Annotated in this window: 39 protein-coding genes and 1 other RNA gene; 9 read left to right on the forward strand and 31 right to left on the reverse strand. The window is 58.2% G+C overall.

Going from position 1 to position 43,637, the window contains the following annotated elements:
• From VEG30_14035 to VEG30_14045, 3 genes are all read left to right on the forward strand, one after another.
• On the forward strand, nucleotides 1–2,401 hold a 2,401-nt coding region (locus VEG30_14035; GenBank protein HXZ81044.1), incomplete at its 5' end, for a GAF domain-containing protein.
• Nucleotides 2,402–2,423: 22 nt separating this feature from the next.
• A complete protein-coding gene (locus VEG30_14040) occupies nucleotides 2,424–2,807 on the forward strand; it encodes a response regulator transcription factor (GenBank protein HXZ81045.1) in 384 nt (127 codons plus the stop codon).
• A 186-nt stretch (nucleotides 2,808–2,993) separates the two neighbouring features.
• Nucleotides 2,994–4,751 carry an MOSC and FAD-binding oxidoreductase domain-containing protein gene (locus tag VEG30_14045; GenBank protein ID HXZ81046.1) on the forward strand — a complete coding sequence of 586 codons (1,758 nt, stop codon included), beginning with the start codon at nucleotides 2,994–2,996 and terminating at the stop codon, nucleotides 4,749–4,751.
• A gap of 146 nt (nucleotides 4,752–4,897) precedes the next feature.
• On the opposite strand, the gene VEG30_14050 is transcribed toward VEG30_14045, so the two are convergent.
• The 5 genes from VEG30_14050 to VEG30_14070 all read right to left on the reverse strand — a co-directional run bounded on the left by VEG30_14050 (nucleotide 4,898) and on the right by VEG30_14070 (nucleotide 11,683).
• Complete coding sequence (locus tag VEG30_14050; protein HXZ81047.1) at nucleotides 4,898–5,977, reverse strand: VWA domain-containing protein; 1,080 nt, start codon at nucleotides 5,975–5,977, stop codon at nucleotides 4,898–4,900.
• A 236-nt stretch (nucleotides 5,978–6,213) separates the two neighbouring features.
• Complete coding sequence (locus VEG30_14055) at nucleotides 6,214–7,311, reverse strand: hypothetical protein (GenBank protein HXZ81048.1); 1,098 nt, start codon at nucleotides 7,309–7,311, stop codon at nucleotides 6,214–6,216.
• A 170-nt stretch (nucleotides 7,312–7,481) separates the two neighbouring features.
• Entirely contained in the window at nucleotides 7,482–8,141 is a 660-nt protein-coding gene (locus VEG30_14060; protein ID HXZ81049.1) for a 3'-5' exonuclease, read from the reverse strand.
• Between the two features lie 3 nt (nucleotides 8,142–8,144).
• The gene (locus VEG30_14065; GenBank protein HXZ81050.1) at nucleotides 8,145–10,094 is read right to left on the reverse strand and encodes a DUF294 nucleotidyltransferase-like domain-containing protein; all 1,950 of its coding nucleotides are present in this window, start codon (nucleotides 10,092–10,094) and stop codon (nucleotides 8,145–8,147) included.
• A gap of 134 nt (nucleotides 10,095–10,228) precedes the next feature.
• On the reverse strand, nucleotides 10,229–11,683 hold the full coding sequence (locus VEG30_14070; protein HXZ81051.1) for an AMIN domain-containing protein: 1,455 nt from the start codon (nucleotides 11,681–11,683) through the stop codon (nucleotides 10,229–10,231).
• A gap of 259 nt (nucleotides 11,684–11,942) precedes the next feature.
• Here VEG30_14070 and VEG30_14075 point away from each other — a divergent pair, with 259 nt between their 5' ends.
• Both VEG30_14075 and VEG30_14080 read left to right on the forward strand, forming a co-directional pair.
• Nucleotides 11,943–12,611 carry a class I SAM-dependent methyltransferase gene (locus tag VEG30_14075; GenBank protein ID HXZ81052.1) on the forward strand — a complete coding sequence of 223 codons (669 nt, stop codon included), beginning with the start codon at nucleotides 11,943–11,945 and terminating at the stop codon, nucleotides 12,609–12,611.
• 277 nt (nucleotides 12,612–12,888) lie between these two features.
• On the forward strand, nucleotides 12,889–13,371 hold the full coding sequence (locus tag VEG30_14080) for a YbaK/EbsC family protein (protein HXZ81053.1): 483 nt from the start codon (nucleotides 12,889–12,891) through the stop codon (nucleotides 13,369–13,371).
• A gap of 318 nt (nucleotides 13,372–13,689) precedes the next feature.
• Here VEG30_14080 and VEG30_14085 read toward each other — a convergent pair whose 3' ends face one another.
• Together VEG30_14085 and VEG30_14090 are read right to left on the reverse strand one after the other, a co-directional pair.
• Entirely contained in the window at nucleotides 13,690–14,064 is a 375-nt protein-coding gene (locus VEG30_14085) for an IPT/TIG domain-containing protein (GenBank protein HXZ81054.1), read from the reverse strand.
• A 204-nt stretch (nucleotides 14,065–14,268) separates the two neighbouring features.
• Nucleotides 14,269–14,700, reverse strand: a complete 432-nt coding sequence (locus VEG30_14090) for a TOBE domain-containing protein (protein HXZ81055.1) — start codon at nucleotides 14,698–14,700, stop codon at nucleotides 14,269–14,271.
• A gap of 181 nt (nucleotides 14,701–14,881) precedes the next feature.
• Here VEG30_14090 and VEG30_14095 point away from each other — a divergent pair, with 181 nt between their 5' ends.
• Entirely contained in the window at nucleotides 14,882–15,709 is an 828-nt protein-coding gene (locus tag VEG30_14095) for a hypothetical protein (GenBank protein ID HXZ81056.1), read from the forward strand.
• A 116-nt stretch (nucleotides 15,710–15,825) separates the two neighbouring features.
• Here the strand turns inward: VEG30_14095 and VEG30_14100 are convergent, their stop codons facing one another.
• Entirely contained in the window at nucleotides 15,826–16,230 is a 405-nt protein-coding gene (locus tag VEG30_14100) for a hypothetical protein (protein HXZ81057.1), read from the reverse strand.
• A 215-nt stretch (nucleotides 16,231–16,445) separates the two neighbouring features.
• On the opposite strand from VEG30_14100, the gene VEG30_14105 reads away from it, so the two are divergent.
• On the forward strand, nucleotides 16,446–16,943 hold the full coding sequence (locus VEG30_14105) for a hypothetical protein (GenBank protein HXZ81058.1): 498 nt from the start codon (nucleotides 16,446–16,448) through the stop codon (nucleotides 16,941–16,943).
• 224 nt (nucleotides 16,944–17,167) lie between these two features.
• Here VEG30_14105 and VEG30_14110 read toward each other — a convergent pair whose 3' ends face one another.
• From VEG30_14110 to VEG30_14120, 3 genes are all read right to left on the reverse strand, one after another.
• Nucleotides 17,168–18,187 (reverse strand): redoxin domain-containing protein, encoded by a 1,020-nt coding sequence (locus VEG30_14110; GenBank protein ID HXZ81059.1) that lies wholly within the window; start codon nucleotides 18,185–18,187, stop codon nucleotides 17,168–17,170.
• Nucleotides 18,188–18,232: 45 nt separating this feature from the next.
• Entirely contained in the window at nucleotides 18,233–18,817 is a 585-nt protein-coding gene (locus tag VEG30_14115; GenBank protein HXZ81060.1) for an ADP-ribosylation factor-like protein, read from the reverse strand.
• A 333-nt stretch (nucleotides 18,818–19,150) separates the two neighbouring features.
• Entirely contained in the window at nucleotides 19,151–20,437 is a 1,287-nt protein-coding gene (locus VEG30_14120) for a VWA domain-containing protein (GenBank protein ID HXZ81061.1), read from the reverse strand.
• Between the two features lie 129 nt (nucleotides 20,438–20,566).
• On the opposite strand from VEG30_14120, the gene VEG30_14125 reads away from it, so the two are divergent.
• Nucleotides 20,567–21,598, forward strand: a complete 1,032-nt coding sequence (locus VEG30_14125) for a VWA domain-containing protein (GenBank protein HXZ81062.1) — start codon at nucleotides 20,567–20,569, stop codon at nucleotides 21,596–21,598.
• Nucleotides 21,599–21,805: 207 nt separating this feature from the next.
• Here VEG30_14125 and VEG30_14130 read toward each other — a convergent pair whose 3' ends face one another.
• From VEG30_14130 to VEG30_14225, 20 genes are all read right to left on the reverse strand, one after another.
• Nucleotides 21,806–22,963, reverse strand: coding sequence for a VWA domain-containing protein (locus VEG30_14130; GenBank protein ID HXZ81063.1), 1,158 nt, complete (start codon nucleotides 22,961–22,963; stop codon nucleotides 21,806–21,808).
• Nucleotides 22,964–23,042: 79 nt separating this feature from the next.
• Nucleotides 23,043–24,125, reverse strand: coding sequence for an RluA family pseudouridine synthase (locus VEG30_14135; GenBank protein HXZ81064.1), 1,083 nt, complete (start codon nucleotides 24,123–24,125; stop codon nucleotides 23,043–23,045).
• Nucleotides 24,126–24,293: 168 nt separating this feature from the next.
• Nucleotides 24,294–25,097, reverse strand: a complete 804-nt coding sequence (lgt, locus tag VEG30_14140) for a prolipoprotein diacylglyceryl transferase (GenBank protein HXZ81065.1) — start codon at nucleotides 25,095–25,097, stop codon at nucleotides 24,294–24,296.
• Between the two features lie 116 nt (nucleotides 25,098–25,213).
• A non-coding RNA gene (ssrS, locus tag VEG30_14145) (6S RNA) lies at nucleotides 25,214–25,407 on the reverse strand.
• 201 nt (nucleotides 25,408–25,608) lie between these two features.
• Complete coding sequence (locus tag VEG30_14150; GenBank protein ID HXZ81066.1) at nucleotides 25,609–25,917, reverse strand: cell division protein ZapA; 309 nt, start codon at nucleotides 25,915–25,917, stop codon at nucleotides 25,609–25,611.
• Between the two features lie 73 nt (nucleotides 25,918–25,990).
• Nucleotides 25,991–26,287 carry a hypothetical protein gene (locus tag VEG30_14155; GenBank protein HXZ81067.1) on the reverse strand — a complete coding sequence of 99 codons (297 nt, stop codon included), beginning with the start codon at nucleotides 26,285–26,287 and terminating at the stop codon, nucleotides 25,991–25,993.
• 251 nt (nucleotides 26,288–26,538) lie between these two features.
• Nucleotides 26,539–27,669 (reverse strand): aminotransferase class I/II-fold pyridoxal phosphate-dependent enzyme, encoded by a 1,131-nt coding sequence (locus VEG30_14160; protein ID HXZ81068.1) that lies wholly within the window; start codon nucleotides 27,667–27,669, stop codon nucleotides 26,539–26,541.
• A gap of 163 nt (nucleotides 27,670–27,832) precedes the next feature.
• Nucleotides 27,833–29,941 carry a phenylalanine--tRNA ligase subunit beta gene (gene pheT / locus VEG30_14165; GenBank protein HXZ81069.1) on the reverse strand — a complete coding sequence of 703 codons (2,109 nt, stop codon included), beginning with the start codon at nucleotides 29,939–29,941 and terminating at the stop codon, nucleotides 27,833–27,835.
• 238 nt (nucleotides 29,942–30,179) lie between these two features.
• Complete coding sequence (gene pheS, locus VEG30_14170) at nucleotides 30,180–31,301, reverse strand: phenylalanine--tRNA ligase subunit alpha (protein ID HXZ81070.1); 1,122 nt, start codon at nucleotides 31,299–31,301, stop codon at nucleotides 30,180–30,182.
• Between the two features lie 122 nt (nucleotides 31,302–31,423).
• Nucleotides 31,424–31,795 carry a 50S ribosomal protein L20 gene (gene rplT, locus VEG30_14175; protein ID HXZ81071.1) on the reverse strand — a complete coding sequence of 124 codons (372 nt, stop codon included), beginning with the start codon at nucleotides 31,793–31,795 and terminating at the stop codon, nucleotides 31,424–31,426.
• A gap of 181 nt (nucleotides 31,796–31,976) precedes the next feature.
• On the reverse strand, nucleotides 31,977–32,171 hold the full coding sequence (gene rpmI, locus VEG30_14180) for a 50S ribosomal protein L35 (protein ID HXZ81072.1): 195 nt from the start codon (nucleotides 32,169–32,171) through the stop codon (nucleotides 31,977–31,979).
• 135 nt (nucleotides 32,172–32,306) lie between these two features.
• Entirely contained in the window at nucleotides 32,307–32,828 is a 522-nt protein-coding gene (infC, locus tag VEG30_14185; protein HXZ81073.1) for a translation initiation factor IF-3, read from the reverse strand.
• 104 nt (nucleotides 32,829–32,932) lie between these two features.
• Nucleotides 32,933–33,427 (reverse strand): hypothetical protein, encoded by a 495-nt coding sequence (locus tag VEG30_14190; GenBank protein ID HXZ81074.1) that lies wholly within the window; start codon nucleotides 33,425–33,427, stop codon nucleotides 32,933–32,935.
• Nucleotides 33,428–33,549: 122 nt separating this feature from the next.
• Nucleotides 33,550–34,506: a ferritin family protein gene (locus tag VEG30_14195; protein HXZ81075.1), complete on the reverse strand. Its 957-nt coding sequence runs from the start codon at nucleotides 34,504–34,506 to the stop codon at nucleotides 33,550–33,552.
• Nucleotides 34,507–34,624: 118 nt separating this feature from the next.
• On the reverse strand, nucleotides 34,625–35,323 hold the full coding sequence (gene cmk, locus VEG30_14200; GenBank protein ID HXZ81076.1) for a (d)CMP kinase: 699 nt from the start codon (nucleotides 35,321–35,323) through the stop codon (nucleotides 34,625–34,627).
• Nucleotides 35,320–36,234 carry a hypothetical protein gene (locus tag VEG30_14205; GenBank protein ID HXZ81077.1) on the reverse strand — a complete coding sequence of 305 codons (915 nt, stop codon included), beginning with the start codon at nucleotides 36,232–36,234 and terminating at the stop codon, nucleotides 35,320–35,322. The genes cmk and VEG30_14205 overlap by 4 nt, the downstream gene beginning before the upstream one ends.
• A 5-nt stretch (nucleotides 36,235–36,239) precedes the next feature.
• The gene (mutL, locus tag VEG30_14210; GenBank protein HXZ81078.1) at nucleotides 36,240–38,243 is read right to left on the reverse strand and encodes a DNA mismatch repair endonuclease MutL; all 2,004 of its coding nucleotides are present in this window, start codon (nucleotides 38,241–38,243) and stop codon (nucleotides 36,240–36,242) included.
• 205 nt (nucleotides 38,244–38,448) lie between these two features.
• Nucleotides 38,449–40,239: an aspartate--tRNA ligase gene (gene aspS, locus VEG30_14215; protein HXZ81079.1), complete on the reverse strand. Its 1,791-nt coding sequence runs from the start codon at nucleotides 40,237–40,239 to the stop codon at nucleotides 38,449–38,451.
• 275 nt (nucleotides 40,240–40,514) lie between these two features.
• Nucleotides 40,515–41,795, reverse strand: a complete 1,281-nt coding sequence (gene hisS / locus VEG30_14220) for a histidine--tRNA ligase (protein HXZ81080.1) — start codon at nucleotides 41,793–41,795, stop codon at nucleotides 40,515–40,517.
• A 12-nt stretch (nucleotides 41,796–41,807) separates the two neighbouring features.
• A complete protein-coding gene (locus VEG30_14225; GenBank protein HXZ81081.1) occupies nucleotides 41,808–42,347 on the reverse strand; it encodes a gamma carbonic anhydrase family protein in 540 nt (179 codons plus the stop codon).
• Nucleotides 42,348–42,654: 307 nt separating this feature from the next.
• Between VEG30_14225 and VEG30_14230 the strand changes: the two genes are divergently transcribed.
• Nucleotides 42,655–43,637 (forward strand): carboxypeptidase-like regulatory domain-containing protein (locus tag VEG30_14230; protein HXZ81082.1); only part of this gene is annotated, 983 nt, incomplete at its 3' end.

A 43,637-nucleotide genomic window follows, 5' to 3' on the forward strand; every position in this document is an offset into this window, starting at 1 on the left:
CGCGGGGGTCGGCGCCGGAGCCGCCGATTACCTCACCAAACCGTTCTCCACTCGCGAACTGCTGGCACGTGTCAATTCGCAGCTGAATATGGCACGAACACGGCGAGAAGCTGCGGAAGTAGAACGCAAGCTCCGTGCCGAAGCTGAACTCGAACGCAATCGGCTCCAGCACGAGATCGCCGATATCAAACTCCTGCGGGGCGTCAGCGCGCAGTTGATCTACGAGGACGTCGGCTCAATTTACGAGAAGATCTTGGATGCTGCGGCCGCCATCATGGGTTCGGACTACGCCACCATGCAGGCGTTTTATCCCGAGCGTGGTAATGGTGGGGAGCTTCGCATGCTCGGCTACCGGGGACTGAGTCCACAAGCTGCGAAGTTCTGGGAATGGGTGCGACCTGATTCGGGATGCACATGCGGTGAGGCTCTCCGCACCGGGAAGCGGGCGATCGCAGCCGATGTGAAAACCTGCGAATTCATGGCTGGCAGCGCCGACCAAGCAGCCTACCTGGCAGCCGACATTCACGCCGGGCAGAGCACACCTCTGCTGTCGCGCAGCGGAAAGTTGCTGGGCATGATCTCCACCCACTGGCGCAACCCACACCAGCCGTCGGAGCGTGACCTGCGCCTGCTGGACATCCTCTCGCGACAAGCCGCCGATCTCATCGAGCGAGTGCAGGCCCAGGAGGCGCTGCGCCGAAGTGCAAAGTGGCTTGCCGGCCAGAAGGAAGCGTTCCAAGCCGCAGTCAACGCTGCGCCGCTTGACGTATCTCTTGGTGTCCTCGTCAAGGCCGCTGTCGAGCAGACAGACGGCGAAGCCAAGTGTGCCTTTTATATTGCCGATGCCAGCGGGACCACGCTGCAGCACGTCACGGGCATGCCCGAAGACTACGCGGAATGTGTTGATGGATTTAAGATCGGTCCGGAGTCGCTGGCGTGCGGCTTGGCCGTACACACCGGTCAGCCGGTCATTACTCCCGATGTAACCAAAGAGGCGCGCTGGAAGCCATGGTTGGGGGTGGCTGAGAAGTTTGACTACCGCGCATGCTGGTCCTTTCCCGTGGAAACGTCGGGAGGGAAAGTGGTCGGCACCTTTGCCATGTATTTCAAGGAGCCGCGAGACGCGACATCGCGCGACCGTGAGCTCGCAGCGTTGCTGGCACAGGCCGCGGGCATCATCATCTCTCGTTATCAAGAGGGGGAAGAGCGAGCACGAGCCGAAAGCGTGCTGCGCGAAAGCGAGGGGCGGTTCCGCGCACTCGTCAATGCCACTTCCTATGTGGTCTATCGTATGAGTCCCGACTGGAGCGAGATGCGCCAGCTCGAAGGCAGGGGATTTATCTCCGATACAGGAAAACCCAGAACGGATTGGTTGGAAGAATACATCTATCCCGATGATCGGGAATTGGTATTGCGGGCGATGCGCGAGGCAGTGCGGGCCAAGAGCATATTCCAACTTGAGCATCGAGTCCGTCGGACAGACGGGACCTTGGGATGGGCTTACTCGCGCGCTGTTCCGCTACTCGATGACAAAGGTAAGATCATCGAATGGTTCGGTGCGGCAAGCGACGTGACAGCGCGCAAAGACGCCGAGGACAGATACCGGAAGTTGGCTGAGACGCTGGACGCAGAGGTACGCGCTCGCACGCGAGACTTGGAGAAGCGAAATGCCGAAATACTGAGGCAATCCGAGCAAGTTCGGGAGCTCTCCTGGCGTTTGCTGCGATCGCAAGATGAAGAACGCAGACACATTGCGCGAGAATTGCATGACAGTGCCGGCCAAACATTGACGGTCTTGGGCGTCAACCTGGTTCAGCTTGCCCAGAAAGCGGGCCGCAACGCTCCTGAACTTGCGACCGAAGCGGAAACCATCCAGGAAATGGTTCAGCAGTTGCATCGAGACATTCGAACCACGTCTTATCTGCTGCACCCGCCTTTGCTGGACGAGAGCGGGCTGTACTCTGCCCTCACCTGGTATACACAAGGCCTTGTCGAGCGCAGCGGGTTGCAAATCAACCTGGAGATCTCAGAAGACTTCGGAAGATTGCCGCGCGATATGGAACTGGTAGTTTTTCGCTTAGTACAAGAGTGTTTGACGAATATCCATCGTCACTCGGGAAGTAAAACGGCATCCATCCGAATTGCGCGTCTAGGAAGTGAGGTCACCGTGGGCATAGAGGATAAAGGCCACGGCATGTCACCTCAGCGGTTGGCTGAAATTCAATCCGGAAGTTCAGGCGTGGGCATCCGCGGGATGAGGGAACGGCTGCGTCAATTTGAAGGCGAAATGAAGATTCATTCGGAGGGCAGCGGAACTAAGATCTTGGTCACGATTCCACTTCCGAAAGGCGCGGGAGAAGAAGATTCGCCGACAGCCGAGTCTCTCCAAGCCGCTATTTAGGAATTGAAGCGGAGAATCGCCCATGCGAATCCTGATCGCTGATGACAACCAGTTCGTTCGGCGGGCGATAGTGGGGCTTCTCGCGCAGCAAGACGGCATTGAAGTGTGTGGGGAAGCATCGGACTCGGCAGATGCGATTCAAAAAGCAACTGAGCTACAGCCTGACATGATCTTGCTGGACATCAGTATGCCGGGGAGAAACGGCCTGGAAACAGCGCGTGTTCTGAAGCAGAAGTTTCCGGAAACCAAAATCCTGATTGTCAGCCAACACGACCCTAAACAGATGCTGGCGCGCTCGCTCGAGGTGGGGGCCAGTGGTTGTATCGAGAAGGCTCGACTCGCGATCGATCTGCTGCCGATGATTCGAGGTCTGCAAAAGGCATCCTGTAGTCACGTTCCTCGTTAGTCTGCCAGCGGCCGCGGGGTCACTTCAGCTGTTGCGTGCGACGAATCCTGTTCCCACCCTTCGCCCCCGGCTCAGGGTGGGGCACCCCGGCTACATCGGGTCGTTTGATCTGCGGTTTCTTATGCGAGTGAAACCTGTCTGGATCGAGCGGGTTCTAACCAGATGCCGGACTTCGACGAGGTATCAATGCCCCGATTGCTTTCGCTAAATGTCGGTCTTCCACGCGACGTGACATGGAACGGCAAAACTGTCCGCACCGCAGTCTGGAAATCTCCGGTCACGGGACGGCGAATGGTGCGCAAGCTCAATATTGTTGGCGATGCCCAAGGCGATCTCGTTGGTCATGGTGGGGAGCGGCGAGCCGTTTTTGTTTATCAGATGGACTCCTATCACTATTGGGAACGCATCCTTGCACGTAATGACTTCATCTTCGGCCAGTTCGGAGAAAACTTCACGGTTGAGGGACTTCCTGATAACGAGGTCTGCATTGGGGATCGCTACCGCATTGGTGACGCGATATTTGAGGTGACACAGCCGCGCGTAACGTGCTACCGCGTGGGCATCCGCATGAACGAAGCTCGTATGCCGGCCCTGCTCGTAGCACATCGCAGACCAGGATTTTACTTTCGTGTATTGCAGGAGGGAGAAGTTGGTGCGGGCGATGACATCGTGAAAATTGCTGACGGTCCAGAACGGATGAGCGTGGCCGATATTGATGCTCTCCTGTATTTGCCTGGACACTCTCGCGAGCAACTGGAACGTGCGCTCCGCATACCGGCTCTAAGCAAAGGTTGGCAATCTTCTTTCCAAGCGATGCTCGAACAAGAGTCGAGCGCGAAAGGCGTTGCAGGGAATCCGGGACTCGCAAATGAGGAACAAGCTCCAGCATGGCCCGGCTTTCGACCCATGCGAGTCGGGAACATTCATAAGGAAAGCGATAGCGTAACTTCCTTCATCCTTAAGCCAATCGATGGGCAACCACTCCCTGTCTTCCAGGCGGGTTTATTTGTTGTCTTGCGCTTGCATCTCGACCCGGGCAACTCCCCCGTTCTTCGCAGCTATTCGCTGTCTGATCTGCCGGCAGCCGACCATTTCCGCATCAGCGTCAAGAGCGAATTAAACGGGATTGGAAGTTCCTATCTGTGCAACCGTACACACGAAGGCGATGTATTGGATGTTAGTGCACCGCGAGGAAGCTTCACGCTGCGTCAAAGCCAGGGTCCTGTGGTTCTGCTGAGCGCTGGAGTGGGCGCAACGCCAGTCATGTCGATGCTCCACGCACTGGCCGCCGAAAGCTCGCAACGAGAGGTCTGGTGGATCTATGGAGCGCGCAATCGCGTCGACCACCCCTTTGCAGAAGAATCGCGTTCCTTACTGAAACAGCTCTCTCGCGGACGAGGATACATCGTGTACAGCAGGCCCGCTGCAAGCGACCGCGTCGGGATAGACTTCGATGCTCCCGGACACATTGACATAGCTTTGCTTGAGAGAATTGGCGTGTCACAGGCTAGTGACTTCTATCTGTGTGGACCATCTGCATTTTTGCAAAATATGCGCGATGGGCTGCGAAACTGGGGCGTGCTCCCCGGGAATGTGCACACGGAAATCTTCGGTTCTCTCGAGACTATTACCCCTGGTATGGCGCCGGTTAATCACACGCCTCACCTGCCACAAGGGCCGCCCGGATCTGGCCCCCCAGTCTCATTCGCACGTAGCGGGATTACCGCCGCTTGGGATCCGAAATTCGCGAGCTTGCTTGAACTGGCTGAAGCCTGCGACGTTCAGGTCAGATGGTCGTGCCGGACTGGAGTCTGTCACACCTGCATGACCGGTCTGATTGCCGGATCGACTGTTTATAACCCTGAGCCGCTGGAGAGGCCCGCTCCCGGGAACGTGCTCGTGTGCTGTTCCCAGCCGAACGCGGATGTCACTCTGGACCTTTGAGGGAAACGGGAGGAGTCCAATGCGTCCTGATATTGTGCCCTGAGATCATCGAGAACTTGCTGGAGATGCCATAGCGGTGAAATGAGACTCTTCGTATTCTCACGGTGGATAGCGATCATTTCTGGTGGGCCCTCTACGACGACCCTCTACTGCATCGCCTGATACTTCGGATGTGCGTAATATCCTTTGCGGGCGTAGACTTTGTAGCCTCGCTGTTGAGTGACGATCTGGATTTTGCGGAATTTTCCATCCCAGTTCTGGTTCTCAGGGTAGTAGCCGAGGCTGTACTGCTGATGAAGTTCGTTTGAGATTTCGTCCAGCGCGGCATTCAGCCTATCCATGCCTCTCACCTCAAGCATGCGACCCCCGGTTGCCTCCGCCAGCTTCTTCAGCACTTCTTCTCCGTGCTCATCTCTCTCATAGGTATGAATCACATCACAGTGATCGCGGTGCGTGCGATCGCGAGGCGGATCGTAGATCTGCAGGACATAAGCAATGACGTCATTTTGCAGCAAGACCTCTAGAGCGTCCTCCAGCGTGGATTCGCTCTTGGAATCCCCCGACATGGCAACCACTACCACCGCTTTTCGTCCTATCTCGTGCTGAAGGTAGCGGAGTGTAGAAACCCGGAGGGCATCGTAAAGGTGGGCTTCACGGTGCTGGTTGTAGGGCTGCCCCGTGGGTCCAATGGGAGGAATTGGTCCGGGAAAGGTTCGCGGCGGGGGCGCCTGATCAGGAGTACCGAATGTCGTTGCCCAGTTGCGAATCTCATCGACCCTTTCCTGTAACAACTGAGTGTCGGAGGTGGGAACTTGAAGCGTGTCCACGCGGGCGTGATAGCTCAAGATAAAGCCAAGATCAGTCGGTCGAACTACGTGTTGCATGAACATGCTCGTGGCCGCCGCCTCTTCGTTGAGAATCCAGGCCATACCTGTGCCGGTATCGAGCAGCACGCCAACGTTGAGCACCACATCGCTGTGGTTGGCAAAAAATTTGATGGGCTGTTCTTTGCCATCTTCGAGCACCCGGAATTCTCCTCGGTCCAGCTGGCCGGCCAGGCGCTTCTTGTCATCGCGTACAGTGAAGTACACGGAGACCAGGTCGACGTTCTTTTTGAAGACGTTGTCCTGATCGGTTTTATCCTGTGCAACTGCGGCTGCCGATAAAACAAGGATGACGATGGAGAAAACCAGGACCAGCAGAGACACTTCTGTCGTCCGACGCATACAACGCTCCTCGAAGAGGGGACGGTAAGAGTAGATGCGGGTATTCCGCCGAGTTGTTGCTCGCCCGCGGCAAAATTCAAGCCCAGGCGGACGTGAGCCCATCCTGATGCCGTCGAAGCTGAGCTTAATCTCTACATCACAAGTAATCCTGATCACTTGGAGGCGATAGTAGCACTATCTCCATCAGCGGCGGAGTGTTGCGTGCGCTTCACGCGCAGTCTGCGGCAGGCGGCGGATCAGGAGAGAAACGCCGCGGTCGCAATGCCCGCGAGAATTCCGGTCAGGGAGATGGCCGCAAATACCGAGGACGCGGTGCGCCAGGAAATCGCTTTGCCGGTCACCAGGAAAGAATAGACGCTGTAGGCGCCGAGGGTGCAGAGGAGGGTGGCCACGTAGGGCAGCGGAACGCCGCTGCGCAGGGCGACAAAAGAGGCAAACACATCAAACGCCATAGGCACCGGCAAGAATGTGCCTACGATCGCGACTGCGGTCAGGCGAAGTGGGGTCACCGCCGCGTGCAAAGCGGTTTGTGGGATCAGTTCGATGGCCAGCGCTCCCAACGCAGCCGCCAGCAGCATTAGCAATCCTGCGGTGCGCAGCAGGTACCAGAGATTTTTGAGGTAGGTCTTCAGAGTGGTGAACAGGGCGTGATTCCAGGAAAGCGCTTCCGCGGCGGGAACCGCACAAGTCCCACTCGAGTCGGCACTGACGGATTTTGCAGCCAAGCGAGGCAGGAAAACCAACAGCACGAGGAATGTCATTCCAAGCTTCAAGGCAGCCAGCGGCAAAGGAAAGAGACTGAACAGGGCCGCCAAAACTACCACGTTTAAAGTTGGAGAGCTGATCATGGTCGCCAGCGCGGATTCCCGGCGCACGCCCGAGGCATAAAGGCCCTGGCCGATGGGAGCGACACAATTCGCGCACACTCCCAGCGGCACTCCGGCCAGCGTTCCCCACAGCACGTTCTTATATGGATTATTCGTGGCGGCGCGTTTCAAGCGCGGCAGCAGGCTGAGAAGCCCTGCGCCGAACAGGAATCCGAAGGTCATTCCGACGCGATTTGCCGCCAGCCAGTTCACAGTCGTGAACGCGACCCGCTTCGGCAATGGCATTGCAGGGGTGACTGGCAGCACGTTGTCGAATGTTATGGCGCCGCGCACCCGCACATTCGCTCCCTGATGGAATTTCTTGTAAAGCGCTGGATAGCGGGAATCGATCCAGAAAATGCTGGCCACAAGGACGAGGATCGCGAGAGTCAACGCGACGGGAAGCCAAGGTGTAGTGGATTGGCCCGAAATTTCCCTGTGACCGGCAGTGACGGTGGTGGATGCCATTTTCTGGACCTCGGGAGAAGGTTATTTTCATCGTGCAATGGGACGAGACTTCAGCTTGCGGCTGATGATTTGGAAGATAATTTTTCCGTGCTCTTGCCCGTTGCCCCACTGCGAAATGTTGAGGGCGGATTTAATCGTGCGGAGGGTGCGTGAGCAATAGTACAAAACTACTACTCGCCGGCAATCCGCAGCAGTTCGCCTAGTGTCTGGACCTTGGCCAAGCCTAATTCGGTCAGCAACTTCTGCCAGAGACGCGCGGTTAGAAACGCATCGTAGAGCGCGTGATGAGCGTCCTCGACCTCGATCTGATGCTCGCGGGCTACGGAGATCAGATCGAGGCGGTCGGTGCGGTCGTCCCAGGCCTCGGGGCTGCGCTTGTTGCGCAAGGAGAGCCAACGATGCACTTTAGCAGTGTCAACGGCAGGGAGATCGAACTCCAGGCCGGCCGTGCGACATTCCTTACGCAACACCTCGAGGTCGATGCGCACAAAATGACCAACGAGCACCGCGCCGGCGGTGAATTCTCTTAACTGCTGCAGCACCTGTCTGGGAGGCTCGCCCTGCGCGACATCATCGGGACGCAGTCCGTGAACCAGGATGGTCTTGACCGGAACCGCTACGCCCGGATTAACCACGCGATAGAACTGCTCGCCCACCCGAATCTTTCCGCCGTCCATGATGATGGCCCCAATGGAAAGGAGGCGGTTCGACTGGTTATCGAGAGAAGTCAGTTCGCTATCGAGGACAGCCCAGCGCGCGCAATCAAGCCGGGTGCGCCGGGATAGATGACCGAGTCGCGAAGGCCGCCACAGACTCAAGCGCCAGGGCATGCGTTATCCGACTTGGGAATCAAGTTGCGCCCAAACAGCCGTGCGGAAATGTGATTCCACCAGCGATTGTGTGCGCGCGACGGTTTGAAATGCTTCCTTAAGCGTGCTCTTCTGCAGTGCTGTGAGGGATTCAGGGTTCACGTAATTGCTGGGCGGCAAGCCAGATTGCTTCTGTTCCAGTTGCCGCTCTAATCGCAGCAGCAGCAGGAACTCGTACGCTTCGTGCAGGTCGTTGAGCAGTTGGGGATCCTGATAGTCGATGGCTTGCAGGGAGAGCAGGCGGTCGAGGGTGCCGGTGCGCGCGATGCCGACATCGATGGCAAACAACCGGGCGGCATGCACGATGGGCGAGGTGCCGTTGAGTTTCAGATCCAGTTCATGCTTGTGCTCACCGCCGCGCTCGACTACCAGGGTGCGGAAGAAACCAAGTGGCGGCTTGTGCATGATAGAAAGATAGGCGAGCACGGATTTGAACAGCCCCGCCGATGCCAGCAAATCGCGAACGTATTCTTCAAGCGCGTGATAAAGGCTGAGATCGCCACCCACCGGGCGCATATCAAAGAAGATCACCGCATCCTGGGCCGAGAGGATGCTGGGATCCTTAATCCATTGATAGAAGTATCTCTTCCACTGCGCGAGCGGCTGCCGCCAGCGCGCGTTGCTGGCCATGTACCCACCGGGGCATGGCGGATAGCCGCAAGCCGTCAATCCTTTGTGCACAAAATCGGCAAACTCCGCGAAGTATTGCGCTGCCGCTGGCTGCCGCTCGTCGGCGAGATCGGCATAAATCAAGCCGTTGTCCTGATCGGTTTTGAAGGTCTGCTCGCGGCGGCCTTCGCTTCCCAGCACTACCCAGCAGTAAGGCGCGGGAGGCTTGCCCAGCTTGCTTTCCGCCAGCTGCAGGATCTTATTCAGGACGTGGTCGTTCAGTTCCGCAACTACGCGAGTGATGTGGCTGGCGCGGGCGCCCTCGCGCATCAGCAGGGGAATCAAATGCCCAATGCGATCCTGCGAGACCGCCAGGCTCTCCACATCGGTCTTAGCGGCAATATCGCGCACGATGCTCAAAGGCGAATCACTTTGCAGCAGAAGCAGATCATGATGACTGATTGCGCCTTTGGGCACCCCGTCCTGCGTCACCAGGATGTGGTGAATGTTGTTGCCCAGCATTAAGACCAGCGCCTGGAACGCCGGTTCGCTAGCCTCAATCGAGACCACTGGCGAACTCATGATCAGGGTTACGGGCATTTCGGCCGGCAGTTTTAGGGCGACGATTTTGACGGAAAAATCCTTGTCGGTGACGATTCCCTGAGCACGACCCTCGTCGTCGGTAACGAAGAGGCAAGTGGCGTCTGACTTTGCCAGCAGTTCTGCCGCGGCTTGGGCAGTGGTCGTCATATCGCAAAGCAATGGAGGACGGGCCACCAGCTCGCCTACCGTGAGCGAATAGAGAAGGCGTTCGCTGTTGCCCAGAAGCTGTGAACGCGAACGAATCTCGCTCAAACTGCGATCCATGTAGCGAGTGACCGAGGTGTGAATGAAGTGGCTGGCGACGTTCGGGTAGGAGGTGATGATCCTTTGCATCTCGCTCCACGGCAGGCTGTAGCAGAGCGTATCTTCTAAGGCGGTCACATCCAGGCGGGCGCGATTGCCGCCGACCACGGAAAGCAGGCCGAAGATCTCTCCCTCGCTGCGCATGTCGAGCGGAACTTCTTCTCCCAACTCCGTCCGGATGGTCAGCTTGACCGCGCCTTTCTGCACGATGTAAAGCGAATCGGAAGCCTTGCTTCCGGCGGTAAGAATCGCCTTGCCGCGCGGGAAATATTCCAGCGATATGGTTCCTGCCAAACGGCGGAGCTCGTTTTCAGGCAGATATTGGAAGGGCGGAATGCTCTTCACAAAGGTCACGACTGCATCGGTGACCATCGAGCGGGAAGATTGAGTGGGTGCCACGGCAAATCAACTCGCGCTGCGCTTCCTGGGGCGGTTATATCACCAAACTTCACGGCAACCAAACCGCTTCTGCGGGGCTGGGCTTTCGCGTTGCAGACCATTTGGCAAACTAGAAAGGAGTTCTCGCACACACTTCAGGGGGCGGTTTTGGGAGTCAGAATGATCTTTTGCAGTCCTGTGGGCGATTCCACGATCAGGTAAGTGAAGGATGATCCCTGCAGCAGCTGGGTCATCACATCCCGGGGGTTGCCGGGTCCGAGTTTGGCCACTACGCGCTCAAAGGCTCCCTCGGCCATCGGCATATCGACCTGCGCACCCGTTTGCGAGCTTACTTCGTAGAGGATGTCGGCCATAGTGGAATTTTCCGCGTCGATGGTCAGCAGGCCGTTCTGGAAAATCACCTTTGGTTTCTGCGGCGTAATACCCGAGACCTCAGCCCCGGCAGCTTCTGGCGCAGGCTGGGATGAGGGCGCGGGCGCAGCGGACGCCGCGCTATGAGACGGTGAATTCGCGGCGGTTGGTTGAGCGGCTGCTGCAAGATGTTGAGAGACCGCGGCTGCGGTCGGCGCCACGGAACGAGCAGGCGGATTTGCAGCCACCCGGCTCACGCGAGGCGGGCGCGGATTAACGGCGTTAGCAGCGACGCCGGAAGCGCTGCCGGCTTCCACTGGCTGGATGACGACGTCATTCGCGTTCAAGGAAATCTTTGGCGGTCGCTTCGCGCTCTCTACCTCGAGGACCACGCGAGTGATGGGCGGATTTTCCTGAAACAGCCCCAGGCGCACTGTCTGAATTCCATCCTGATGCACAGCGAGGCGGCGTGGAGCAGTTCCTGGCAACGTATTAGGGAAGTCCACAACAATACGCTCGGGATTGCTAAGCGCTGAGACCAGCGGCTTGATAGGTCCACTAAGCTCGGCTTTCACTACCATCCCATCCGGCTGCCGTACGATGGATAGTCCACGAAGTGCCAGCGTGCTGGGGCTGGCGGTCGTGCCGGGGCTGGGCGAATTCTTCGGTGTCTCGTTCGGGTGCAGCGGCACATTGGACGCTAAGGCCACCGGGGGCTTGGAAGTCGGGGGTGGAGGTGAATTGGAAGCCGCGGGCGCAGGGGCCACTTTAGGAGGCGCAGCGGCTATTGCCGCCGGCGGCCCGCTTGTTGCGACAGAGCCGATCTGCAAGATCAATTTATTTCCTTGCGAGATGAGCTGGTGAGCCGCGGGCTTCTCGAGATCGACCACGACCCGCAGCGTAGGGGGATTGGTGCGGAAGAGCGATTCACGGATCGCAGTGACTCCGGATTTCTGCACCGGAATGCGGCGATACTCGGCACGCGGCGCATCGACAGGGATGTCGACCGCGATGCGCGGCGGATTTTCGAGAACGGTTACGGTTCCGGTCAGCGCAGCTGTGCCGGAGATCTCGACGTCGACGCCTTTTTCGGTGGAAACGGCCTGAATGTTGGTGATCTCGAGAGAAGCCGCGGTTGGATGTTGTGCCGGAGGGGTTTCAGCAAAACCCGGACAGAGCCAGGTAGCCAGGAAAACCAGACATCCTGGGACGAGTCCGGTACGAAGCGAATAAGACATGGGCCTAGGACGACAGATCACAGCTTGGCAACTTAGATGATGGTAACCGAATTGTAAACCAGAACCATCGGGCAAACTGCCATGAAGCAGAGAAGTTAATGCCGATCGGAGAGGAAGGTTAATTCCCCGCGCCGCAGTCACTAGCGCTTTTGCCGGCCCCGAGACGAATGCGAGTGTTCGCCGCAAGAGAGGACAGCAACCATTTTCTGCTTTCAGAGTCTTTATCGTAGCAAGGACGACCGTCCTTTCTGAGGAACCAATGCCCAAATCGCGAATTGCCGCGCTCATGCTGGCCGTGGCCACCTTGATTGGCGCGGAGATGCTCCCGGGCGGAACCGGCCAGCAGGTCGATAGCCGTAAAGCCAGCCCGCCGTACACCGGCAATCTCTCCATCTTCGATTCCCCCGGCCGCGAAGACCGACTGCAAATCGAGCGCGTCATGGATCTGCTCAGCATCACACCGGGCAAAACCGTTGCCGACATCGGCGCTGGTTCCGGCTGGTTCACGGTGCGCGCGGCACGCCGCGTCACGGGTACCGGCGTCGTCTACGCCGAGGACATCAATCCCGAGGCGATCGCGTACATCAACGATCGCGCGCAGAAAGAACAGCTGCTGAATATCCACACGATTCTCGGGCACGAAGACAGCGCGCTGCTTCCCGCCGGTCAGATCGATGTCGTCCTCATTCTGAAGAGCTACCACGAGTTCGCGAAACCAGTAATTCTCCAGCGTAACCTCCGTGGGGCGCTCCAGCCCGGCGCGAAGGTGGGCATCATCGACCGCAACGGCAACGACACAACTCACGGCGTCAACCGGGATGTGGTCCTCAAGGAAGCGGCACAAGCCGGCTACGATGTCATCGGCCAATATGACTTTGTCAAAGACGACATGAATTATTTCCTGATATTCACTCCCAAGCCCAACTGACCGATCGAATCGACTTGCGTCACAACGGCTCCCCACCGCTCCGCCATCCCCGGTCGGGCCGGGATGATCCATTCGTGGCGCAATATCGATCTGCCTCCGACGGAACGTTCCGGTCACTCATGCCAGCGATCAAGAGCAGGATGCCGGCACCGTTCCTTTTGCGGAACGGCCCACAGTGTGTGACTGGACGCATTGCGCAGCCTCGGCCTGCAGGTGCAAAATTCAGGCTGTATCAAGGAAGCGCAAGGTCTCTACTTCGGACGTAAAAGGAGAGCCCATGCCAGTCGCTAAACTGCGGGAATTTCTCGACAGCCACAATGTGAAGTACCTCGTAATCTCCCATTCCAAGGCTTACACCGCGCAGGGCATCGCTGCCCTGGCGCACATTCCTGGCCAGGAGCTGGCAAAGACCGTGATTGTCCGGGTCGATGGCGCTCTGGCTATGGCGGTGCTGCCGGCATCCTTCCAGGTCGATCTCAGCCTGTTCAAGGAAGCATGCAGGGCGAAAGCCGTCAGCCTGGCGAGTGAGGCAGAATTCAAGGACAGCTTCCCGGATTGCGAAGTGGGAGCGATGCCTCCGTTCGGCAATCTTTACGGATTGCGGGTATACGTGGAGGAGATGCTCACGCGCGACAAGGAAATCGCTTTCAACGCCGGCTCACACCTGGAGCTGGTCAGGCTGGCCTATGCGGATTTCGAGAGGCTGGTGAAGGCGACAGTGTGCCGGTTTGCGCGCAAAGTGGCAGCTCCAGCAGCCTAAGGATCAGTTGGCTGTTGGGATCGGCCCCTGGTCCTGGGATCGTGGACTGCCTCGCTCAGGATTTTGCTTGTTAAGAGCCCCACCCTATCGCTCCGAGAGCGGGAGGGATGAAGGCGTGCCTCCCAGAGCTTCGTCCACTCTTCCGGCCTCTTTTGGCGGACGGCGGTGAAATCTATTTTGTTATCCTGTCTATAACGACGAGCAAGGACCGGGCACGCCAGACCCGCCCGAGTCGAAGGATCTTGAAGTTCTCAGCCTGCAGGCCCACTCTTCCGCCTGTTTGTGCCAAAGGCTGCTATTAACGCCGCTGCCCTCTTCTCAATTCACCATGAAATTCACCATGTTCGACGCCTGGTTGCTGGCGTTGTACATGCCGCCCACCGTGAGCACATACACCGGTTTCACGCCGGCCATGACAATCTGGGCGGCGGGAATGCTGGCCTGCACCTGATTCCCCGAGACGAACATAGTCGTCATAGCGGTGTTGTTGAAGTAAACCACCGAATTGGATGCGAAGCCGCTTCCGTCCACCGTCAGCACGAACCCTGACCCGCCCGCCGTCGCATTGGTGGGCGCGATCGACATGATCTGGGCCGCACCCACGGCTGACATGGTGCTCGAGCCCATTGAGGAGTTATAGCCGCTGCATCCCACAGCTAACATCGCTAATAGAAGCAGACATATGGTCTTCATGATGTATCTCCGAAGGCAGAAATCCCGTCGCATCCTGACAGAGCGGCGGTTTCTTCCAGTTCGCAGGGAACGCTGCAGAACTAGTTTAGGAACCAGCCTGTGATGGTTTTGTCAGCGGCTTGTCATCTGAAAGTAAAACTTTCGTTGTCAATGGAAGCTTGAAATTTGGAAGGGCAAGGCTGTGGCCGACTGCGGAATGTTGGGTCAGACTCGCAGAATCATGACCTCCGTGGATTTGATCAGAGCGGCGGCGGTCTGCCCCACCTTGAGTTGCATCTCCCGTGCTGAACTCGCGGTAATGATCGACGTGATCTGCTGTCCCCCGATGGAAATCTTCACCTCGGCCATCAGACCGCTGATGCGGACGGAATCGATTCTTCCCACCAGCTGATTGCGCCCACTCACGCGGCGGGTTGCGTCCTTACGTTCCTTCTCAGTACCGCCGCGGGTTCGGAACAGCAGCCGGTCCACTTCGCTCCGCGGAATACGGTGATGCCCGCCAGCAGTCTGCACGCTGCGAATCTTCTTCTTGTAGATCCACTGCTTGATAGTGGGAAAACTAATCCCTAATTCCAGGGCTGCATCGCCCAGCTTCAGCAACTCGGCTGGCTTGGCCGCCTTGGGATTTTTCGGCATGGCAACAAATCGTAAGTTGAATCCACGGCGTGGTCAACGAGCCAGACTCGCGCCCCGGGTGTTGCCCGGAGATTCCACAGGAGACATATAGTATATAATCGTTTTATTTATTTAGTTTAAATAGTATTGGAAATACAATTTGGCCTGTTGTCGATTTCCCAAAAGAATTCTTGAGACGCAAATGCGACAATTTCCTCTCTCCTCCGCAATCTTGCTCACCTTCGCTATGGCCTCGACCGCAGTCTGCCAGGACGGATACTTTTCCAATTGGTTCGCGCGCGTCGACAAGACACAGAAGGAGCAGCCTCACTGGGTGACGCCCATTGCGACCACCACTCCCCGCCTGGAAGAAGAGTTTCGCTACGACCAATTGTGGCAGGTGAATTCTGCCGGCGTCACCACCAACAACTTTGACGGCGGCAAAGGGCTGGAGTTGATTCCCTTGGAAAAAGTTGAAGTGATTTTCAATCTTCCGCCATACCTGATGCACAACAACCGGGCAGTGCAGGACGGATTCGGCGACGTCGCCTTCCTGGTGAAGTATCGCTTGCTATCCTCCAACGAGGAGCGCGGCAATTACATCCTGACCGCATTTCTGGGCTGGAGCCTGCCGACCGGCTCGCACACCAACGGCGCCCGGCACGCAGTCATCACGCCCACGATTGCCTACGGGAAAGGCTTCGGCCACTTCGACCTGCAGGGGACTTTTGGCGTCGGACTTCCCGTGGCCGATACTAGTCTCATCGGCCGGACCTTTGTGTGGAACAACGCCTTTCAGTATCGACTGTTTCGCAAGTTCTGGCCTGAGGTCGAATTCAATTCCACCTTCTTTCAGGAGGGCAAAAACGACGGCCAGAAACAGAACTTTGTCACTCCCGGCCTGGTCATCGGGCGATTTCATCTCTGGGAAAGACTCGGCTTCACGTTCGGCGGGAGCTTCCAGATTGCCACCACCCGCTTCCACACTACCAATCACAACGGAATCTTGACGGTACGTTTCCCATTCTGAAGGCGCCTGAGGGTGCCCCGTTCAAGCGAAGCTTGGGCGGGGTAGTTCGAAGCACTTGCGATTCAGCACTCAGTCTGAACTTCTAACTTCCCCGATCTCAGATCACCCGATTGCGTTCACGGCACTTCCACGTCCAGCTTTGCCTTCGCGCCCATCTCCTTGTATTGCGTGTTCAGCAGCGACACCGTGACCGTGTGCTTGCCGGAGCTGAGGTCGCGAAACATGACTCGCGTATCTTCGGTCACCACCGGCGGATCTTGATCGATCTGGTATTCAAGAATTCCCACGTCATTTCCCCCATAACCAGGGGCGCCCACATCCACCAGACCGACATTCTGAGTTTCGACTTCGACCACCGCGGCATGATTTTTCGCGTTCTTGTCCTTGTCTTGCAACGTGGCGCGCAGCCTGGGATGATCTTTCTGCCCCTGCCAGGCTCCTTCCTGCGCCGCCAATCCTCCCGTAAGAAATCCTCCCAGACACAACGCCAGCGTCACTTCTCTCCACCAACCTGCTTGCATATCTATCCTCCTTGCATGTTCGATCACAGCCGCTTTGGGTCCCTGGCCGACTTTCTTCATATTATCGTGTTACGATGTATATGCTGACATTATTGAAGCAGTTTGGCGGTTCACTGAAGCGAATCGCCAGCCGCCGGCGAATCCTTTTCGCTTCCCGGCGCATCTTTATTGTTAGAGATGGGTTAATTAGGAGTGGGTGAGGAAGGGCCGCACAAATGGTGGGGATGAATCTGGTGCATCTGATCGAGAGCCACTCTGAGGAGCTGGCCAATGGTTTAGTAGAGAGGCTGCTCGCGTCGGAGCGGACTTCTGATTTCCGTAACATCCCTCCGGACAAGCTGCGCCTGGCGGCAGCCGAGCTTTATCGCAATCTGGGCGAGTGGCTGCTGCAGAAGACGGAAGCGGAAACCGCCGAGCGCTTCCGGTTCGTGGGCGCGCTTCGGGCCGCTGAGGGAATCCGCCTCCATCAATTCGTTTGGGCGCTTACCATCAGCCGCAATCATCTCTGGAGATTCCTGCAGCGCCACGGCTTTGCCGACACCATCGTGCAGCTCTACGGCGAACTGGAATTGATACAGATGCTCAACCAGTTCTTCGACCGCGTCGTCTACTACGGTGCCGAGGGATACGAACAAGCCATCGCCGAAGGCCGCTTCGGCAAGAGTGTGCCTCAACCGGCAGAAGCGGAGAGGCTGCCGTTCCTGGCAGTGTAGCCACTGAAAATTTCGGGCCATCCTCTCAGCCCGTCAAAAGGTGTGGCGCGGACACTCCTGTCGGCGTACTCTGTCCGCCGCGTTTCTCATAAGATTAGTCCCCGTTCGATCGGGGATGATTATTAAGATGGGGTTGCCCCATCCTTGTCGCTCCAAAGGCAGGATCCACAAGGGCGGAGCAACCCCAACGATAGCTACATGGAAAGGGGGGCCAGCCCCCAGCCTCAATTGAGCTGCTTCATGGCTTTAAGAGTATCCTTCAGACGGTAAGCGACAGACTTCTGTGGGTCTGTGCCAACAATTTCCTGCTGGACGATGCCCTCACCATCAATTACCAGGTAAGTTGGGAATGCTCGTATCTGGAAAGCCGCGCGAAGTTTCTGGTCTGAGTCCAGGCACTGAGGCCAGTCCATTCCTTTCTTGGCAACGAAATCCTTCCATGCCTGTTCATTCTGATCTGCACTAACACTGATCAAAACCAGTTTTTCGCGAGGATACTTCTTAACCAGCTCCTTGATCTCTGGCAATGCGGCTCGACATGATGGACACCAGGTAGCCCAGAAATCGAGCACCACAATTTTCCCCGAGAGTTGGTTCAGCGAAAGCCTCTCTCCCTGAAGGGTATCTAGTTGGAATCCGGGCGCAAATCGTTCGCGCGCTCGCCGCGGGTCCGCAATGAGCATGCGCGCCTGATCGGCATAGGTTCCGGAGGGAGCCACGGCCAAATACTCGCTCAGTTCCTTAGTGCCTTCCTCATCCCGCTTCTGCTTCAGCAGAACAATACCAAGCTCAAAACGCGCAACATTTTCGTTCGGGTAATCGGCGAGTGCTTGTCGGAATTCACTCTCCGCCGAGGATAGAGCCTTGGCATCACTGGCGAAGCTCATCAGAACGAATCCCCTGAGCATGTGGGCTCGAGCACGCTGGGGCGCGTCGGCTGCCAGCCTTACGACTTTTTCCGCGCAATCTTCAGCGGCCCTGCGATCCCCAATTCGCGTGTAGGCAAGCGACATGCCGGCCCAGCAGTCATAACAAGAGTTGTGCGCCAGTCTGTTTGCTTCTTTGAAAGCGCGAATGGCATCTTCATACCTTCCGGCGGCGTTTGCCTCCTCCCCTCTTTTTATGGCCTCATCGGGCCGAGACTCATTTAAAGCAGACGCTCTTGGCGCATTGCCACAAACAATCAGAGCCAGAACGCCGCACAGCAGTGAACGGCGAAGAGCCTGAACTTTCGAACTGGCCATTTTTGTTTCTCGCTAGCCCCTGTAATTGAGCAGACTTAGGAATTCCTACCCCTTCTTCAGCTCCACCAGCACCTGCCGGGCAACCTCTTTTAAGGTCTCGAATACGCCCACGCCCTGAAAGGCCACGGCTTCGAAGCTGGGCTCGCCTTTTTTAACCAGCTCTTTTCGCAGGTCGTCGCAGGGCATCGCGTTAGGGAGGTCGCGCTTGTTGAGCTGCAGGACGTAGGGGATCTTACTGAATTCGTAGCCGTGCTCTTTGAGGTTTTCCTGCAGGTTCTCCAGGGCTTCGACGTTGGCGTCCATGCGCTCTTCCTGCGAGTCGGCGACGAACACCACTCCGTCCACTCCGCGCAGGATCAATTTGCGGCTGGCATCGTAGAAAACCTGTCCGGGAACGGTATAGAGGTGGAAGCGGGTCTTGAAGCCGCGCACCGTGCCCAGATCAAGGGGAAGGAAGTCGAAGAACAGAGTACGGTCGGTCTCCGTGGCCAGCGAGATCATCTTGCCCTTCTGGGCTTCGCCGGTACGGTCGTAAACCACCTGCAGATTAGTGGTTTTGCCGCCCAGGCCAGGGCCGTAGTAGACGATCTTGCAATTGATCTCGCGGGCGGCGAAGTTTATGAAGCTCAAGGCCCAGCCTCACTATCCGCGCCGCTCCTGAGCCACTTCGAGCGGCGGGTCCTAATTGCCTCTGTTACCTGGGGAAGCACCAGTTTTATACCACAGCGGGAGTTTACTGAGCAGTACCGGGTCCCTGGAAGGTAAAACTAAAGTCATGCGACATCCGCAGGATGCCGTGGTCGACTGGGAAGGAATGATTGCCGATCAACTCTTTCTATTTTGGGATAGTTTCCTCAGCGGCTTAGGCCGGAAAGAGCTTGCGGAGTTATGGCTCGGCTAGAAGCCGAGCCCCTTCATTGACTCCAGTGGGTGCCTTTTTCCTGGATATCGGCGAACGCGTCGTCAGCGGACAGGGGGCAGGGGATAATATCCGCCCTTCGCCGTCACCTTCAGGTTAGGTCGCTTCACCCGGACTTCGATTTCGCGGTAGGTGCTCGATGGTGTGGCCGGGGTGGTATAGCCGAGTGTGTACTGATTGCGCGCCTCTTCCGTTACCCGGCTGTAGATTGCTTCGATCGCATCCTGGGAGAACTCATTGAACACCTGTCCGCCGGTAGCGCGCGCGTAGCGCGGCAGAATGTCTCCGTATCCCTGGCCGGGAATGCGAATTTTCTGCAATTCCCGATAGGGAGGGATGCCAGCATTGCCTACTCCCACGGCATATACCGTAATTTCGTTCGACAACAGCACCTTAAGCACATCGCTGTAGCTGGCTGAGCTGCGCAGCTCGCGCCCATCGCTCACGATGAAAATAAGCTTGCGGCGATCCCGTTTTTGCTTGGCCAGGTCGAGTGCGGCGGCCAGTACGGCGTCATTGAGAACTCGCGCATCCGGACGGTAGATTGTGCCGCTCTGGCTGGAATTCACCGTGGCAGATGCACCAGGGTCTAGAGGATGACTATTGATTGACGGACCCGATCCCAGTGGTCCCCCGATCGCAAACGGACCGGTTTGCTTGCTGCTGGCTGTCTTCTGCAGCTTGCGGAAGACGTTGGCCAGTTGATTTCCCGCAGCCGGAGTGAATTCCTGTACCTTGGTTACGGTATCGCCATAGGTGTAAATGCTGACCTGATCGAACTGGCCGAAGGCTCCCACCAGGGCAGGTAGCGTGTCCTGCACCTTCTTAACCACCGTATCTGGCATTCCCAGGTCGAGCACTACGGCGGCGGAAAGGGGAAAGGGATCGCTGGTGAAAAATGTAATGTTCTGTGCCTTGCCGTCTTCGTAGACGGAAAAGTCATGGGTCAGCAATCCCTCTACCAGATGGCCGGAGCCGTCCTTAACGGTCACCGGTACAAGCACAAAGTTCACTTCCCTCCGCAGGGTGAAATCCAATGCCGCCCGGCTGTTGGGATCGGGGGCGGGTGCGCTGCCTTCCGGCACCGTGGTGACGGTCAGGGGAGGAGCTGTGTTCTGCGGGGCAGGCGCGTCTGGCGCCTGGTTTCCCGAGTCTGGTACTGGCGGGACAGTCGGTTTCGGGAATGGCCGTTTGGCAGAAGGAGCATCGGGAACCGTCTGTTGCGACTCTCCACTACCGGGCGCCTGCGACAGAAGGGAAGCGCAGGACAACAGAAGCAAAACTGCCGCCGCCATTGCCGACCACAACCGGAATCCACCACTGGGAGGCATGGGTTCCTTTCTGGAAGGAAAAACCCGGATTTGGGCCAGGAACGGGCCTGACCATGCATCTAATTTACAGCATCCCGATAGGGCTGATTTAGAATTAAGTGGACCGCACCGCGAGGATCCCAGAAACCTATGCCCCGATCCCTCCCCACCGTCAAGTTGGCGTGGCTTCCAGTCCTCCTCCTTGGCTTTCTTTGCAATCTTGAGGTCCTTGCGCAGCAGGATAAAGCAGATCAGCAAGAGCAGGGAAATGTCCCCACTTTCCGTTCCGAAGTCAACGTGGTTAACCTGTTTTTCAATGTGAAGGACAAGCACGGCGCGCTGATTCCCAACCTCGCCAAGGACGATTTCGAAGTCTTTGAAGATAATCAGCCGCAGCAGATCAAATATTTCGCCGCCGACGCCAATCAGCCGCTGACTCTGGGGATCCTCATCGACAGCAGCGTTAGCCAGGAGCGCGTGCTGCCGATGGAAAAAGAAGTCGGTGCGTCCTTCCTGCATAGTGTGCTGCGGGACAAGGATCTGGCTTTCGTCATTAGCTTCGACGTGAATGTGGACCTGTTGCAGGATTTCACCAACGACACGGGCATGCTTAGCCACGCGCTGGATCGGGCCAGAATCAATGGAGGCGGCGGAGGCGGCGGTATCCCCGGTCTAGGCGGCGGCCCGATACCAACCACCCAGGTCCCCCGAGGAACGCTGCTTTACGATGCGGTTTATCTGGCGTCCTATGAGAAGCTGGCCCGCGAAATCGGACGCAAGGCGATGATCCTGCTTACCGACGGCGAGGACCAGGGTAGCCACGAGCGCATTCGCGATGCGATCGAGGCAGCGCAAAAGGCCGACAGCATCGTTTATGTGCTGCTGATCGCTGACCGCGGTTTTTATGGCGGCGGTTACTCTGGCGACCGCGAGATGAAGAAGCTCTGTGGCGAGACTGGCGGCCGCATGATCGAAGTCGGAAACAAGTACGAGAAACTGAAGGAAGGCTTCGATCAGATTGCGAATGAGTTGCGCTCGCAATACAACATCGGATATACCCCCACCAATTCAAAGCATGACGGCAGTTTCCGTCACGTCGAGATCCGCACCAAGACCACCGGACTCAAGGTGCAGGCTCGCTCCGGATACTACGCCATGGCAAGCGGCAGCAATGGGGACTGAGGCTGGCCTTGGCTGGTGGTGCAGACACGATTTCCACTCACCCTTCGTAGCGCTCTGGATGGGGCACTCACCGCTAGTTGACTCATGTGTGTGAGTCGACAATGACGATTCTCGTTCACCTTAGTACTCCCCCCAAAAAACACCCAAGCTGCGCTTGAGTGGGCACCCTCCGGGGTTTGTGGATTCCCCTTTAGTCTCGCTTCCCCTCTACTGTCGCGGCGCGAAGTATCCCTTGCGGGAGCGTACCTGCAGGCTCTTGTGGTTCTGCGCTACGATCTCGATGCTGCGGAATTTGCCGTTCGCCAGGAAGTCAGCGGGCTTGTAGGCGACGGCATATTGGCTGCGCAGCTCGTCCTGAATTTCCGAGAAGGCGTTGCTCACGTCCTGAATCTTGAAGGGGAAGAAGGCGCGGCCGCCGGTAGCGTCGGCAAGCCTTTCCAGAACCTTGTCGCCGCGGGTTTTTACTCCGCTGACATTGGTGCTGATGGCGTAGATGATGACCTCAGCGCGCTCCGCCATGGCAATCGTTTCTTCCCGCGTCACCCGGCTCTGGTTGTCTTCGCCGTCGGTCAGAAGAATAATGGCGCGGCGGGCGGCCACGTTCTGGTCATTTTTCATCAGCTTGTCGCGGCAGGCAAAGTAAATGGCATCGTAGAGGGCCGTTCCACCACCCGGACGCAGCATGCGCACGCCGCGCGAGAGGGCCTCGCCATTGTCGGTGAAGTCCTGGGTGACTTCGGCGGTAGTGTCGAAGCCGAGAACAAAGGCGCGGTCGTAACGTGGACGAATAATCTGACTTAGAAATTCGACCGCCGCCTCCTGCTCAAAGCGGAAACGGTCGCGGATGGAATTGCTGGCATCGATGAGCAGACCAACACGCAAAGGCAAATTGGTCTCACTCGAGAAGTTGATGACCGATAGCGGCGGCTTATTGTCATCCAGAACCCGAAAGTCATCTTTACCCAGATTTTTGACGAAGCGGCCGTGCTTGTCGGTGACGGTGAACACCACATTCACTTCGTCAACCGTCTTGCGAAAGGTCGGCAGATCTTCCGCCGCGGGAGGATCCGGCAGCGCGGCCGAAGGTCCCGGCGGATTGTCACGGGGTGGATCTGCGGCAGGCTGACCCCCGGAAGAGGAACGGGCGGCAGCGGCAGAAGGAGGATCCGGTGCCGAAGGCTGACTTGTCGCAGGCTGGTCAGCGGGCGGCTGGCTTGCCGGTGGATTCGCCGGGGCAGCCCCCCTTTCCATGGCGCGGCTCGCTGACGGAGCCTGCGGCAGATCTTGCGAAGGGGTAGAGTTCTGTCCCAGGGCAAGAGCAGCCGCCAACAGTCCCAGGCCGATCAGGGTTGGAAGAAACTTCATCCTCACCACACCATTATATGACGTATAGAACGGGAGCTAGCTCGACGATGGACCTGATTATAAGCCGAGCAAGCCCAACCTACTTGTGGGAAGTCTCTTTGAGCCTGGCTAGAAATTCTGCAAGCTCCTCGGGAATTGGACTGGAAAAAGCAAGAGCCTGGCCGGTGTGCGGGTGCTGGAAGGCAATCTGCGCGGCGTGCAGAAAATGGCGGGGGAGAGAGAGTACAGCCGGCGTGCTCGGCGCGGTGGGAGTTCGGGCCCCTCGTCTTCGTCCAGGCTGTCTGTGTGCAGGCTCCGGAGTGATGTTTCCTGCAGCCCCATAAAGCGTGTCGCCCACCACGGGATGTCCTATGGAAGAAAGGTGAACCCGGATTTGATGAGTCCGTCCCGTCTCGATTGCCACCTCCAAGAGTGAAAAGCGGCCGTAATCGGAATCAATCTGCTCTACGACCCTGTAGTGCGAAACTGCTTCGCGTCCGCCTGCGCGTCGTGTTGTCATACGAGTGCGGCGCAATAGATCGCGGCTTATAGCGCTCTTGATGCTTCCCTGTGACCGCTTTAGCCAGCCATGCACCAGGGCGATGTAGGTCTTTCTCACCTGCCGACGCGCGAACTGAGCGGCCAGCTTGCGGTGAGCGCGATCATTCTTAGCCACCACCAGCAAGCCACTGGTATTGCGATCGAGTCGGTGGACAATTCCGGGTCGGAGCACGCCGCTCACCGTAGATAGCGCACCAAAACGATGCAACAGGGCATTCACCACCGTACCGCGATTGCGGTCGCTATCGGTTGCGCCCGCACCGGCGTGAACCATCATCCCGGCCGGCTTCTCGATGACCGCAAGGTCCTCGTCTTCGTAGATAACCTTAAGCGGAATATCTTCGGCGATGGCACGAAGCGGGTCCGGCGCAGGCAGGTCAATCAGAGTGATCTGCTCACCACCACGCAGCCGCAGCGAAGACTTACCAGGCGTTCCATTGACCAGAACCTTCTGTTGCGCAATCCACTGCTGAACGCGAGCGCGGCTGATGTCGGGAACATGCGCGACCAGAAACTGGTCGAGGCGCTTGCCGCAATCCTCGGGGGAAGCAATGAGGCTTGCTGGGAACTCGGCGACGGGCGAGCCGTAGCCGGGAGTGTCCTCTTTGTCACTGCTACTCAATGCCGTGTCCTTCCTATTGTCATCACGGGGTGGCGAAGCCGGCCATCTTCCTCCTATTGTCATCACGAGCCAGCGAAGCCGGCGAGGGATCTGCTTTTGAGTTGAGCAGTGCGAATCACATGGGAACGGGCGTGTTGTCGGAGAGGCAATGTCGCCCGTCATGGCTGCTCAATTGTGCACCGCATCTGCAAGCACCGGGGCAGAACTTCGGCGCAGCCATAGAACGCCTCCAGCGATGACCAGCAAAATCGAAATCAGCTGTGTGTTGGTCATCGCACCGTGGAAGAGCGAACCGCGATCGGGATCGCCGCGCAGGAACTCCAGGAAGTATCGCGCCAGGCCGTAGAGGAACAGGTACGAGCCAATCACCTGGCCTTCAAATTTCTTATGGCGAATTATCCAGAGCAGGATGAAAAAGTTGGCTAGTTCGACCGCCGATTCGAACAATTGCGTGGGCTCGAGCGGCACTCCGAGTGGTGTTCCTACCCAGGCCTGGGCGAGAGGATTACGGAAGGTGACACCCCACCAATGAGAGGTCGGCTTGCCATAGCAGCAACCTGCCGCAAAGCAGCCGATTCGCCCAATGGCATGTCCCAACGCAAGTCCTGGAGCAAAGGTGTCGCACGTGCGCAGCACCGGCATCCGATGCCGGCGAATGTACCACCAGGAAACCGCCAGGGCAGCGATCAAGCCGCCGTAGAACACTCCGCCCGCTTGCAGAGTCGCTAGACTGAAGATGTCGCTCGGGTGCGCCGAGTACCAATCCCAATTGTTGAGGAACAAAAGCAGCTTGGCTCCCAGGATGGCGAAGAGCACGGCCAGCACACCCAGATTCCAGGCTGCGTCGGGATCGATTCCCTGGGAGCGAGCGAGCTTGACGGTGGTCATCAGCCCCACCACTACCCCGAGAGCTACCAGGAACCCATAGGTGGGCAGCGAGAAATTGCCGATCTGGAAGAGTCTGGGAAACACCGCGTGTCTACTCAGTTAGATGCGCGACAGTATGCCACTTGTCGCACCTCTCACCCATAGCTCCGAAAAGGCCAGAGCGGGAGGAGGCAGTTCAGTTTAGCAGGAAGGTAAAGCAAAGCCGACCCGCGGGGGCCGTGTGGTGGGCCGTCAATGAACCTAGCCTAGCTAGTGTGGGAACTCGCCGTGATCCTTTAGGCATTTCCGACTGGCGGAACCTTGCACACCGGACCAATCTACGAGTCGAGCTCCCGTTCATTGAGGTGTTGGTTCAAAAATACGGTTGCCACCATCACCAACCTTGCAGGTCGGCTGCAAAGAGGATGCTAGAGAAAGGTCTTGATCTGCGCAAGTGGTGGGGCGCAAAAAGTTGGAAACCCGAATGCTGAACGTCCCTGGCCCAAGGTGTCCCAGAGCCAGAACTCAAGTGGGAGCAAAGACTCACGGCCTCAGGTGGGAACGGAAATCCTCGTCCGTTCAGGCGGAGCGCTGCTCCACAGCAGCTGGCCGATCCCTAACCGGCCAGGCGGGTTTCTTCCAGCACTTCATCCAGCGCGCCCGAAAGGGAGTTGGCGCGTTTGTTCAGTTCGGAAGCGATGGAGTCATACTTGCGCCGCAGGATGTGGTACTCATCAGCAATGTTCAAGGCCGCCAGCACGGCCAGGCGCAGGGAATCGACAGTTGCGGTTTGAGCCGCCACGGCGCGCATTTTGCTGTCGACGTACTCGGCTAGTTTGTGAATATAGTCAGGATCTGTGCCGCGCAGATTGTAGGGCTGATCGTAAATTTCCACGCGCACGCTGTTGCCGTTGGACTGATTCAACGAGATGACCTCCCTGATCCAACTTTCCGGCGGCGGAGCAGCTCCGGCTCACGCCAGCCTGATCACCAGATGATTATGCCTGGTTTTCTGCGGCTGTCAGTTCATCAATCTGGTTCAGCATCTTTTCAATGCGGGAACGGACTTCTTCCCGTTCCTTTTTCAGGACAACCACCTCGTTGCGAAGGGAGTCAATCTCTTCCTCGCGCATCTCCAGTTGTTCGCGCAGGCGAGAGGTGTCGCGCTCGGCAGCGGCTTTGGCTTCGCGGGCCGCCTTCAGCAGCTCGATCGTGCGATAAACCTTCTCTTCCAGGGAATGAAAATCGTCAGTTTGCATCTCAGCGGGCACTTCACGGATCGCTTTGACAGACATGCGAACAGGGGTCCTTCCCGGTATATTTCACGAGGGGCGCGAGCGCAGTATAGCGCAGGAAGGGATGGAATTATCCACAAGTTGAGCCGCTTCGCGGGCGTGAGGTCAGCGGGAGCCCGCTGGCGAAATCCTGAGCGCAGCGAAGGATCTTTTTCCGTGTGGGACAGGCGATCTCGCCTGTCCACCCCAACAACGTGGGAACGGACGTCCCCGTCCGTTCAGGTCGAGGCGCGCCTCGACAGAAGGCGCGCTCAGCCCCGTGCCGGCGCCATCTGATCCCACACCCGCCAAAACTCCCTCATCTCCCCCGGCAAGCCAAGGGAAATGCGCATGTAGGTGTCCATGGGAGGAAATGGGCGGCCAACGATCACATTGTTTTTCTCGAAGTAGGAAATCACTTCCTTGATGGGCCGGTGAGTATCGAACATCAGGAAATTGGCATAGGAGGGGATGGGAGAAATCCCGCGACTGGAAGCCTGTCGAATGAACTCGGAGCGATCGTTGGCGTTGCGCGAAGCCGCCGCTCCCAAGGCGGCGTCATCTTCCAGAGCGGTAACGGCGCAGCGGACTGCGACCATGTTGAGGGTGTCCTCCAGTTGGTAGGGCTTAAGGCGTTTAATGGTTTCCTTCGTGCTCACCCCGTACCCCAGGCGTAGCCCCGCCAGACCGTAGACTTTGGAGAAGGTACGGATCGTGATGACGCGCCTATCGTGGTGACCAATGAAAGAGGAATATCCGGTCCCACCGTTTGCGAAGTGAAAGTACGCCTCATCAATCAGAACACTAGTGGTCGGCGGGAGTTTAGCAATGAAGGTTTCGATATCGCCGCGCGGGGTGAGGCTGGCGGTAGGGTTGTTGGGATTGCAGATATAAACCAGCCCGGTGCTCGAGTCAGTGGACCGCAGCATTGCATCCAGGTCGTGTGCGAAATCTTTGGTCAGGGGAACTGGGATGATCTCTGCCCCAAAGGCTTGCGCGTAGCGACCCAGAGACTCATAAGTTGGAACAGGAACGATCAGTTTCTTCCCCGGCCCGGTGAAGGCCTGGGCACAGATGCGGAGCAGCTCCGTCGATCCGTTGCCAAGTAATACTTGTTCCGCGCCGATCGAGTGGCGTTCGGCGATGGTCGCAGTGAGGCGATCCCACTCCTTGTAGGGGTAGCGGTTGCAATAGGGAAGTGCTCTCTGCATGGCCTCTACCACGCTCGGGAATTGACCGTAGGCATTCTCGTTTCCGTTGAGCAGCACGGGTCCGCCGGGCTGAGTGGTTCGGAAAGGCTCAGTGGGCGCGAGCAGGTACTCGCGTGACAGCGGCGGTGTCACAACCGCGGCAGTGGCGCCGGCTCCCATGCCCCGAAGAAATGATCGGCGAGAAAGCGGCAAGGTGCACCCCCTCTCCTGATCGGGCATTTTATGTGCTTGGAGCCGTGGCCGCCAGACGATCTTCACCAGTCATCTTGAGCGAGGACCGGGGTGTACTGAGAAGCTATCTCACAATGAAGCGAGAGGACTACTGACCGCTAATTGCTAATTACTGCCCGCCGCCCTACACCCGCTGCCCTCCCCCCAGCGACCGCAGCACGTTAGCGATCTGCTCCGACCAGCCAGAGACCTCTTCGTCGCGCAGAGTACGCTCAGACGATTGGAACTCTGCGCGCAGGAGCACAGAGTATTTCCCAGTGGGAACTCCGCCACCGCGAAAAATCTCGACCGGAAGGAAAGTCTGTATGTGAGGCAGACGCAAGGCCGAAACGGCAGCCTGGATCTGCTCGAACGTTACCCGATCGTCAAAGATGAACGAGAAGTCACGGTCTACCGCCGGGAACTTGGAAACCGGCGTATAGCGAGGTTCCCGAAGCGGGTGGTGGAAGAGGCGCTCCAGGTCGAGCTCCGCAATGAACACGTCCTTCCGCAGCTTGCGTTCGGCCGCAATCCGGGGATGTATCTGGCCAAATCTGGCCACGAGTTCTCCATCCATCACGGCTGCCGCGGAGCGGCCAGGGTGGTAGTAATCGGCAGCCGAAACCCCCGAAATCTTAGCTCCACGCTTACCATCGCCGGGCTGGTAACAGAGCGATTGGGATTGAAAAGCAGTCAGCAGAGTTTCGATGTCGCCTTTGAGGTCGAAAAAACTGTATGGACGGGGCTTTTCGTGAACGCTCACCTCATTGGCGTTGCCGGTTGCGCCCAGGCAGATGCGGCGCAGTTCGCGCGTCTGGTGGCTGGATTTTTCGTAGATGTTGCCCGCCTCGAAGAGCCGCGCATCATTTACTCCGCGATTCAGGTTCCAGGCGAGCATGCCGAGCATGCCGGGAACCATGGAGGTGCGCATCACTGATGCCTCCTCGCTCAGCGGATTGGCGATCTCGACGATGGTTGCAGCGGAGAATTGCCGCGCTTCCTGATGTGAAATGAAGCTCAGGGAGATGGCTTCGTTGTAGCCCAGAGCAAGGAGATCGGCGCGCATGCGGCTTTCCTTGCGCGCATCCGGAAGCTCGACCACGCCTCCGGAGAACGACGGCAACGTGTCGGGAAAACGGTCGTAGCCATATATGCGTGCGACTTCTTCGATGAGATCGATTTCGCGCTCCACATCCAGGCGCCACGTCGGAACCGTAACTCTCAGGGGATGACCGCCGGCTACCTGGAATCCCAGGCGCGTGAGAATGCGGATAATTTCGTCTTCTGGGATGTCCTGTCCCAAAATGCGTTTTACTTCTGAGAGGCGCAGCGGCAGTGTAGGACGCTCGATTTGATGGCCGATGACGTCGATCGGTCCGCTCTCGATCTGCCCGCCGCCTGAGGCGAGGATGAGCTCCGCAACGCGCCGCGCTGCGGCTGCGGTGATGGCAAAATCTGCGCCACGCTCAAAGCGATGGGAGGCGTCTGTATGCATGCCGAGGCGGCGCGCCGTGCGGCGCACGGTCGCGGGATCGAACCAGGCGGCTTCGATCAGGATGTTGCGCGTCTTCTCGGTGATCATTGAGTCGAAGCCGCCCATCACTCCGGCAATCGCCACAGGCTTGGAGGCATCGGCGATCACGAGGTCTTGTGGCGTGAGCTGGCGGTCCACACCGTCCAGCGTCTTTATGGTTTCGCCTTGGCGCGCGAGACGAACGATGATCTTGCCTTCCAGAAGGTCGAGATCAAAAGCATGCGTGGGATGGCCGAGTTCCCACAGTGCATAGTTGGTCGCATCGGCGCCATTGTTGATGGGCCGCGAGCCCAGCAGTGTGAGGCGGCGGGCGATCCTTTCTGGCGATTCCTTGATGCGGACACCGCGCACGACCTGCCCGGTGTAGCGAGCGCAGAGGTCTGGAGCGTCGATTTGAATAGGGAAGTGCCCCGGGTTCGCGCCACGCTTTTCGGCGCTAACCTGGGAAATGGCGGGATCGCCGGCCGCAGATCTTTCCCCCACAACACTGGCCAGTGGTTTCAGCTCGGTGTTGTAAATCGCCGAGCACTCGCGCGCTACGCCGTAATGATTCATCGCATCGACACGGTTCGTGCCGATCTCAACCTCATAAACATTCTCGCCATCGAGCTGATCGATGCCTTCGACAGAGATGCCGGCCGAAGTGAGCGCCTCGGCGAGCTGGCGATCGTCGGCCGGGACGCTAACGAATTCGCGAATCCAGGAGGGAAGAAGTTTCATTGGTTAGCAATCAGCATTTAGCACTCAGCATTCAGTAATCAGCATTCAGCACTCAGCAAGGTATTTTCGACTCTTTCGTGCTGCATGGTGCGCGGCGGACTGAAGGAGCCGGGGCGAAACCTGTAACTGCAGATCCCTCGCGGCCTTCGGGCCGCTCGTGCTGTCAAAACACAGAAAGCATCTTTTGGCACGGCTGAAGCCGTTGCCCCTTTCGACCGCGCCGTTCAAGCCATCTGACTTACGCGAATTGCCGCAGGAACCGGACGTCTCCCTGAAAAAACAATTGAATGTCGTCCACCGCGTACTTCATCAGGGCCAGGCGATCCACACCCATGCCGAAGGCGAAGCCGCTGACCTTGTCGGGATCGTAGCCCACAAATCCATACAGGGCCGGGTCCACCATCCCGGAGCCGAGCATCTCAATCCAGCCGCTGGCCTTGCAATTCGGACAGCGATTCCCGCCCTGGTAGCCGGAGCCATTACAAAAAATGCAGCTGATCAGGACTTCCGCGCTGGGCTCCGTGAAGGGGAAAAACGACGGCCGGAAGCGCGTCTTCACTGAAGATCCGAACAGCGACTTCATGGCGTGATCGAGCGTGCCCTTCAGATCGCTGAAGGTGATGTTGTTATCCACCGCCAGCCCCTCCACTTGGTGAAACATGGGCGAGTGCGTGGCGTCAGGAGCGTCGTTGCGGTACACCCTGCCCGGAATGACGATGCGCAGCGGCGGCTTCTGCGTCTCCATGGTGCGGATCTGCACGGGAGAAGTGTGCGTGCGCAGCAGCAGGCGATCGCGCTGCGGCTTCTGGTCCTGCCCGGCGATGAAGATCGTGTCCTGCATGTCGCGCGCCGGGTGATTGGGCGGAAAATTCAGCGACTCGAAATTGTAGTAGTCGGTCTCGATCTCCGGGCCGGTACCGACGGAGTAGCCCATGGCCTTGAAGACGTCCACGATCTCCTGCATCACGCGCATAATGGGATGTTGCGCGCCCAGAGAACGGCGGATGCCGGGAAGCGAGATGTCGAGGCGTTCAGATTCGAGGCGGATGTCGCTGGCGGTGGCTGAGATGCGCTCGCGGGAGGCCTCGACAACTTCCTCGACTTTCTTCTTAAGGTCGTTGACCCGCTGGCCAACGTCGGGCTTTTGCGGGCCTGGTGCGGCTTTCAGCCAGAGCTCATTGACCTGGGTCAGCACACCGCTTTTGCGCCCAAGCCAGCAATCACGGAACTCCTTCAACTCACCGTCATTGCTCACGCGCTGACGCTCAGCCTCCAGTTCGCGGAGCAGATCGGCAACAGCGCGATCCAGCGCTTCCGGCGAATAGTCTTCGAGTTTTGGCACCTGATATGTGAGCGGCATTTTTCAATTGCTGTGTGCTGGGAATAGCAAAGGGTGTTCGGTGAACGTGTAACTACCCCGCCCAAGCTTCGCTTGAACGGGGCACCCTCCGCAGCTTGGGTTACCCTGAGTCCCGCTCGCGATCAGGCTGCTGCGGGCTTGCCGATCGCCGACCTTGCCTGCGCAGCCAAACTCTTGAAGCCGCTAGGATCGTTCACCGCCATATCGGCCAGGACCTTGCGATCGAGCTCGAGCCCGCTCTTCTTCAAGCCGTTGATGAACTGGCTGTAGCTCAAGCCATTCAGCTTGGCGGCGGCCCCGATGCGCACGATCCACAACGAGCGGAACTGGCGCTTCTTCTGACGCCGTCCGGAGTAGGCGAACTTCAGTGCCCGCTCCACCGATTCTTTCGCCGAGCGATACAGTTTTGATTTTGTTAAGAAATAACCTTCCGCCCGGTCCAGTATCTTCTTCCGCTTCTGGCGGCGCTTGGTTCCACGTTTTACGCGAGGCATTCTGTTTCTCCTTTTTTTGTGTTTATCAGCGGCTGGAGGCAGGAGTTTCAGGACTCGCCTCTTCACACGCCCGGCGTGCCGATGGCATGCGCGTTGTTCATCTTCCAGGACTAAATCAACTACCCCACCCTAGCCCAAAGAGGGCACCAGGATGGGGCACCCTCAAGCTATTCGCTCACCATTAATACGGCAGCATCCGCTTGATCTTCTTGGTGTCTGCCTTGTCCATGATGACATCTTTGTCGAGGTGGCGCTTGCGCTTAGCATCCTTGGAAGTCAGGATGTGCCGCGCGAAAGCGTGGCCACGTTTGATCTTTCCGGTCCCCGTCTTCTTAAAACGCTTCGAGGCGCCGCTGTGAGTTTTGAGTTTCGGCATCGTATTCCTTCTGTTTCAGCAAAAATAACTCTGTGGCGCGGACACTCCTGTCCGCGGATCCTGCATGCTTCCGCAGACACTGTTGTCCGCGTTTGACTGTGAACCTGTATTGCCTGTCCGGGACGTCCGTGGCTTTCAGGCTGTCTTTTTGGGAGGAGCCAAAATCAGGTGCAGGGTATTGCCTTCCTGACGCGGCATGTTCTCCACGATGGCCCTGGGGCCCACATCCGCGATCAGGCGCTGCAGAATCTCGCGTCCCAGGCCCTGGCGCGTCATTTCGCGCCCGCGGAAGAAAATGGTTGCCTTGACCTTATCGCCCTCTTCCAGAAAACGCAGCACGTGATTCTTCTTCGTCTGGTAGTCGTGATCGTCTACATTAATGCGAAACTTGACTTCCTTGACGGTGATGATCTTCTGGTGTTTCTTGGCTTCGCGTTCCCTCTTTTCCTGCTGGTAGAGGTACTTACCGAAATCCATGATGCGGCAGACAGGCGGTTGAGCCGTAGGTGAAACTTCTACCAGATCCATGTTCTTTTCGCGCGCGATCCGCAGCGCTTCGAATGGCGCCATGATCCCTAGCTGATTGCCCTCATCATCGATCACCCGAATTTCGCGGGCACGGACGCGCTCGTTGGTGCGAATAAACCTCTTGTCGATATAGCCTCCGACGGAAACAGTAAAGTGTTGAAATTATAGCATGATGCAGGCACCAGATTGACGGTTTGGAAACGGCGAACTGAGGCGGAATCAGGCCAGTGTAATCAGTTCAGAGCACGAAACGCAGCGGCAAGATCGTCGATCGCCGGACCGGGAGAGGCGGCTTTCGGCAACATCGGGCGCGATATGGGAATCGTCCCCAGCGGTTTCTCGAGAAGTTTGAGAGCCTCGGTGGAACTGATTTCCTGATATCGATACCTCCGTCCTCGCATGTGGATAATTCGCGGTGAAGCTTCGACCTCGCCAGGCGCTACCGCGATCATGCCTTCGTTGTGCCAGATCGAGTCCCGTTCGTAAGTGATGATGAGGACACAATCTGCCTTGCCTGAAGCCTGTGCGATCTCATCGAGAGGGTCCTTGGTGATCAGCAGAGGCACGTAGCAGTCCTCGCAGCCATTGGGTGTTCCTGCGAGGAAGAGATAGTAAGCATGTCGATAGGGCAGACGCGGCCCAGCCTCAAAATGAGAGAACAACTCCGTTGCTCCCGGCAGCGATGAGGCTAGCAAGCAGACGCATAACAACTGGATAATTCGTTGCACGCGGATCTTCCTTTTTCAGATATCCGATGAAATCTCTTGGGGCAGCCACAGTAATGGAAGCGCGAAAGTGTGGGCGCCCATCAGCGATTCACCCTCTGAGATTGCGTTGCCTCGCACCTTGCTCACGAACTTCCGATCAGCACGCCGGTCAGAAACACCAGAATTCCTCCCACCATTACCTGCACCGCGGCTGACAGCGCGGGCGTTTCCATGTAGCGATGGCGAATCCAGGAAATCACGCCCAATTCTGCGGCCACGACGAGCACAGCAATTCCCATGGCAATACGAAAGTCTTTGATCAGGAACGGCAGGGTGTGACCCACGCCGCCAATCGCTGTCATCATTCCGGTAATGAATCCGCGCAGCAACGGCTGGCCGCGACCGGTGAGGCTGCCGTCATCGGAGAGCGCTTCGGCGAATCCCATGCTGATGCCGGCACCCAGCGAGGCTGCCAGTCCCACAACGAAAGCATCCCAGCTATTGCGAGTGGCGAACGCGGCAGCAAAAACCGGAGCCAGGGTTGAGACCGAGCCATCCATCAACCCCGCCAGCCCCGGCTGCACCACCTGCAACACGAAGAGTCTGCGCCGCGCCTGCTCTTCGTCGCGCTTGGTTTCCTCCGGAAGCTTTTCCTTGTTCAGTTCTTCCGCACGATACTCGTGGGAACGCTCTTCCTGGGCCAGATCATCGAGGAGTTGGCGAATTTTGGGATCCTGGGTTCGCGCAGCCGCTTTCTCGTAAAAGCGCCTGGTTTCGACTTCCATCGAACTGGCCTGCTTGCGGACTACGTCGAGGCCCAGCGGGCGCACCAGCCACACCGGCCTGCGGCTGACGAAGCCTTTCACGTCGTGGCGGCGAATCAGCGGAATGTGATCGCCAAACTTCTGCTGATAACTTTCGATCAAACGCCGGCGGTGACCGGCCTCTTCCTCCCGCATGCCCTCGAAGACCGCCGCCGAGCCGGGAAAATTCTCCCGCAAACCTTCGGCGAAGTCCGAATACACGCGCTCGTCTTCCTCTTCCAGAGAGATGGCCAGCGCCAGGATTTCACGTTCGGAAAGGCTGTCGAAGTTCCTCATGTCTACCTGTTCATCCGCAGAATCGGTAAATCAAACTGGTAAATCGGGTAAATTGTAATCGGGGATCGGGAACCAGACTCCGCACCCGCGACCTGCACAAGACGCGGGAGAACGCGGTTCAACGTGGAGCATTGTGCTTTAGCTGGTTCTGCACTAAGGCTTCGATCTGTTTTAGGACCTGCTCAATCGTCATGTGACTGGAGTCGATGATGACGGCATCGTCCGCTGCTACCAATGGTGAAACTGCCCTGGTGGCGTCACGCCGGTCGCGCTCGCGCAAATTGTCGGCGATAGATCGTGCGTCGGCGACATGTGTGGCAACGGCCTCCTGCTGCAAGCGGCGCTGTGCCCGGATGTCGGAATTCGCATCCAGGAAGACTTTCACATCGGCATCGGGAAAAACTCTGGTTCCGATGTCTCGTCCCTCCATCACTACTCCGCCCCCGGAACCCATTTCGCGCTGCCGCGCCACCATCCATTCCCGCACTCCAGGAAGCACAGACACTTGCGATGCCGCGTCGGTGACGTCTTTCTCACGGATTCGCCGCGAAACATCCTTCCCATCGAGGAGCACGCGATTCCCTCCCGCAAGCGGCTGCAGCTCGATGGTGGACGCCCGCGCTAACCCCACCAGCGGCAACTCCAGGTCCAAGGGTATTCCCGTCTCGAGCGCCTTCAACGCCAAGGCGCGGTACATGGCCCCAGTCTCCAGATTGACGTAGCCAAGCTGCTGCGCCAATCGGGAAGCGATGGTGCTCTTACCCGCGCCCGCCGGACCGTCGATGGCAATGATCAGCTTGCGGGATGGCGGAATCATTGTTTTGGCTGAGCTTGCAGGCGCCGCCGTTTTTCTCGTGGCACGATCGGTACGGACCTTGCCGGGGCCACTGCTTCGGCATGCTGTGTGATCTCGACCATGGCGCGATTATCCACGTGGACCAGGGTGTACTCGCGCGCCGAGAGCAAAGCATTGATGGAATCCCGCACCCGCGAGCGCGACACGAGGTGGGAGAAGAATTCCTCGATTTCGCTCATCTCTGCGGCAACCACTGCATCCAGGTATTTGGAGATTAATGCCGACAATGCTTCCGGTACCGAGAGTTGTATCCCCTGCCGGACCGCGTCCGGTGACCAGCGAAAAAGCGCGTCCCAGTATGCTCCTTCGCCCGGGACATAATCGACGCGGGTGATTCGCAGGCGCGACCACAACTCCCCGAGCGCGCGATCCAGCGCCGCGTCGGATGGTTCTCCCCTCAGCACGGCGCGCATTCGAATTTTGGAAATCGGTCCCTTCGTACGAATGACTTCAAAGATATCGCGGGCCAGTGGCGAGTACTCCGAGCGGACGCCTGGTTTGGGAACTTGTCGCGGATTACGATCTCCCACTAGGCCATAGAAATAAGGAAACACCGAGGAGGCGATCAGGAAATTGGTTTCTCCGAAGAGATTGGCCTCGTAGGCGGATCGCTCGCGCAACAACCGCACCATCAACTCCGTGGCATCCCCGGCGCGAGAGTCGCCAAACGCCTGTCGCCAGGTGGGCAAGCCCTCATCGCTTCCGCCAAAGGCGCCAATGAAGGTGGGTATAAGCAGAGGTGGATGCAAGGGGTAGAGCAGACAGAATCCCACCGACTCCATGAACTCGCGCGCCGAGTCCAGGGTGCGGACGGCGTTGCCATCGACATGCCACTTCCTGCGGCGCATCTCGGTGAGTTCATCGAGTGTCATTGTCTTTAAATCCTTTTAAAAGCCCTTTGAATGTCCCTTAGAGAATACCGCAGTACTACCGGCCTGCCGTGTGGGCAACTCATAGGGCACTCGGTTTTTGCCAGCTCCTTCAGAAGCCACTCCATTTTGTTTTGCTCAAGCGGGGTGTTGATCTTGATGGCTGCATGACAGGCGATCGATGCGGCAATGCGGCCGCGAACCTGCTCTAGGTTTACGGCCTGGTCCTCACGCTGCAACTGCTCCAGCAATTCGTGCAGCATACCTTCGATGTCGTTGGCCTCGACGCCCGCGGGCGCCGTCTTCACCGAGATGGTTCGCACTCCGAAGGGATCGACTTCAAACCCATTGCGCCGCAATTCCTCAGAAATTTCTGTGAACACCGCCTGCTGGCTGGGAGTGAGTTCCAGAACCATCGGCATCAGCAGGCGCTGGCTTTCGACGCGCTCCGCGGCACGCTGCCGAAGAACCTTCTCGAAGAGCACGCGCTCATGAGCGACGTGCTGATCGATGATCCACAGACCATCGTGATTCACTGCCAGGATGAAGGAATCGCGAATCTGCCCCAGCGGGCGCAGAGATGCGAGGGCCAGCAAATCCACCTGCCCGGATTCGCCCTCGTCAAGGTCAATGGAACTTGCACAATCGTCGTTGGCTCGCGAAGGAATATGCGATCCAAACGTCTGTGCGCCGAGCCGCGCCACCGGAAGGGCGGCATTGGCGCTGAGGTCAAAGCCGTCTTCGAACCCGAGTCCCTGGCTGCGAGCAGGAGGCGACGGTGGCGCTAAGGCAAAAGCAACGTCGCGAGAGGTAATCCCGAAATCGTCGGCTTCTCCGACCGCCTGGGCAGTTTCCAAGCCGGTGCCGAGCCGGCCGGGGCTGAACGATGTCGAAGCCGATGGGTAGGCACGAATTTCCGCAGCGAACTGAGGTACAGGGCGCGCCTTCATCAGCGCCGCACGTGCCGAATCCCGCACGAAGTCGTGCAAGATGCTCTGCTGGCGGAAGCGCACTTCGGTTTTCGAAGGATGGACATTCACATCGACCTCCGCCGTAGGCATCTCCAGGAACAGCAGGACTACAGGAAAAACCGTCGGCGGCAGAATATTTCGGTAGGCTTCAGTGAGCGCGTGCTGCACCAGGCGGTCGCGAATCAGCCGGCCGTTCACGAAGACAAAGATAGAATTCCGATTCAGCTTCTGGATCTCGGGCTTGGAGACGAAGCCATGCATCCGCACCTCGCCAGGCTCCGCCAGCCGTCCATCATCCTCGTCGGCATGACGCTTTGCCCAGGGTGGAGGCTGAGGCAAGCCAATCCGCTGCAGAGGCAGCACCGCCGCAACTGGGATCAGCTGATCCAGCGTGTCCTTGCCGAAGATCTGATAGATGCGTTCCGAGTGGTTTGCAACCGGCGAAGCAATCAGCAGTTCGTTGGTCGCCGTGTGCAGCTCGAAGTGCATCTCCGGATGGGCCAGAGCGTAATGTGTCACCAATGAGGCGATATGCGACAGTTCGGTGGACTCCGCCTTCAGGAATTTGCGCCGTGCCGGAGTATTGAAGAAGAGGTCGCGAACGCTGATGGAGGTTCCCAGCGGGAGCCCGGCTCCTTCTACGCGGGCAATCTTGCCGCCATTGATCTCAACAATTGTGCCTTCTGGCTCCTCCGCCGTTCTTGTTTCCAGGCGCAAGCGGGAGACGGAAGCGATGGAAGGCAGCGCTTCACCGCGAAAGCCGAGCGTGCCCACATTCAGCAGATCTTCGGCGGTGCGAATTTTTGAGGTGGCGTGGCGCTCGAAGGCCAGCAGCGCGTCATCGCGGACCATGCCGTAACCGTCGTCTACGATCTGGATCAGCTTTTTGCCACCGGCCTCGACGTGAATTCGTATGCGGCGTGCGCCCGCATCCAGGGAGTTCTCCAGCAACTCCTTGACCACCGAGGCAGGCCGCTCCACCACTTCGCCGGCAGCGATCTTGTTGGCCACGTTTTCCGAGAGAACGTGAATGCGGCCCATGGGGGAATTGTAATCGGGTAAGTTGGAATCGGGTAAATTGAAGATGGGGTGGAGATTTGAAGGTTGAAAGCCCCCGCGACTAACTACCCGCCAAGCATCGCTTGAACGGGGCACCCTCAGCAGCGCGAGATACCGCGCACCGAACTGCGATGCAGGGCTAAAGCCCTGCTCCACCCTAAGGTAATAGCATTTTCAATAGTCCGAACTAGCTTTTCCGGATCGCAATATTCAGTTCTCTCAATTGCGCTTCGCTCACCGGTGTGGGCGCATCCACCATCAGGTCCTTCGCCTGCGCCGTCTTGGGGAAAGGAATGACTTCGCGCAAGCTCTCCGCGCCTGCGAGAATCATGACGATTCGATCCAGTCCTAGTGCGATGCCTCCGTGTGGCGGAGTGCCGTACTCCAACGCCTCCAGGAAAAATCCGAAGCGCGATTTCGCCTCCTCTTCCGTCATGCCCAGAGCGCGAAAAATCCTGCGTTGAATGTCCTGACGATGGATGCGGATCGAGCCCGACCCCAGTTCGGTTCCGTTCAGCACCACGTCGTAAGCGTTGGCGCGCACGGCGCCGGGATCAGACTCCAGCTTGTCCATGTCCGCTTCATGCGGCGATGTGAACGGATGATGTGCCGCCGCCCAGCGCTTGCCCTCGTCATCCCACTCGAACATGGGGAAGTCAGTAACCCAGAGGAATTTGTAAGAGGCAGCATCGTTGCGTGCGCCACCGAGCAAACCATGCCGGTCCGCGTATTTTTTTGCCAAATCGATGCGTAATCCGCCGGCCGCGGTGTACACGGCGACGTCGTGCTGTTTGACCTCGGGCTTGACTCCGCCTTCCGAGGGATGCGTGCTGGGGGTTGAGCCGCCGGAGACCAGCACGAGCAGGTCCCCTTCCACGGCGCCGCTTGCTTGCCCAATTCGGGACGCCGCCTCGGGAAACGATTTTTCCAGGCGCTTGAAATCCTCGAACAACTTGGCCGCATTGCGGGATGCGAAGAGCGTCTTGATGTCGTCGCGCTCCTTGCGCGAAAGCTCGCCGACTTTGGGGATGCGAATCGCCATCACCGGCAATTGCGAATCGATCTTCAACGTTTCGAGATTTTCGGGTGCGAACGCCTGGCGTACGTCTACCATCGGCGGAAATCGCAAATCCGGCTTGTCGGAGCCGTATTGCCGCATGGCCTGGTCATAAGTCATCCGCGGAAATGGCGTCTTCACCTGCACGCCTGCCACTTTGAACGCCGCCGCCAGAAATCCCTCCACGATTTCGAAAACGCGATCCTGTTGCGGGTAGCTCATCTCCAGATCGATTTGCGTGAACTCCGGCTGGCGGTCGGCGCGCAAATCCTCGTCGCGGAAGCAGCGCACGATCTGGAAATATTTGTCGAACCCCGAGATCATCAGGATCTGCTTGAACAATTGCGGGGACTGCGGCAGGGCATAGAACGCGCCCGGGTGCACGCGGCTGGGGACCAGATAATCGCGTGCGCCCTCGGGAGTGGAGCGCGTCATGAACGGCGTTTCGATCTCGAAAAAGCCCTGGCTGGAAAGATATTGCCGAATCGCGAGCGCCACCTTGTGACGCAGCTCGATGTTGTATTGCATTTTGTCGCGACGGAGATCGATGTAGCGATAGGTGAGCCGCATCTCTTCGTTGGGGACGGTCTCGCCGGGAAGGAATGGGGGATTCTTCGATTCGTTCAGGATGAGCAGCTCTTCCGCAACGAGCTCGACCTCACCGGTGGGAATGTTCTTATTCACGGTCTGCGGTTCGCGCTTGCGCACGGTACCAGTGACTGCAACCACGTACTCTGACCGCAAAAGCTCTGCCTTCTCGTGAAGCGCGGTGCCTGCAGAAGCGTCGAACACCACCTGCGTGACCCCGGTGCGGTCGCGGACATCAATAAAGATGATGTTGCCCAGATCGCGACGCCGGTTCACCCAGCCCATCAGCACCGCGCGGCTGCCCGCGTTACTAACCCGCAGTTCGCCGCACATGTGCGTTCGTCGAAGATCACCTAAAAAATCGAGCAATGTGGTTTTTCCTTACCTCGTTGATGTCGCCGTAGTATCCTCAGTGTACGGCAGCCGACCTTGGGGCCTGCATGATTCAAGGTAGGTAGAGCAGGCCTTCAGGCCTGCAACAGAAAGCTGCGAGAATGCGGGCTTTAGCCCCTGAGGAAAATCGTGTCATATGACCGGGGTTCCTCAGTGGCTAAAGCCGACACTTATGCTCGCTTTACAATGCAGGGTTGAAGCCCTGCTCCACCCTGTTATCTTGCAGCCTGTATTCTTGCTGCCAGGTCTGCACGCTGAACCTTTACCTGCTCGCCGCTGGTTTGGTCCTTCAGCGGAAACACGCCCGAGGCAATCTCGTTTTCACCCACAATGATGGCGAAGCGCGCCCCCACCTTCGTCGCCGTCTCCAATGACTTCTTCAGGCGAAAGCTTTCGTCGCCGAGTTCGATGATCAAGTCGTGCTGCCGCAGCTCTCGCGCCAGTCCTGCCGCCGGACGATTCATCCCGGCGCCAAGTGGCGCAACATAGGCATCCGGCTTCTTGACCACCGCGTCGGCCGATTCCTGCAGCGACAGCACCAGCCGGTCCTCACCGATGGCGAAGCCGATGCCCGGAGCCTTCGGGCCTCCCAAGGCCTCCGACAAGCCATCATAGCGGCCACCGCCAAGGATCGCATTCTGTGCGCCGAGCGCGCCGTGGGTGAATTCAAATGCGGTGCGAGTGTAATAGTCGAGCCCGCGCACCAGGCGATCGTTCAACACGAAGGGCACACCGACCGCCATCAGGATCGCTTGTACCTCGGCGAAGTGCTCGCGGCACGGTTCATCCAGGTATTGACTGATGCGTGGCAGCTTGTCGATGATCGGCTGATCCTCCGGCACTTTGCAGTCAAAGACGCGCAGCGGATTGGTCGCCGCCCGCCGCTGGCAGTCCTCGCACATCTGGCCGATCACAGGTTCGAGCGCCTTGCGCAAGGCCTGGTTGTAGCGTTGGCGATCGTCGAAGCAGCCCACAGAATTGAGCAGCAATGTCCAGTTCGCCACGCCCAGGCGGTCCAGCAGCACGGCGAGCATCTCCAGGATCTCGGCATCACGTGCGGGGGACTCGCTTCCTGCGGTTGGGGGACCGATCACCTCCGCTCCGATCTGATAGAACTGGCGGTAGCGGCCCTTCTGCGGGCGCTCGCGGCGGAACTGCGGACCAATGTAGAAGAGCTTGTTCAGGCCGCGCTCCCCCAGATTGTGCTCGATGTACGCGCGGACCACGCCAGCCGTATTTTCCGGGCGCAGAGTCAGCGACTGGCCTTTATCGCTGTCAGCGCGAGTGCGGTCTTCAAAGGTGTACATCTCCTTCGAAACGATGTCGGTATCTTCGCCTACGCCGCGCGCGAAGAGCTCGGTCGCTTCGAAAATCGGGGTGCGGATTTCCTGAAAATTGTATTGTCGGAAGACGTCGCGGGCCGCCGCCTCTACGAAGTTCCACAGTACCGTCTCCGGCGGCAGCAGGTCGCGGGTTCCTCGAATGGCTTTGATCATGAAATTCAGAATTCAGCCGTCAGCTTTCACCGGGACAGTGTTGCGCTCTCGCAAGTACGACTCCCGATATCCCAGATAGCGCCGCGCGTATTGCAAAATCGTCTCCTGCTCCTGCTCCTTCAGCTTGCGGCGTACTTTACCGGGGGATCCCATGACCAGCGAGCCGGGATCAATGATCATCTTCTCCGGGATGAGGGTGCCGGCCGCGACGATCGATCCTGTGCCGATGCGAGCGCCGTTCAAAACGATCGCCCCCATCCCGATCAGGCAGCGATCTTCCACTACGCAGCCGTGAAGGGTCACCGAGTGGCCGACGGTTACCCAATCTCCCACCACCACTGGCCACTCGTCCAGCATGCCATGCAGTACGCTGCAATCCTGAATGTTCGAGTTTGCGCCGATACGGATGTAATTCACGTCACCGCGGACTACGGCATTCATCCACACGCTGGCGCTTTCACCCAACTCGACATCACCGATCACCTGCGCCGACTCGTCGACGTAAGCCGACGCAGGAATCTTGGGCAACACTCCCTGATAGGGACGGATCATTGCGTCACGCGGGCGCCGGGCAGCATACGTAGGTCTTCGCCCGATGTCCCGAAAACAATGAACATAACATGCAGGGTGCTGTGGGCCAAAACAGCAACAATCAGCAATCAGTAGTCAGTATTCAGTAGTTAGTATTCAGCATTCACCAATCAGCTGTCTGAAACGCTGTGGAACCTCTTTTGCTTCGCGTTTCGCATCGGGAAGCTGCTTCTCGCGATAAGTCCGGCCATTGCGACACGCCTTACAGACCCGCCTGCGCGTGAACTGCTATCACTCGTGCGTTCTCATTTCTTGTGGAGTTATCAAGATGAAGTACCCTCTTCCCCGGACGCATACTCTCTGCCTCTGTCTGGCGCTGGTCTCGTGGATTCTCGTCGGGTTCATCTTATTCATCGCCTGTGCAGCGGCACAGGCTCAGGACGCTTCCACCGGCGCCATTCGCGGAACTGTAGTTGACAGCGGCGGTGCGCGTGTTCCCGGCGCTGCGGTCGTGGTTACCAGCAGCGACTTTGGCGTGCGGCGGGAACTGCTCACCGACCAGGAGGGAACTTTTTCCGCACAGTTGCTCTCTCCGGGTGAATATCAGGTTCGCGTCGAAGCCAAAGGGATGGCGCCCGAGCAGCTTACGCGCTTGCAGGTGGACCTGGGCGCGAGCCTGGAGCTCTGGCTGAAGCTGCGGGTGGCGCAAGCGAGCGAGGCGGTGACTGTTTTCGAGTCCCCTGCGCTGGTCGAGACCAAAACCAGCGAAATCTCGCACATCATCGATGATCGCGCCATCGACGGCCTCCCCCTGAATGGACGCCGCTATACCGATCTGACTCTACTCGCTCCAGGGGTTACCCAGGATCCTCGTGGTCTGACCTCGGCTTCAAACGGCGATCTCGCGTATGGTGGAATTCGCGGCTTTCAATCCAGCTTTCTAGTTGACGGCGCGGACAACAACAACAGTTTTTTTGCCCAGGCTCGCGGCCGCTACCGCGCTCCTTATCAGTTCAGCAATGAAGTGGTGCAGGAATTTCGAGTATCGTCGAACGCCTACGGTGCCGAACTCGGCCGCGCTGGGGGAGCGGTAGTCAACGTAGTTACCAAGTCGGGATCTAACCATTTTCACGGCAAAGCGTTTTATTTTTTGCGCGACAGCGAATTTGGCGCCACGCCCGCGTTTCTCGACTTCAAGCCCGAGGACCGGCAGCACCAATTCGGAGCCACGCTTGGAGGGCCCATGGTGAAAAACCGTGTCTTCTTCTTCGCCGGATTCGATCAGCACATCTTTCACGTGCCAACGATCGT

The sequence above is a fragment of the Terriglobales bacterium genome (assembly GCA_035624455.1).
Lineage (GTDB): Bacteria > Acidobacteriota > Terriglobia > Terriglobales > Acidobacteriaceae > DASPRM01.

Coding starts and splice junctions, on each gene's coding strand:
- VEG30_14040 (HXZ81045.1), top strand. CDS start 2,424: ATGCGAATCCTGATCGCTGATGACAACCAGTTCGTTCGGCGGGCGATA.
- VEG30_14045 (HXZ81046.1), top strand. CDS start 2,994: ATGCCCCGATTGCTTTCGCTAAATGTCGGTCTTCCACGCGACGTGACA.
- VEG30_14050 (HXZ81047.1), bottom strand. CDS start 5,977: ATGCGTCGGACGACAGAAGTGTCTCTGCTGGTCCTGGTTTTCTCCATC.
- VEG30_14055 (HXZ81048.1), bottom strand. CDS start 7,311: ATGGCATCCACCACCGTCACTGCCGGTCACAGGGAAATTTCGGGCCAA.
- VEG30_14060 (HXZ81049.1), bottom strand. CDS start 8,141: ATGCCCTGGCGCTTGAGTCTGTGGCGGCCTTCGCGACTCGGTCATCTA.
- VEG30_14070 (HXZ81051.1), bottom strand. CDS start 11,683: ATGTCTTATTCGCTTCGTACCGGACTCGTCCCAGGATGTCTGGTTTTC.
- VEG30_14075 (HXZ81052.1), top strand. CDS start 11,943: ATGCCCAAATCGCGAATTGCCGCGCTCATGCTGGCCGTGGCCACCTTG.
- VEG30_14080 (HXZ81053.1), top strand. CDS start 12,889: ATGCCAGTCGCTAAACTGCGGGAATTTCTCGACAGCCACAATGTGAAG.
- VEG30_14085 (HXZ81054.1), bottom strand. CDS start 14,064: ATGAAGACCATATGTCTGCTTCTATTAGCGATGTTAGCTGTGGGATGC.
- VEG30_14090 (HXZ81055.1), bottom strand. CDS start 14,700: ATGCCGAAAAATCCCAAGGCGGCCAAGCCAGCCGAGTTGCTGAAGCTG.
- VEG30_14095 (HXZ81056.1), top strand. CDS start 14,882: ATGCGACAATTTCCTCTCTCCTCCGCAATCTTGCTCACCTTCGCTATG.
- VEG30_14100 (HXZ81057.1), bottom strand. CDS start 16,230: ATGCAAGCAGGTTGGTGGAGAGAAGTGACGCTGGCGTTGTGTCTGGGA.
- VEG30_14105 (HXZ81058.1), top strand. CDS start 16,446: ATGGTGGGGATGAATCTGGTGCATCTGATCGAGAGCCACTCTGAGGAG.
- VEG30_14110 (HXZ81059.1), bottom strand. CDS start 18,187: ATGGCCAGTTCGAAAGTTCAGGCTCTTCGCCGTTCACTGCTGTGCGGC.
- VEG30_14120 (HXZ81061.1), bottom strand. CDS start 20,437: ATGCCTCCCAGTGGTGGATTCCGGTTGTGGTCGGCAATGGCGGCGGCA.
- VEG30_14125 (HXZ81062.1), top strand. CDS start 20,567: ATGCCCCGATCCCTCCCCACCGTCAAGTTGGCGTGGCTTCCAGTCCTC.
- VEG30_14130 (HXZ81063.1), bottom strand. CDS start 22,963: ATGAAGTTTCTTCCAACCCTGATCGGCCTGGGACTGTTGGCGGCTGCT.
- VEG30_14155 (HXZ81067.1), bottom strand. CDS start 26,287: ATGTCTGTCAAAGCGATCCGTGAAGTGCCCGCTGAGATGCAAACTGAC.
- pheT (HXZ81069.1), bottom strand. CDS start 29,941: ATGAAACTTCTTCCCTCCTGGATTCGCGAATTCGTTAGCGTCCCGGCC.
- pheS (HXZ81070.1), bottom strand. CDS start 31,301: ATGCCGCTCACATATCAGGTGCCAAAACTCGAAGACTATTCGCCGGAA.
- rplT (HXZ81071.1), bottom strand. CDS start 31,795: ATGCCTCGCGTAAAACGTGGAACCAAGCGCCGCCAGAAGCGGAAGAAG.
- rpmI (HXZ81072.1), bottom strand. CDS start 32,171: ATGCCGAAACTCAAAACTCACAGCGGCGCCTCGAAGCGTTTTAAGAAG.
- VEG30_14195 (HXZ81075.1), bottom strand. CDS start 34,506: ATGAGGAACTTCGACAGCCTTTCCGAACGTGAAATCCTGGCGCTGGCC.
- cmk (HXZ81076.1), bottom strand. CDS start 35,323: ATGATTCCGCCATCCCGCAAGCTGATCATTGCCATCGACGGTCCGGCG.
- VEG30_14205 (HXZ81077.1), bottom strand. CDS start 36,234: ATGACACTCGATGAACTCACCGAGATGCGCCGCAGGAAGTGGCATGTC.
- mutL (HXZ81078.1), bottom strand. CDS start 38,243: ATGGGCCGCATTCACGTTCTCTCGGAAAACGTGGCCAACAAGATCGCT.
- aspS (HXZ81079.1), bottom strand. CDS start 40,239: ATGTGCGGCGAACTGCGGGTTAGTAACGCGGGCAGCCGCGCGGTGCTG.
- hisS (HXZ81080.1), bottom strand. CDS start 41,795: ATGATCAAAGCCATTCGAGGAACCCGCGACCTGCTGCCGCCGGAGACG.
- VEG30_14225 (HXZ81081.1), bottom strand. CDS start 42,347: ATGATCCGTCCCTATCAGGGAGTGTTGCCCAAGATTCCTGCGTCGGCT.